58 protein-coding genes, 1 pseudogene and 2 riboswitches (2 of these 61 running past the window's edge) are annotated in these 55,934 nt (G+C 63.5%); of the genes and pseudogenes, 42 read left to right on the top strand and 17 right to left on the bottom strand.

What is annotated here, in order from left to right; genetic code table 11:
* Positions 1–927: the 5' portion of a DNA repair protein RadA gene (gene radA / locus WG907_RS05870; RefSeq protein ID WP_340231714.1), read on the bottom strand. 441 nt of this gene lie to the left of the window's left edge; the window shows 927 of its 1,368 coding nt (coding positions 1–927); the start codon lies at positions 925–927; its stop codon lies beyond the left edge, outside the window.
* Positions 928–1,016: 89 nt separating this feature from the next.
* Here radA and WG907_RS05865 point away from each other — a divergent pair, with 89 nt between their 5' ends.
* Together WG907_RS05865 and WG907_RS05860 are read left to right on the top strand one after the other, a co-directional pair.
* Positions 1,017–1,715, top strand: a complete 699-nt coding sequence (locus WG907_RS05865) for an endonuclease/exonuclease/phosphatase family protein (RefSeq protein ID WP_340231713.1) — start codon at positions 1,017–1,019, stop codon at positions 1,713–1,715.
* 54 nt (positions 1,716–1,769) lie between these two features.
* Positions 1,770–4,100 (top strand): patatin-like protein, encoded by a 2,331-nt coding sequence (locus WG907_RS05860; protein ID WP_340231712.1) that lies wholly within the window; start codon positions 1,770–1,772, stop codon positions 4,098–4,100.
* 4 nt (positions 4,101–4,104) lie between these two features.
* Here the strand turns inward: WG907_RS05860 and WG907_RS05855 are convergent, their stop codons facing one another.
* On the bottom strand, positions 4,105–4,395 hold the full coding sequence (locus WG907_RS05855; RefSeq protein WP_340231711.1) for a 4a-hydroxytetrahydrobiopterin dehydratase: 291 nt from the start codon (positions 4,393–4,395) through the stop codon (positions 4,105–4,107).
* 40 nt (positions 4,396–4,435) lie between these two features.
* Between WG907_RS05855 and WG907_RS05850 the strand changes: the two genes are divergently transcribed.
* Genes WG907_RS05850 through WG907_RS05835 form a run of 4 tightly spaced genes read left to right on the top strand, consistent with a single transcriptional unit; the run spans position 4,436 to position 7,021 of the window.
* Positions 4,436–4,843 carry a metallopeptidase family protein gene (locus tag WG907_RS05850; protein WP_340231710.1) on the top strand — a complete coding sequence of 136 codons (408 nt, stop codon included), beginning with the start codon at positions 4,436–4,438 and terminating at the stop codon, positions 4,841–4,843.
* Complete coding sequence (ccmA, locus tag WG907_RS05845) at positions 4,840–5,439, top strand: heme ABC exporter ATP-binding protein CcmA (protein WP_340231709.1); 600 nt, start codon at positions 4,840–4,842, stop codon at positions 5,437–5,439. Before WG907_RS05850 ends, ccmA begins: the two co-directional genes overlap by 4 nt.
* The gene (locus tag WG907_RS05840; protein WP_340231708.1) at positions 5,436–6,083 is read left to right on the top strand and encodes a heme exporter protein CcmB; all 648 of its coding nucleotides are present in this window, start codon (positions 5,436–5,438) and stop codon (positions 6,081–6,083) included. Before ccmA ends, WG907_RS05840 begins: the two co-directional genes overlap by 4 nt.
* Positions 6,084–6,127: 44 nt before the next feature.
* Positions 6,128–7,021, top strand: a complete 894-nt coding sequence (locus WG907_RS05835) for a DMT family transporter (protein WP_340231707.1) — start codon at positions 6,128–6,130, stop codon at positions 7,019–7,021.
* Positions 7,022–7,024: 3 nt separating this feature from the next.
* Here WG907_RS05835 and WG907_RS05830 read toward each other — a convergent pair whose 3' ends face one another.
* The gene (locus WG907_RS05830; protein WP_340231706.1) at positions 7,025–7,309 is read right to left on the bottom strand and encodes a chorismate mutase; all 285 of its coding nucleotides are present in this window, start codon (positions 7,307–7,309) and stop codon (positions 7,025–7,027) included.
* 155 nt (positions 7,310–7,464) lie between these two features.
* Here WG907_RS05830 and WG907_RS05825 point away from each other — a divergent pair, with 155 nt between their 5' ends.
* The 8 genes from WG907_RS05825 (at position 7,465) to WG907_RS05790 (ending at position 16,446) form a co-directional block, all read left to right on the top strand.
* The gene (locus WG907_RS05825; protein WP_340231704.1) at positions 7,465–8,490 is read left to right on the top strand and encodes a polyprenyl synthetase family protein; all 1,026 of its coding nucleotides are present in this window, start codon (positions 7,465–7,467) and stop codon (positions 8,488–8,490) included.
* 67 nt (positions 8,491–8,557) lie between these two features.
* Positions 8,558–9,352 (top strand): TSUP family transporter, encoded by a 795-nt coding sequence (locus tag WG907_RS05820; protein ID WP_340231703.1) that lies wholly within the window; start codon positions 8,558–8,560, stop codon positions 9,350–9,352.
* Between the two features lie 9 nt (positions 9,353–9,361).
* On the top strand, positions 9,362–11,803 hold the full coding sequence (gene hrpB / locus WG907_RS05815) for an ATP-dependent helicase HrpB (RefSeq protein ID WP_340231702.1): 2,442 nt from the start codon (positions 9,362–9,364) through the stop codon (positions 11,801–11,803).
* Between the two features lie 53 nt (positions 11,804–11,856).
* A complete protein-coding gene (locus tag WG907_RS05810; RefSeq protein ID WP_340231701.1) occupies positions 11,857–12,135 on the top strand; it encodes an ETC complex I subunit in 279 nt (92 codons plus the stop codon).
* 117 nt (positions 12,136–12,252) lie between these two features.
* A complete protein-coding gene (locus tag WG907_RS05805; RefSeq protein ID WP_340231700.1) occupies positions 12,253–12,495 on the top strand; it encodes an acyl carrier protein in 243 nt (80 codons plus the stop codon).
* A 111-nt stretch (positions 12,496–12,606) separates the two neighbouring features.
* Positions 12,607–13,869, top strand: a complete 1,263-nt coding sequence (spt, locus tag WG907_RS05800; protein WP_340231699.1) for a serine palmitoyltransferase — start codon at positions 12,607–12,609, stop codon at positions 13,867–13,869.
* Between the two features lie 76 nt (positions 13,870–13,945).
* Positions 13,946–14,278 (top strand): low affinity iron permease family protein, encoded by a 333-nt coding sequence (locus WG907_RS05795; RefSeq protein WP_340231698.1) that lies wholly within the window; start codon positions 13,946–13,948, stop codon positions 14,276–14,278.
* A gap of 179 nt (positions 14,279–14,457) precedes the next feature.
* The gene (locus WG907_RS05790; RefSeq protein WP_340231697.1) at positions 14,458–16,446 is read left to right on the top strand and encodes an ATP-binding protein; all 1,989 of its coding nucleotides are present in this window, start codon (positions 14,458–14,460) and stop codon (positions 16,444–16,446) included.
* Here the strand turns inward: WG907_RS05790 and WG907_RS05785 are convergent.
* Entirely contained in the window at positions 16,403–17,287 is an 885-nt protein-coding gene (locus WG907_RS05785; RefSeq protein ID WP_340231851.1) for a hypothetical protein, read from the bottom strand. The genes WG907_RS05790 and WG907_RS05785 overlap by 44 nt on opposite strands.
* 408 nt (positions 17,288–17,695) lie before the next feature.
* Here WG907_RS05785 and WG907_RS05780 point away from each other — a divergent pair, with 408 nt between their 5' ends.
* The 6 genes from WG907_RS05780 to WG907_RS05755 all read left to right on the top strand — a co-directional run bounded on the left by WG907_RS05780 (position 17,696) and on the right by WG907_RS05755 (position 25,318).
* Complete coding sequence (locus WG907_RS05780; RefSeq protein WP_340231696.1) at positions 17,696–19,864, top strand: TonB-dependent siderophore receptor; 2,169 nt, start codon at positions 17,696–17,698, stop codon at positions 19,862–19,864.
* 9 nt (positions 19,865–19,873) lie between these two features.
* Entirely contained in the window at positions 19,874–20,179 is a 306-nt protein-coding gene (locus WG907_RS05775; RefSeq protein ID WP_340231694.1) for a hypothetical protein, read from the top strand.
* Positions 20,176–21,750 (top strand): PepSY-associated TM helix domain-containing protein, encoded by a 1,575-nt coding sequence (locus WG907_RS05770; protein ID WP_340231693.1) that lies wholly within the window; start codon positions 20,176–20,178, stop codon positions 21,748–21,750. Before WG907_RS05775 ends, WG907_RS05770 begins: the two co-directional genes overlap by 4 nt.
* Positions 21,750–22,034, top strand: a complete 285-nt coding sequence (locus WG907_RS05765; RefSeq protein ID WP_340231692.1) for a hypothetical protein — start codon at positions 21,750–21,752, stop codon at positions 22,032–22,034. The genes WG907_RS05770 and WG907_RS05765 overlap by 1 nt, the downstream gene beginning before the upstream one ends.
* 213 nt (positions 22,035–22,247) lie before the next feature.
* On the top strand, positions 22,248–22,856 hold the full coding sequence (locus WG907_RS05760; RefSeq protein WP_340231690.1) for a peroxidase-related enzyme: 609 nt from the start codon (positions 22,248–22,250) through the stop codon (positions 22,854–22,856).
* 81 nt (positions 22,857–22,937) lie between these two features.
* Positions 22,938–23,193, top strand: a riboswitch (cobalamin riboswitch).
* Positions 23,194–23,404: 211 nt separating this feature from the next.
* Entirely contained in the window at positions 23,405–25,318 is a 1,914-nt protein-coding gene (locus WG907_RS05755; RefSeq protein ID WP_340231689.1) for a TonB-dependent receptor plug domain-containing protein, read from the top strand.
* A gap of 50 nt (positions 25,319–25,368) precedes the next feature.
* Here WG907_RS05755 and WG907_RS05750 read toward each other — a convergent pair whose 3' ends face one another.
* Positions 25,369–26,214 carry an ABC transporter substrate-binding protein gene (locus WG907_RS05750; RefSeq protein WP_340231688.1) on the bottom strand — a complete coding sequence of 282 codons (846 nt, stop codon included), beginning with the start codon at positions 26,212–26,214 and terminating at the stop codon, positions 25,369–25,371.
* Between the two features lie 143 nt (positions 26,215–26,357).
* Here WG907_RS05750 and WG907_RS05745 point away from each other — a divergent pair, with 143 nt between their 5' ends.
* From WG907_RS05745 to cobU, 10 genes are all read left to right on the top strand, one after another.
* Positions 26,358–27,302, top strand: coding sequence for a FecCD family ABC transporter permease (locus WG907_RS05745; protein WP_340231850.1), 945 nt, complete (start codon positions 26,358–26,360; stop codon positions 27,300–27,302).
* Positions 27,296–28,087 (top strand): ABC transporter ATP-binding protein, encoded by a 792-nt coding sequence (locus WG907_RS05740; protein WP_340231687.1) that lies wholly within the window; start codon positions 27,296–27,298, stop codon positions 28,085–28,087. Before WG907_RS05745 ends, WG907_RS05740 begins: the two co-directional genes overlap by 7 nt.
* Before the next feature lie 20 nt (positions 28,088–28,107).
* Positions 28,108–28,295, top strand: a riboswitch (cobalamin riboswitch).
* Positions 28,296–28,480: 185 nt separating this feature from the next.
* Positions 28,481–28,888 carry a DUF1636 domain-containing protein gene (locus tag WG907_RS05735; protein ID WP_340231686.1) on the top strand — a complete coding sequence of 136 codons (408 nt, stop codon included), beginning with the start codon at positions 28,481–28,483 and terminating at the stop codon, positions 28,886–28,888.
* Positions 28,885–29,895, top strand: coding sequence for a nicotinate-nucleotide--dimethylbenzimidazole phosphoribosyltransferase (gene cobT, locus WG907_RS05730; protein WP_340231685.1), 1,011 nt, complete (start codon positions 28,885–28,887; stop codon positions 29,893–29,895). Before WG907_RS05735 ends, cobT begins: the two co-directional genes overlap by 4 nt.
* A complete protein-coding gene (locus WG907_RS05725) occupies positions 29,896–30,465 on the top strand; it encodes a histidine phosphatase family protein (protein ID WP_340231684.1) in 570 nt (189 codons plus the stop codon).
* Between the two features lie 8 nt (positions 30,466–30,473).
* Positions 30,474–31,193, top strand: coding sequence for an adenosylcobinamide-GDP ribazoletransferase (locus WG907_RS05720; RefSeq protein WP_340231849.1), 720 nt, complete (start codon positions 30,474–30,476; stop codon positions 31,191–31,193).
* Positions 31,190–32,173 (top strand): aminotransferase class I/II-fold pyridoxal phosphate-dependent enzyme, encoded by a 984-nt coding sequence (locus WG907_RS05715; RefSeq protein WP_340231683.1) that lies wholly within the window; start codon positions 31,190–31,192, stop codon positions 32,171–32,173. Before WG907_RS05720 ends, WG907_RS05715 begins: the two co-directional genes overlap by 4 nt.
* Positions 32,166–33,104 (top strand): adenosylcobinamide-phosphate synthase CbiB, encoded by a 939-nt coding sequence (cbiB, locus tag WG907_RS05710; RefSeq protein ID WP_340231682.1) that lies wholly within the window; start codon positions 32,166–32,168, stop codon positions 33,102–33,104. Before WG907_RS05715 ends, cbiB begins: the two co-directional genes overlap by 8 nt.
* On the top strand, positions 33,092–34,555 hold the full coding sequence (locus tag WG907_RS05705) for a cobyric acid synthase (protein WP_340231681.1): 1,464 nt from the start codon (positions 33,092–33,094) through the stop codon (positions 34,553–34,555). The genes cbiB and WG907_RS05705 overlap by 13 nt, the downstream gene beginning before the upstream one ends.
* On the top strand, positions 34,552–35,067 hold the full coding sequence (cobU, locus tag WG907_RS05700; RefSeq protein WP_340231680.1) for a bifunctional adenosylcobinamide kinase/adenosylcobinamide-phosphate guanylyltransferase: 516 nt from the start codon (positions 34,552–34,554) through the stop codon (positions 35,065–35,067). Before WG907_RS05705 ends, cobU begins: the two co-directional genes overlap by 4 nt.
* Before the next feature lie 3 nt (positions 35,068–35,070).
* Here cobU and WG907_RS05695 read toward each other — a convergent pair.
* Positions 35,071–35,328: pseudogene (locus WG907_RS05695) on the bottom strand (hypothetical protein); the annotation flags it as partial.
* Between the two features lie 71 nt (positions 35,329–35,399).
* On the opposite strand from WG907_RS05695, the gene msrB reads away from it, so the two are divergent.
* Positions 35,400–35,849 (top strand): peptide-methionine (R)-S-oxide reductase MsrB, encoded by a 450-nt coding sequence (msrB, locus tag WG907_RS05690; RefSeq protein ID WP_340231679.1) that lies wholly within the window; start codon positions 35,400–35,402, stop codon positions 35,847–35,849.
* Positions 35,850–35,882: 33 nt separating this feature from the next.
* On the opposite strand, the gene WG907_RS05685 is transcribed toward msrB, so the two are convergent.
* Genes WG907_RS05685 through WG907_RS05675 form a run of 3 tightly spaced genes read right to left on the bottom strand, consistent with a single transcriptional unit; the run spans position 35,883 to position 38,396 of the window.
* Complete coding sequence (locus WG907_RS05685; protein ID WP_340231678.1) at positions 35,883–37,265, bottom strand: SPOR domain-containing protein; 1,383 nt, start codon at positions 37,263–37,265, stop codon at positions 35,883–35,885.
* Positions 37,266–37,284: 19 nt separating this feature from the next.
* Complete coding sequence (locus WG907_RS05680) at positions 37,285–37,656, bottom strand: hypothetical protein (protein WP_340231848.1); 372 nt, start codon at positions 37,654–37,656, stop codon at positions 37,285–37,287.
* A gap of 17 nt (positions 37,657–37,673) precedes the next feature.
* Positions 37,674–38,396 (bottom strand): AAA family ATPase, encoded by a 723-nt coding sequence (locus tag WG907_RS05675; protein ID WP_340231847.1) that lies wholly within the window; start codon positions 38,394–38,396, stop codon positions 37,674–37,676.
* A 193-nt stretch (positions 38,397–38,589) separates the two neighbouring features.
* Between WG907_RS05675 and WG907_RS05670 the strand changes: the two genes are divergently transcribed.
* From WG907_RS05670 to purU, 3 genes are all read left to right on the top strand, one after another.
* A complete protein-coding gene (locus WG907_RS05670; RefSeq protein ID WP_340231677.1) occupies positions 38,590–39,612 on the top strand; it encodes an SPOR domain-containing protein in 1,023 nt (340 codons plus the stop codon).
* A 72-nt stretch (positions 39,613–39,684) separates the two neighbouring features.
* On the top strand, positions 39,685–40,707 hold the full coding sequence (locus WG907_RS05665) for a 2-oxoadipate dioxygenase/decarboxylase family protein (RefSeq protein WP_340231676.1): 1,023 nt from the start codon (positions 39,685–39,687) through the stop codon (positions 40,705–40,707).
* A 53-nt stretch (positions 40,708–40,760) separates the two neighbouring features.
* Positions 40,761–41,630, top strand: coding sequence for a formyltetrahydrofolate deformylase (gene purU / locus WG907_RS05660; protein WP_340231675.1), 870 nt, complete (start codon positions 40,761–40,763; stop codon positions 41,628–41,630).
* Here the strand turns inward: purU and WG907_RS05655 are convergent, their stop codons facing one another.
* The 7 genes from WG907_RS05655 to WG907_RS05625 form a co-directional block, all read right to left on the bottom strand.
* Entirely contained in the window at positions 41,631–41,783 is a 153-nt protein-coding gene (locus WG907_RS05655; RefSeq protein ID WP_340231674.1) for a hypothetical protein, read from the bottom strand. It lies immediately after the preceding gene.
* Between the two features lie 191 nt (positions 41,784–41,974).
* A complete protein-coding gene (gene fghA / locus WG907_RS05650; RefSeq protein ID WP_340231673.1) occupies positions 41,975–42,811 on the bottom strand; it encodes an S-formylglutathione hydrolase in 837 nt (278 codons plus the stop codon).
* Positions 42,811–43,920, bottom strand: coding sequence for an S-(hydroxymethyl)glutathione dehydrogenase/class III alcohol dehydrogenase (locus WG907_RS05645; RefSeq protein WP_340231672.1), 1,110 nt, complete (start codon positions 43,918–43,920; stop codon positions 42,811–42,813). Before WG907_RS05645 ends, fghA begins: the two co-directional genes overlap by 1 nt.
* Positions 43,921–44,320: 400 nt before the next feature.
* Complete coding sequence (locus WG907_RS05640) at positions 44,321–44,533, bottom strand: DUF2093 domain-containing protein (RefSeq protein ID WP_340231671.1); 213 nt, start codon at positions 44,531–44,533, stop codon at positions 44,321–44,323.
* Entirely contained in the window at positions 44,533–45,936 is a 1,404-nt protein-coding gene (locus tag WG907_RS05635; RefSeq protein ID WP_340231670.1) for an NAD(P)H-dependent flavin oxidoreductase, read from the bottom strand. The genes WG907_RS05640 and WG907_RS05635 overlap by 1 nt, the downstream gene beginning before the upstream one ends.
* Positions 45,937–46,029: 93 nt before the next feature.
* Positions 46,030–47,172, bottom strand: a complete 1,143-nt coding sequence (locus WG907_RS05630; RefSeq protein WP_340231669.1) for a glycosyltransferase — start codon at positions 47,170–47,172, stop codon at positions 46,030–46,032.
* Positions 47,165–48,034, bottom strand: coding sequence for an alpha/beta fold hydrolase (locus WG907_RS05625; RefSeq protein ID WP_340231668.1), 870 nt, complete (start codon positions 48,032–48,034; stop codon positions 47,165–47,167). Before WG907_RS05625 ends, WG907_RS05630 begins: the two co-directional genes overlap by 8 nt.
* A gap of 139 nt (positions 48,035–48,173) precedes the next feature.
* Here WG907_RS05625 and astD point away from each other — a divergent pair, with 139 nt between their 5' ends.
* The 6 genes from astD (at position 48,174) to WG907_RS05595 (ending at position 53,616) form a co-directional block, all read left to right on the top strand.
* Positions 48,174–49,607, top strand: a complete 1,434-nt coding sequence (gene astD, locus WG907_RS05620; RefSeq protein WP_340231667.1) for a succinylglutamate-semialdehyde dehydrogenase — start codon at positions 48,174–48,176, stop codon at positions 49,605–49,607.
* Positions 49,608–49,690: 83 nt separating this feature from the next.
* Positions 49,691–50,479 carry a uroporphyrinogen-III C-methyltransferase gene (gene cobA / locus WG907_RS05615; protein WP_340231666.1) on the top strand — a complete coding sequence of 263 codons (789 nt, stop codon included), beginning with the start codon at positions 49,691–49,693 and terminating at the stop codon, positions 50,477–50,479.
* Entirely contained in the window at positions 50,476–50,772 is a 297-nt protein-coding gene (locus tag WG907_RS05610) for a DUF2849 domain-containing protein (protein WP_340231665.1), read from the top strand. The genes cobA and WG907_RS05610 overlap by 4 nt, the downstream gene beginning before the upstream one ends.
* Position 50,773: 1 nt before the next feature.
* Positions 50,774–52,405 (top strand): nitrite/sulfite reductase, encoded by a 1,632-nt coding sequence (locus WG907_RS05605; protein ID WP_340231664.1) that lies wholly within the window; start codon positions 50,774–50,776, stop codon positions 52,403–52,405.
* Complete coding sequence (locus WG907_RS05600; protein WP_340231663.1) at positions 52,398–52,838, top strand: DUF934 domain-containing protein; 441 nt, start codon at positions 52,398–52,400, stop codon at positions 52,836–52,838. Before WG907_RS05605 ends, WG907_RS05600 begins: the two co-directional genes overlap by 8 nt.
* On the top strand, positions 52,831–53,616 hold the full coding sequence (locus tag WG907_RS05595) for a phosphoadenylyl-sulfate reductase (RefSeq protein WP_340231662.1): 786 nt from the start codon (positions 52,831–52,833) through the stop codon (positions 53,614–53,616). The genes WG907_RS05600 and WG907_RS05595 overlap by 8 nt, the downstream gene beginning before the upstream one ends.
* A gap of 18 nt (positions 53,617–53,634) precedes the next feature.
* Here the strand turns inward: WG907_RS05595 and WG907_RS05590 are convergent, their stop codons facing one another.
* On the bottom strand, positions 53,635–55,125 hold the full coding sequence (locus WG907_RS05590; RefSeq protein WP_340231661.1) for a replicative DNA helicase: 1,491 nt from the start codon (positions 55,123–55,125) through the stop codon (positions 53,635–53,637).
* Between the two features lie 123 nt (positions 55,126–55,248).
* On the opposite strand from WG907_RS05590, the gene WG907_RS05585 reads away from it, so the two are divergent.
* Both WG907_RS05585 and WG907_RS05580 read left to right on the top strand, forming a co-directional pair.
* Positions 55,249–55,731, top strand: a complete 483-nt coding sequence (locus WG907_RS05585) for a UPF0262 family protein (RefSeq protein WP_340231846.1) — start codon at positions 55,249–55,251, stop codon at positions 55,729–55,731.
* A gap of 49 nt (positions 55,732–55,780) precedes the next feature.
* Positions 55,781–55,934, top strand: partial view of a GH25 family lysozyme gene (locus WG907_RS05580; RefSeq protein ID WP_340231660.1) — the start only. 494 nt of this gene lie beyond the right edge of the window; the window shows 154 of its 648 coding nt (coding positions 1–154); the start codon lies at positions 55,781–55,783; its stop codon lies off the right edge, out of view.

The raw sequence follows: 55,934 nt of genomic DNA, 5'->3' as shown, positions 1-55,934 counted from the left end.
AATTTCGACCAGTACCGGCCGCGTCCCTTCCAGCGCGGGAAAGACCGTGGCCCCGGTCACGCTCTCGTCTCGGTGGGTCAGGAACAGCGCGGATGGATTGGCAACCTCCTCCAGCCCCTCGGCCACCATCGCGAACACGCCGATCTCGTCGGTGCCGCCGAACCGGTTCTTGATCGCGCGCAGGATGCGATATTGATGGCTGCGCTCGCCCTCGAAGCTCAGCACCGTATCGACCATATGCTCCAGCACGCGCGGTCCGGCGATGCTACCATCCTTGGTGACATGCCCCACCAGCACCAGCGCCGTCCCTCGCTGTTTGGCGAAGCGAATCAGCTCCTGCGCCGAGGCGCGCACCTGACTGACCGTGCCGGGTGCGCCCTCGATCAGATCGCTGTGCATGGTCTGAATCGAATCGATCACCATCAATGCGGGCGGTGGCCCTTCGCTCAACGTGGTGAGAATATCGCGCACCGACGTCGCACTGGCAAGTTGCACCGGCGCCTGACCAAGCCCCAGCCGCTGCGCCCGCAACCGCACCTGATCGGCCGCTTCCTCGCCGCTGATATAGGCTACCGAAAGCCCGCGCATCGCAATTCGCGCCGCCGCCTGCAACAGCAGCGTCGATTTACCGATACCCGGATCGCCGCCGATCAGCGTCGCCGACCCCGTGACCAGCCCGCCACCCAAAGCCCGGTCGAACTCGGCGATCCCGGTGGACGTCCGATCGGGCAGCGCGATCTCGCTGTCGAGCGCCACCAGCGTGAGCGCGCGCCCGCCGCTCTGTAAATCGTGCCGCGCTGAAAAGACGGTCTCGGCAGCCTCCTCGACGATGCTGTTCCACTCGCCGCAATCCTCGCACTGGCCCTGCCAGCGGCTCGCGACGGTGCCGCATTGCTGACAGACGAATTTGCGCTTTGCCTTTGCCATAATCGTCGCATAACAGAACATATGCGGAACACAAAATGATCTTGCAAGGGATGCTGGAAACCTGCGGCGCGCTTGGGCATTGAATGCTTATGAAGTCCATCCGCGTCGCCAGCTATAATATCCGCAAAGCCATTGGCACCGATCGCCGTCGCAATCCCGAACGCATATTGGAGGTGCTGAACGAGATCGACGCCGACATCATAGCGCTTCAGGAGGCCGACCGCCGATTCGGGGTCCGCTCTGCCGCCATCCCGGCCTGGCTGCTGGAAAGCCAGAGCAGCTACAAGCCGGTTCCCCTCAACGTCCAGAGTGATTCGATGGGTTGGCACGGCAACGTGATACTTGTCCGCAAGCATGCCGATGTTGCCGCCCATGATGTGCTACATCTCCCATGTCTGGAGCCGCGCGGGGCGACGATGGCCGAGATCGGCCTTTATGGACGAAAGGTTCGGGTCTTCGGCATGCATCTCGATCTGTCGGGGCTGTGGCGGCGGCGGCAGGCAGCGGCGGTCATTCACGCCGCCGCGCATGGCGAGGCCCTGCCCACCGTATTAATGGGCGACCTTAACGAATGGAGCGCCAACCGGGGCTGTCTTGCCGACTTTGCCCGGCATTACAGCTTTGCGCCCTGCGGTCGCAGCTTCCACGCACGACGCCCGGTCGCCCGGCTCGACCGCATCATGCATTGCACGCGATCTACGTTGCTCGACTGCGGGGTGCATGAAAGCGCCGCGGCACGGCGGGCGTCCGATCATCTGCCGATCTGGGCAGAATTGAAACTTGGCTGACTCCGGACCGATGCGGCGCTCGACAAACCGCGCTGGCCTTGCGATCCCCCTTCTATGAGGGAGAAGGAACTGAGGCTGGCGCTGGTCTGCTATGGCGGCATCAGTCTTGCGGTCTACATGCACGGCATCACCAAGGAAATCTGGCGTCTGGCGCGCGCGAGCCGGGGCTTCCACGACGGCGTCCCGCCCGACCCGGGCAGCGAGACCGTCTATCGCCGGCTGCTAGAGGATATGGAGGCCGCGAGCGGCGTCCGGCTGCGCGTCATGCCCGATATCATCGCGGGCGCTAGCGCGGGCGGCATCAACGGTATCTTCCTTGCCCAAGCGATTGAAAGCGGCCAGTCGCTGGAGCCGCTGACCGACATGTGGCTGCAAAATGCCGATGTCGACAGCCTGCTCGATCCCGATGCGCGGCCCGCACGTGCGATCAGCAAATTCTGGGCCGCGCCGCTCGTGTGGATGGCCGCGCGTCATCCGGGCGATACCGTCGAACGAACCGTCGCGCCCGAAACGCGGGAAGAGGTGCGCCACAAATTGTCCCGCTTCATCCGCTCGCGCTGGTTCGAGCCCCCCTTTGGCGGGGAAATTTTTTCGACCATGCTGCTCGACGCGTTCGACGCCATGGCCGCAACGCCACATGGCGAGCCGTTGCTGCCCAAGGGGCATCCGCTCGATCTCTTCGTCACTGTCACCGATTTCGAAGGCCATCCGCAGAGCCTGACGCTCAACAGCCCGCCGCTGGTGGTCGAGACCGAGCATCGCCTGTCGATCGGCTTCCGCTCGCGCGACCGCGGTCAAAGCGATTTCACCGACGCTGCCGAACTGGTCTTTGCGGCGCGCGCAACCGCCAGTTTCCCCGGAGCGTTCCCGCCATTCACTGTGCGCGAGCTGGACCGGGTGCTCCAGCGCCGTCATCGCACATGGGCGGGCCGTGACGCCTTCCTCGCCCGCGTGCTGCCCCGCCAGACCGCTCGGGGACAGGCCGAGGACGCCGTGCTGATCGACGGATCGGTTCTCGCCAACGCGCCTTTTGCCCCCGCCATAGGCGCACTGCGCAACCGCCCGTCCCGGCGCGAGATCGACCGGCGCTTCGTCTATATCGATCCCAAGCCCGGCCGCCGGTCGATCCGTCTCAACCGGCGCGGGGAAGAGGAGGACGAGGATCAGCATGATCTAGCGCTGCCCGGTTTCTTCCGCACCATCTTCGGGGCCTTGAGCGACATCCCGCGCGAACAGCCCATTCGAGACAATCTGGAGCTGATCGACCGGCACAGCGCGCGTATCCGCCGCATGGTGCGTATTTTGGGCGCGCTGCGGCCGGGCATCGAGGCTGAAGTCGAAAGCGCCATCGGCGGTATGCTGTTCCTCGATCGGCCGACCGCCCCTCGCCTGATGAACTGGCGAGCCAAGGCGCAGCAGCGCGCCGCCACCTCCGCTGGCTTCGCGTTTCCTGCCTATGGGCACCTCAAACTATCGGGGATCGTCGAGGATCTGGCGGGATTGCTGTTCGAGCTGAGCGGTGAAAGCAGCCCTATGATGCGTGAAACCTGTCGCCAGTCGCTATGGTCGCATATCCGTGCGATCGGGGCCGATCAGCTCACGGAAAGTGTCGCACCAGCCTCGGCGCCAGTCACCTTCTTCCGCGCCCATGACCTGTCGTTCCGCATTCGCCGGCTGCGCTTCCTTGCGCGACGACTGACGGAGACGCTGGAGCCCGACAGTGCGGCGGACGATCCGGCCGTCCAGAAGATGCGTGACGCGATCTACCGCGCGCTCGCCCATTATGCACAGTGCGAGGGCACGGACATCTACGGCGCGGTCGTACGCGCCAGCGCGGCAGAATCACCCACCGATCCCGCCGCCGCGCTCGATGCGATCGCACAGGCGCGAAACCTGCGGGAAAAGGACCAGCTCACCGACCTCCTGCTCGCCGACGCATTCGCGGCCCTGCCCAAAAGCGCGCGGCGGATCATGCTCCTCGCCTATCTGGGATTCCCCTTTTACGATATCGCGACCCTGCCACTGTTGCAGGGCGAGGCGGTCGATGAATATGACCCGATCAAGGTCGATCGCATTTCGCCCGAGGATTGCAGCGCGATCCGCGCGGGCGGGGCGGACGCGACCCTCAGAGGCATAGAATTCAACAATTTCGGCGCCTTCTTCAGCCGCGCCTATCGCGAGAACGACTATCTCTGGGGGCGGCTTCACGGCGTCGAACGACTGCTCGACATCGTCATCTCTACCATGCCGGGGACGAGCAGCTTGCCCGACGGTGCGTTGCAGGCCTACCGACGCAGTGCCTTCCTCGCGATCCTCGACGAGGAAGAGGCGCGATTGCCCCATGTCGCCGACCTCATCGCCAGCCTGCGGCGCGAGATCGGATAAGTCGTCAAGGCAACAGGGCGTCGATCGCGACAGCGAGATCGATGTCGCGGCGGGACAAGCCGCCGGCGTCATGGGTGGTAAGAATGATATCCACCCTGTTATAGATGTTGGACCATTCGGGATGATGATCCGCCTTTTCCGCCAGCAAAGCGACGCGCGTCATGAAACCGAAGGCGGCGTTAAAATTTGCGAAAGTGAATCGCCGACTGATACCGTCGCGGTCCGCGACGACCGACCAGCCAGGCAGATCGGCGAGCGCCCGCGCGCGTTCATCAACATCCAGTTTACCAACCATCGCCCTAGCCTCGCCATTTGGTTTCGCTTATGTGGCAGCGATGCCCGACACCGGTCAACATCCGCACTGCGCGCCCACTCCCGGCCAGATCGAGACGCTGGCGCTCGAAGCGCTGGGCCGCCTGCCCGCGCCCTTTCACGACCATCTTTCCGATATCGTCCTGTTCGTCGAGGAATTTGCCGATGCGCAGACGCTCAAGGACATGGAGGTCGATGACCCCTTCGGCCTCACCGGCCTGTATCGGGGGCGTCCCGTCGGCGATGCCGTGCAGACCGGCGATCCGCCGCCCAGCGTCCACCTGTTCCGCCGGCCGCTGCTCGATGAATGGGTCGAAACCGGCATTCCGCTCGACCAGCTCATCACCCACGTCGTCGTGCATGAAATCGGCCATCATTTCGGCCTGTCCGACCTCGATATGCATGTGTTGGAGGATATGGTCGCGCCATGAGCGCGCCGCATGTCCGCCTGATGGGCGTCGCTTGCGCGCGCGGCGGGCGGCTGTTGTTTCACGGCGTCGATCTTACGGCGGGACCAGGCGATGGGATTTTACTCCATGGCCCCAACGGTATCGGCAAATCGAGCCTGCTGCGCATCTGCGCGGGCCTTCTGCCCGCCGTCGCCGGCAGTGTCGAGCGCCAGGGTAGGATCGCGCTGACCGATGAAAGGCTGGCGCTGGACACCGACCTAACGTTGCAAAGCGCACTGAAATTCTGGGCGCAACTGGACGATGCCAGTCCCACAGCGTTGGCCGAGGCGATGGAGGCGATGGCGCTCGCGCCCATCGCCAAGTTGCCGGTACGTATGTTCTCGACCGGCCAGCGCAAGCGCGCCGCGCTCGCCCGCGTCATCGCGTCGGGCGCGCGGATATGGCTTCTGGACGAGCCAGCCAATGGGCTTGACGACGCATCTCTTGGCCTCCTTGGCGCAGCCGTAGAGCTCCATCTTGCCCGTGGTGGGATCGTCATAACAGCGTCGCATCAGCCCTTGCCGATGACGATGGCGCTCAGGATCGACCTGGCTGCTCATGCGGACGCGAGAATATGAACGTCCTCGCCCTGCTTATCGCCCGCGACATCGGGCAGGCATGGCGCTCGGCTGGCCTGTGGTTACCGGTCGCTTTTCTTTTACTCGTCGCCAGCCTCTATCCCTTTGCAATAGGCCCCGACGCCGCTTTGCTCGGTCGGACGGGGGGCGGCATGATATGGATCGCGGCGCTGCTCGCCAGCCTGCTGCCGATCGACCGGCTGATCGCGCCCGATCGCGATGCGGGCGTGTTCGACCAGCTGACTCTGCGCGGAATTGGCGAGGAAATAATGCTGGCTGCTCGCCTGATTGCGCACTGGCTGGGCTTTGGTCCGCCGCTCATGGTCGCGGTGTTACCGGCCGCCGCGCTTCTCAAGCTCGACAGCGAAACGATCTTTCTTCTCGAAGCCGGGCTGCTGATCGGCACCCCCGGCCTCGCCGCGCTCGCCCTGCTGGTCGCCGCACTGACAGCCGGCCTGCGATCGAGCGGCGCGCTGGCCGGCCTGCTGGCTCTGCCGCTGGCGGTGCCCGTGCTGATTTTCGGCGCAGGGACTTTGGGCGACGGCAGCGGCGCGGCGCTCAAATTCCTCGGCGCGGCCTCGCTGCTGCTGGTGGCGATCACGCCCTTTGCCGGCGGGGCGGCGATCCGCGCAGGACGAGAATAGCCTCCCCCCTCGACAGCCCTGTGCGTGTGCGGCAAGGGGCCGGGATGCGCGCGATCCTCGCCTCGATCATTTTTGTCCTGATATGGTCCACAGGCTTCATCGTGGCGAGGGCCGTGACCCCGCATGCGCCGCCCGAACTGGTGTTGGCGGTGCGCCTGATTCTGACCACGGCTTTATTGGGGGCGCTCGCCATTTATGCCCGTCAGCCGCTGCCGAGGGGCCGCCGCCTCGGCCTGCACCTTGCCGCCGGGATCATGATGCACGGCCTCTATCTGGGGCTTGGCTGGTGGGCCATCACCCGAGGCATGCCGGCGGGGATCATGGCACTGCTGGGATCGCTCCAGCCCCTGATAGTGGCGGTCGTGAGCGTGCCGCTGCTCCGCGAGCATCTCCCCCGGCGGTCATGGGTGGGACTGTTCGTCGCGATCGGCGGCGTCGCCTGCGTCCTTACGCCAGCCATCGAGCGCGCGGACGCGGGCGCCATAGCGTTCGCGCCGATCGTTGCGGGCCTCATCGCCGTTCTGTGCATGGCGGGCGGCACGCTGATCCAGCGGGGATCGATCGCGACGGACGGCATTTTGATGTCGGGCGCGGTCCAGAATGCGGGTGCCGCGATGGTCATGGTCTGTGCCGTTATGATCGGCGGCGAATGGCGATGGGACGGCTCCCCTGTGCTTTGGGCCGGTCTCGCCTGGTCGGTACTGGGCCTGTCGGCGGCAGGCCTGTCGCTGCTGGTCTGGCTGGTCCGCCATCAGGGCGCGACGCGCATGTCGATGCTGTTGCTGCTCGTGCCGCCGCTCGCCGCGATCGAAGGCTGGCTGCTATTCGGTGAACGCCTGGCGATCATTCAGATCGCCGGGTTCGCGCTCGCGCTGGGCGGCGTACTGCTCGGCCGCAGCTCGGCAAAAGCGCCCGACGTTCTGGCCGAACCCGCCTGATCCTTATCCCTCGCGCAGTCTTTCATGGTGGCGGATCACCTCGTCGATGATGAAGCGAAGGAATTTTTCGGTGAAGTCGGGGTCCAGCTTCGCGTCGAGGGCAAGCTGACGCAAGCGCTCCACCTGCCTGGCCTCACGACCGGGATCGGCTGGCGGCAACTTGTGCGTCGCCTTATATTCTCCCACGGCCTGCGTCGTCTTGAAGCGTTCCGCGAGCATGAACACCAGCGCCGCGTCGATATTGTCGATGCTTTCCCGATAACGCTGCAAAGTCTCGTCCACGCTCATCCTCCGCCAGGGCATCGCACGACAAGCGGATCATGGTTTTCCCGCTTCCCTGCGACGCATCGATCAACAGTCGGGCGCTTTTTGCGCCATCCGGCCTGACAGGCAAGCTATTCCCGCTTGCTTTACGCTTTTTGCGTCGCCACATGGGCCGCGTCATGACAGCATCCGTATCCGGCAACGTCCTTCCGATCGGCCGCACCAGTGCGCCATCGCTCGCCCCCATCATGGCGCTGGTCGGGGAAGGCATGAACAACGTCAACGCCGTCATTATCGACCGCATGGCGTCGCGCATTCCGCTGATCCCCGAACTGGCCGGCCACCTGATCGCAGGCGGCGGCAAACGGCTGCGGCCGATGCTCACGCTCGCCTGCGCCGATCTGGTCGGCTATGCGGGCACGCGCCACTACAAGCTCGCGGCCGCTGTCGAATTCATCCACAACGCCACCCTTCTCCACGACGATGTCGTTGACGGATCGGGCCTGCGCCGGGGCCGAAAGACCGCCAATTTCATCTGGGGCAACAGCGCTAGCGTCCTCGTCGGCGACTTCCTCTTTTCGCGCTCGTTCGAACTGATGGTCGAAGCCGAATCGCTTAAGGTTCTAAAAATCCTGTCCAACGCATCGGCGGTCATCGCCGAGGGCGAGGTCAATCAATTGACCGCTCAGCGCCAGGTAGAGACGAGCGAAGAACAATATCTCGACATTATCGGCGCCAAAACCGCTGCTTTGTTTGCCGCCGCCTGCCGAATATCGGCCGTCATCGCCGACCGGGACGAGACGGAGGAAAAGGCGCTGGACGTCTATGGCCGTAATCTCGGCATCGCGTTCCAGCTGATCGACGACGCGATCGATTATGAATCGGACGGCGCGACCATGGGCAAGGATGCCGGCGACGATTTCCGGGATGGCAAAGTGACGCTGCCCGTCATCCTCGCTTATGCGCGCGGATCGGAAGCGGACCGCGCGTTCTGGAAAGCCGCCATGGCCGGTAGCCGGGTCGGCGACGAGGATCTCGCTTATGCAACGCAGCAGCTGCGCAGCACCGGCGCAATCGCCGACACGCTGGCGCGCGCCCGCCATTATGGCCAACGCGCCATCGACGCGCTGGGCATGTTTGCTGGCGGGCGCGCCAAGTCGGCGCTGACCGAAGCGGTCGAATTTGCCATCGCCCGCGCCTATTGAGGCAATGGCGGCGTCGATCGTCTGAACATCTGTCCCTTCGGGTGATCAGCAACCCGGAAGGCCCCCGATGATCCTCACCCCCGAAACGCTCGCCATGTTGATGGCAGCCGCGCTGATGGCCGGTTGCATCGACGCCATGGCGGGCGGCGGCGGCCTCATCTCGCTGCCCGCCCTGATGGCAGTGGGCATTCCCCCGGTTGCGGCGGTCGCGACCAACAAGCTGCAATCCTGCTTCGGCACGTTTGGGGCCTGCGTCGCCTATGCGCGCAAGGGACATATGAACCTGCGCGCCTATCGCTGGCCGATCGCGGCGGCCTTTGCCGGCTCGGTGGGCGGCGCATGGCTGGTGCAGCGGGTCAGTCCGTCGATCCTTGCCGGGCTGATGCCGGCCCTGCTGATCGGCATCGCGGCCTATTTCACCTTTTCGCCGCGAGCGAGCGAATTTGACCGGCGGCAGCGGGTGGGCATCGTCATACTCAGCCTGCTGATCGGGACGATCGGCTTTTACGACGGCTTCTTTGGACCGGGCGCCGGGGCATTCTATACGACCATCCTCCTTGCGCTCGGCGGCCTCAGCCTGCTGCGCGCCACGGCCCACGCAAAGGCGGCCAATTTCGCGAGCAACATCGCCGGGCTGCTGACGATGATCCATGGCGGGCATGTCTTGTGGGTCGCCGGACTGGTCATGGCGGTGGGCAGCATCACCGGCGGGCAAATCGGTTCTCATCTGGCGATGCGGTTCGGGTCGAAGCTGATCAAGCCGATCCTGATCATCATGTCGCTGGCGCTGACGGCGAAAATGCTGATCGACCCGCACAACCCGATCCACGCCTATCTGTTCGGCGTGACGGGGCCGCGCTAGAGCGGGGCGATGACCGCCCTGCCCATTTACGCCGTCCTGCCCGAGTTGCTCGCCTTCCTGAGGCTGGGCAGCAATGCCGTGCTGGTCGCGCCACCCGGCGCGGGCAAGACCACGGCCGTCGCGCCTGCGCTGCTCGATGAGCCATGGTGCACCGGTCAGGTGCTTCTCCTCTCTCCCCGCCGTCTTGCCGCGCGGGCGGCGGCGGAGCGGATCGCGGAAATGATGGGCGAGCAGCCGGGCGGCATCGTGGGCTACGCTACGCGAATGGACAGCCGCCAATCGGCGAGAACGCGCCTGCTGGTGCTGACCGAGGGTATTTTTGTCCGCCGCATTCAGGACGATCCCGAACTGGCCGGCGTCTCGGCCGTCCTGTTCGACGAGGTGCATGAACGCAGCCTCGACAGCGATTTCGGACTGGCGCTGGCGCTGGACGCGCAAGGCGCGCTGCGCCCGGACCTGCGCATATTGCCCATGTCGGCGACACTCGACGGCGCGCGATTCGCCGCGCTTCTCGACGGCGCGCCGGTCATAGAGAGCGAGGGCCACATTCAGCCGCTGGAAATGCGCCATATCGGCCGCAATATCGACAAGCGGGTCGAGGATGACATGGCTGCCGCCATCCGCCTGGCTTTGGTCGAGGAGCGCGAGGGCGACCTGCTGGCTTTTCTGCCTGGCGTCGGCGAAATGGAGCGAACTGCAGAGCGTATCGAGGGCATCGACGCGCAGGTGCACAAGCTGCACGGATCGCTCGACCCTGCCGCCCAGCGCGCGGCGATCCGCCCTTCGCGCGACGGGCGGCGCAAGGTGATCCTCGCGACATCGATCGCCGAAACGAGCCTGACTATCGATGGCGTTCGCATCGTCGTCGATTGTGGCCTTGCGCGCCGCCCCCGTTACGATCGGGCGGCGGGCGTCACCCGGCTCGTCACCGAGCGGGCGAGCCAGGCATCCGCGACGCAACGCGCCGGCCGGGCAGCGCGGCAAACGCCCGGTGTCGCCTACCGGCTGTGGGAGGCGGCGGCGACGGCCGGGATGACGCCATTTGATCCGCCGGAGATCATGGAGAGCGATCTCTCGGGCCTGTTGCTCGACTGCGCGCTATGGGGCGTTGGCGATCCGGCGAGCCTGCGCTGGCTCGATCCGCCGCCGCCTGCTGCGATCGCCGAAGCGCGCGGGCGGCTGACCGCGCTGGAGGCGCTGGATACGGACGGGCGCATCACTGCGCACGGGAAAGCGCTCGCCCGACTGCCGCTCGCGCCCCGCATCGCGCATATGCTCGTGCGCGCCGGCGAGATGGGCATGGCGTCGCTCGCAGCCGAAATTGCGGTCCTGCTTGGCGAGCGGGGGATCGGCGGTCAGGATGTCGACCTGACGCTGCGGCTCCAGCGCTGGCGACGCGAGAGCGGCAAGCGCGCCGATGCGGGGCGCGCGCTGGCCCGGCGCTGGACCGGGCTCATCGGAGGACAGAAGGCGCAAACGAGCGCGCATGATGTCGGACGCTGCCTCGCCCTAGCCTTCCCTGACCGAGTGTCAAAGCGCCGATCGGCGGACGGGGCCGAATGGGCAAGCGCGGGCGGGCGGGGGTTCCGGCTCGATCCCCTCAGTCCGCTCGCGCGCGAGACATGGCTGGCGGTCGGCGAAGTGCAGGGCAATGCGGCGGGCGCGCGCATCCTGTCCGCCGCGCCCCTTGACGAGGAAGAGGTCCTGGCGCTGTTCGGCGATCATATTGCCGAACACCGGACGGTGCGCTTTCGCCCCGATACGGGCGGGATCGAGGCGCTGCGCGAGCGACGCCTAGGAGCCGTTCGCCTGTCGTCGGGGTCGGACGATCGGCCCGATTCGGGGGCGGTCGTCTCTGCCCTGACCGAGGGCGTGCGTCGCGGGGGCCTTTCGCTGCTGCCATGGTCGGACGCCGCCCGCTCGCTGCGGATCCGGGCCGGATTCGCGGGCATCGCGCCGCTTTCGGAAGAAGCGCTGATGATGACGCTAAGCGAATGGCTGCCGCCGTTGCTCACAGGCAAACGCCGCCTCGCCGACATAGACCGGTCGGCGCTCTCCGGCGTGCTGGACGCCCTGCTGGGCTGGGACGGCAAGCAGCAACTCGATCGACTTGCCCCGCCCGATTTTCGGTCACCTGCCGGAAGCACGCACGAGATAGATTACGCCGCCGAGGGAGGGCCGCGGGTCGAATTGCGCGTGCAGGCGCTGTACGGACTGGCCGATCATCCGACCGTGGGCAGCCAGCACATCGCGCTGGTGCTGTCGCTGACATCGCCGGCCGGCCGGCCGATCCAGACGACGCGCGACCTGCCGGGCTTTTGGGCGGGCAACTGGCGCGATGTCGCCAAGGAAATGCGTGGTCGCTATCCCCGCCATCCCTGGCCCGACGATCCGGCGGGCGCAGCGCCGACGCTGCGCACGAAACGGGCGGACGCGCGAGGCAAATCTTGATTATCGCGTCGCACTGGTGCAACGCGGCCTGACCTTTTACGGAGACCTTCGCGATGACCGCGCGCATCTATCAAATCCAGAAGAACGGCATGCAGTCCGGCAAGGCGCGGACCGATAAATGGGTGCTGGAATATGTGGCGGCCGAAGGAAAACGCGCCGACCCACTGACCGGCTGGGCCGGATCGGGCGACACCCGCCAGCAGGTCAAGCTGACCTTTCCTTCGCAGGAGGCCGCTCGCGCCTATGCCGACCGGGAGGGCATCACCTTCACCATCATCCCGACCGGTCCCAAGACGTTGAAAATTCAAGCTTATGCGGACAATTTCCGTTGAGGTGGCCGGAATGCCGCGCAATCGGGCACGATACTGCCCGATTGCGGCCTCATTCCTTTGCCAATGAGCGACGCACAGGTGGAAAAGCCGCCATTTGATGGAAAACCGAAAGACCATATGACCGATCGCCAGCAGATTTTCGATCAGATCGCGCAGCAGATCGCGCCTTTCAACAAAAAGGGCGTTCCGCTCGACGAGGCGACGACCTTTGCCGGCGACCTTGAATGGGACAGCCTGACCGTGATGGATTTCGTCGCCGCGGTCGAGGATGAATTCGATATCCTCATCACGATGAATATGCAGGCCGAGATCGAAACCATCGGCCAGCTCGCCGACGCGGTGATCAAGCTCAAAGCCTGACAGATTATAATATCCGTTCGCCCTGCGCGAAGGCCAAACATGGAAACCTTGCCGTCGCCAGGTCGATGGCCTCGGCTTCGCGGCCCGAACGGCATTAAGGATGATGTGCCCATGACCGACGCCGCGCAGACTGCAAACGACGCCCATACGCCTGCCGAGACCCCCGGCGCGCGCGACCTGTTTTCCAAATTCGATCCCCTGATCGCGGAGCGCGAGGCGCTGCTGGCGACCGGGGTTCGCGATCCCTTTGCGATCGTGATGGACGAGGTCAGGTCACCGACGCTCGCCGTCATCAAGGGCAAGGAAACCATCCTGCTTGGCACCTATAATTATATGGGCATGACGTTCGACCCGGACGTTATTGCCGCCGGCAAGAAGGCGCTCGACGAATTTGGCGCAGGCACGACCGGCAGCCGCGTGCTCAACGGCACCTATCAGGGCCATGCCGAAGTCGAAACCGCCCTCAAGGAATTTTACGGCACCTCGTCGGCAATGGTCTTTTCCACCGGTTATCAGGCCAATCTCGGCGTCATCTCCACGCTGGCCGGGCGCGGCGACTATGTCGTACTCGATGCCGACAGTCATGCGTCCATCTATGACGGCTGCTTTTTGGGCGACGCGGAGATCGTTCGCTTCCGCCACAACAGCGTCGAGGATCTCGACAAGCGACTGGGTCGCCTGCCCGCCGACGCCTTGAAGCTCGTGGTGCTGGAAGGCGTCTATTCGATGCTGGGCGACATTGCCCCCCTGCCCGATATGGTCGCTGCGGTGCGCAAACATCCCAACTGCATGATCCTGGTCGACGAGGCGCACGGCATGGGCTTTTTCGGGCCCAATGGCCGTGGCGTCTATGAGGAACAGGGCGTCGAGAAGGATGTCGATTTCGTCGTCGGCACCTTTTCCAAATCGGTCGGCACCGTCGGCGGTTTCTGCGTTTCGAACCATCCCAAATTCGAGGTGATGCGCCTCGTCTGCCGGCCCTATGTCTTCACCGCGTCGCTGCCGCCCAGCGTCGTCGCCACGGCGGCCACCAGCATCCGCAAGCTGATGCATGCCGGGGAAAAACGCGCACATCTCTGGAAAAACAGCAAGCGGTTGCACAAGGGTCTGAGCGACCTTGGCTTCACGCTCGGCACCAAAACGCCACAGTCGGCGATCATCGCGGTAATCCTGAACGATCAGGCGCAGGCAGTCGCGATCTGGCAGGCGCTGCTGGAACTCGGTCTGTACGTCAATATGGCCCGCCCGCCCGCGACTCCGGCCGGCACATTCCTGCTGCGCTGCTCGCTGTGCGCCGAGCATTCGGATGAGCAGGTTGGCCAGATCATCGGCATGTTCGAAGCGGCAGGCAAGGCGACCGGCGCCATCGGCTGAGCCGGGCGGCGGCGGCGGCCGCCGCTGATTTATGCGAGGTTCGGCACAAACGGCCTGGCCAGCCGTTCGCTTCCAAATGAAGTTCATTCGCTCGACCCTCACCCGCATAGGCGTTCTTACGGCGCGTCCGCTCGCCTTTCTGATAGTTGTGATCTACCTCGCCGGTTGGGCGATATTCGAGCCCGACACGCTGGATTGGCATGCATATGCAACACTGGCGACCTGGATGATGACGCTCTTCATCCAGCGCGCCGAGCATCGCGATACTCAAGCGATACATGCCAAACTTGATGAACTGCTCCGCAACGATCCCAAGGCGCGAACGGCGCTGGAGCACGAAGACGAGCAGGAACCGGAAGATATCGAAGAACACCGGCGCGCCGACCAGGAGAATATCCGCACAGCCTGATCAGAAGGTCTGACCACGGAAATCCGATGGATGTTGGCGCGACGGCGCGATTTTTCAATATTCCCCTTCGTGACAGGGTTTCCCGTTCCTTGCGCCGCGATATCTGTCAGCCTGCTGGCGCTAAACATCGGCTGAAGCTTTCACCTTTCACACTGTTGGGCTAGTGTAACGGCCGCATGGTGAGTTATCGCAACAGGGACGAGCCGACCGAAGGCTGGCGCGAGGCGGCACGCCGGGTGCTGCCCGTCATTCTCGTCGGTTTGCTGATCGGCGCGCTCGCCGCCCTTCTTTATACCGCCAGCAGTGCCTCGCGCGATCAGGATCAGGCGCTGGCGGAACAACGCCGCAGCTTTGAGGTCATCGCCCTTGCCAGGCGGTTCGATGCATCGATGGCGCGGTCGGAGGTCAGCCTCGCCCGCTACGTCATCAGCATGGACCCGGACACCGGGCGGTTATTCCAGGATCAGCTCCGCGGTGCCGCAAGCCAGATCCGGTCGCTGTCCTACGCGACAAGGCAGTCAGGCTGGCAACGGAACAATGTGCGTCAGCTCCAGTCGCTGTTCGACCGACGCAGCAAGACGCTGAGCGAGATCGGCCTGCGCACCACCTACGACCAGAAGATGGGCGCACTCGCGCAGTTTCATCGCGCCGGCAAATCGGCGGATGTGCGCCAGATTACATTATTGCTCAATCAGGTGATCGACGCTGAAAATGGACGTTTGGCGGAGCGCAGCGAGGCGGTAACGCTGGCCGGTGATCGAACGGCATGGATCGGCCGGACATCACGGCTGCTGGGACTGGCGCTGCTCCTGTGCGTCCTGTTTGCGCTGGGGATCGCCAACAACGCCTATACCGATCGACGCACAGCGCGCCGCCTGGCGGACGCGGAGACCGAACGAGCCGACCGGCTGGAAGCGGCGGTCCGCGCGCGTACCGTGGAGCTATCGGACGCCTACGACCGGCTGAAAGAGGAAATCAGCGAACGCGCCGCAGCCGAGGACAATCTGCGCCAGATGCACAAGATGGAGGCGGTTGGGCAGTTGACCGGCGGGATTGCGCACGATTTCAACAATATGCTGGCGGTGGTCGTCGGCGGACTTGAACTGACCAAACGGAAGCTGCGCCAGAATCCTGAGGATGCCGACCGCCATCTCGACAATGCGATGGAAGGCGCAACCCGCGCTGCGGCGCTGACCCGGCGCCTGCTCGCATTCGCCCGGTCGGAACCGTTGCTGCCCGTCACCGTCAGCCCGGACTCACTTGTCGCCGGCATGGCCGACCTGATCGACCGGACCATCGGCGACCAGATCACCGTTTCTATCAATCGGCAAGCCGGTGACTGGCGCATTTTCGTGGATCAGCATCAGATGGAAAATGCGATCCTCAACCTGTGCGTCAACGCGCGCGACGCGATGGACGGACGTGGCCTGCTGACGATCGAAACCAGACAGGCGCGCCTCGCGGCGAACGAAATAGGAGAATGCACGGCCGGCGAATATGCGGTAGTCGCCGTTACCGATGACGGCTGCGGCATGACGGCCGATGTCCTCGGCCGCGTGTTCGAGCCCTTTTTCACGACCAAGCCGGTCGGCAAGGGCACCGGCCTTGGCCTCAGCCAGATTTTCGGTTTCGTCCGGCAAAGCCAGGGCGAAATACGGATCGAATCCGAAGCCGGCAAAGGCACGAGCGTCCACATATATCTACCCCGCCGAACGGTGACCGACGAAGCAAGCGAAATTCAGGCAGCCATCGGCGACCGAAGCGATACGCTTCATCCGCCTACCCGCATTCTGGTCGTGGAAGATGATCCGCGCGTACTCAACCAGACTATGTCGGCCCTCGCCGAACTCGGCCACCTGCCGATTGCTTGCGATCACCCGGCAAAAGCGGAAAAGCTGCTGCGCAGTCATCGCGACATCGGCCTGATCCTGAGCGATGTCTTGATGCCCGAAATGACTGGGCCCGAAATGGTCCGCCAGCTGCCGGCGCTTTACCGCCATATCCCCATTTTATTCGTGACGGGCTATGCTGGAGATGTCGCCGACAGCGCCGATTTTGGCGGACATGAAGTTCTGCGGAAACCCTATACGCTGGTCGCGCTGTCGATCGCGCTATCCACGGCGCTCACCGGATCGCCCCTCTCCGGAACAGCTGCGGCAGCAGAGTGACGGCCCCCAGCAGCGGCCAGCGCCGCTGCCACGGACGGATCGTAATCGCGGTGCCGGCATGGCGGTTGATCTTCCATGCGAGGTAATCGATCCCGCCGGCATAAGTGAAACTCGCCTTCGCCAACCGAACGACGGACAAAAATTTCCCGCGCCGCTGAAGCCTTCGCCAGCGCCGCGCAGCCTGATCGGGTGAAAGAAGCGGCGGCAATCCGTCGGCCAGCGCCGCCTCGCCGAAGTGGCGATAACGATCCGGGTCGGCATCGACGATCGACAGCGACCGTCCCGCTTTCTCAGCCCGCAATTCGGCATTATAGGTTAAATCAAAGCCGGTTCGCCAAAGCGACAGACTATCCGCGTCCTCCCCTGCCATCGGCCGCGCGAGCGAGAGCAGGGTCGGCGCGGCCATCGCCACTGCCGAAACCACGCGCTGCCGGGCCGCATCGTCAGCGGCCCAGAGCAGACGCGAGGGCTGTGCGAATCGGGCCCAAATAGAAACATTGTCAGCCTCACATCCGCAAAGCCGTGCGAAATCTGCTTCGGACAAAATGGCGTATTTTGCGATCAGCCCCCGATGTTCGAAGGGAAAAACATTGGGTGGGATCAGGCGATTGGCCTCTGCCAGCCAGCTTCTGCCATAGGCAGCCGTATAATCCGAGACGATGAGATAAAAATCCAGCATCAACCCGTCGAGGTTCGCTTCGCGCAGGCAGGAACCGTAAAACAGCACTGCGCGCGCAGCATCGGGATAACGCGCCGCAAGCGCCCCTGCCATCGCGGCAGCGCGCGGATCGGCCGCCGCACCAAGCTCGGCGCTAACGAGAGCAAAAACGCTGTTCGGCATGTCCTGAGGGCGATTCACCTGCTCTCAGTGGCACAATGTAGCGTTCTACCAAATGCTATAATGATGGAATGGTCGGCCGATCCGTATCGATATTCATCTCAGGCTTCGAAACGGAAACCCTAAACGCCCCTATTCAAGTCTCTGGCTGGCGTCGATTACGATCCCGGGCCTGACTTGGGCAGCTCAAAAAGATGGATGTCTATCCCCAGAATGTGTCGCTGACCGATTCGCCGCTCGCTTACGTTGCGAACGCTGGGATCGGCGAATGTCCGATGGCGAACTCCTTCAGCCCACATTTTTTTAGCACCGCAACTCCCAATCGCCACACTACAGATAGTTGCTAATGCGAGTGACTTGCATCTTTGATGGCAGCTCATTATGGCGCGTTGATCACCCCGGAGACCTTTCATGCCTGTCCTACTATCGCTTCTCGCCACCGCCGCTGCATCCGCCCAACCCGCCGTCGTGCCCGGGGAGGTGCCTGGCGACGACCAGATCATAGTGACCGGCCAACGCACAGAGGGGCAGGATGATTATGCGGTCAAGAAGCAGACCACTACCATGCGCTTTTCCCTGTCTCAGCGGGAAACCCCCCAGTCGGTAAGCGTGGTTACGCGCGCGCAGATCGAAGATTTCAAACTCAACGACATCAACGATCTGTTGAAGACCGTGCCGGGCGTCCAGGTGCAGGCGCAGGAGACCGACCGGGTCTATTATTCGGCGCGCGGCTTCGACATCCAGACATTTCAGGTCGACGGCATCGGCTTGCCCTTCGCTTTCGAGGTGCAGACGGGATCGATCGATACGGCGATTTATGACCATATCGATGTGGTGCGAGGTGCACCGGGCCTTCTGTCTTCCACAGGCAACCCTTCTGCGGTGGTGAACTTCATCCGCAAGCGGCCGACCAAGATATTCCAGGCCAGCGGCAGCGCACAATATGGATCGTTCGATCATCTTCGCCTCGACGGAGACGTCAGCGTTCCGCTGACCAGTGACGGCAGCATTCGCGCGCGCGCTGTGGGTGCCTATCTCGACGAGGACAGCTATCTCGACCGTTACAAGCTGCGTCGGTGGACGGGCTATGGCATCGTCGAGGCCGACCTGGGTCTGCAGACGACGCTGACGGTGGGCTATGGCCATCAGGATCATCGGAGCCGCGGCGCGATGTGGGGCGCATTGCCGATCTACTATACCGACGGCACCCGGATCGATTTGCCCCGATCGGCCAATACCGGGCCTGACTGGGCCGGTTGGCGCGTGACCGACCGGCAGATATTCGGCGACATCGTCCATCATTTCAACGACGACTGGCATGCCAAGCTGACGGTCATTCGCCGCGCGATCAGCGAGGACGACACGCTTTTCTACGTCTATAACAACCCCAGCGCCGCCTTCCCGGACGGTATCGACCCGTCGCTCAGCGATCCGGCGGTTGGCGGCAATGTGCGCAGCTATCCGGGCGCGTTCCGGGCGCAGACCCGAAACCTCGCTATCGACGCGTATGTGGCGGGCAAAGTTTCACTGTTCGGCCGCCAGCATGACGTGATGCTGGGCGTCAACCGCAGCGCGCAACGCTATGTCCAGACATCCAGCTACGACTTCAGCACGGTCGGTGTCGAATTGCCGCTCGAAGACATTTTCAACGGCAGCTTCCCGAAGCCGAATTTCCCCGCCACCTATAACAGGGATTTCGCCCTGAGCGGCGACCGGAGGATCAGGCGCGAGACGGCCTATGGCCTGATCCGGTTCAGCGTCGCCGATCCGCTCAAGATCATGGTCGGCGGCAACCTCACCCATGCGACCAGCGACGGATTTTCTTATGGCACGATGATGCAATATGATCTGACCCGCTTCCTGCCCTTTGTCGGCGCGACGTTGGATCTCAACGACAATATCAGCGCCTATGCGAGCTTCGCGACGATCTTCAACCCGCAGACGCAGACCACCGTCACGCGGCAGTTGATCGACCCGATCAAGGGCGACAATATCGAGGGCGGGCTCAAGGGCGAATGGCTCGGCGGCCGCCTGAACGCCAGCCTCGTCATTTTCCAGGCGCGTCAGAAGAATACGGCGGAATCGGCGGGCTTCGACGCGACGATCGGGCAAACTGTCTATCGTGGCGTCGATGCCACGTCGCAAGGCATCGAGTTCGAATTTGCGGGCCAAATCCTGCCTGGCTTACAAGCTACCGGCGGCTATACGCTGATGCGCGTGCGGGGCGAGAATGATGAGCGGGTCCGTAGCTTTGTGCCGCGAAATCTGGGCCGACTGAATTTCACTTACTCACCACCCGCTTTGCCTGCGCTGAAAGTCGGTGCATCCTTCCAATATCAGAGCAAAATCTATCTGGAGCCCGGCACCGTGTCGGTAACGACGGGAGCCCCGATCAGGATTACCCAACCCCGATATGCGTTGCTGGATCTGCTCGCCAGCTATCGCATCACCGATAATCTTTCGCTCAGCGCCAATGTAAAAAACGTGACCAACGTCAAATATTTGACGGCGCTGAACTATGATCAGGGCTATTATGGCGCGCCACGCACGGTGCTGGGCACGATCAGCCTGAAATATTGAGTGGGAAACATGTCGCCAAGGTCGCGTCGTTGGATTCGCATAGCGCTGGCCGGTCCGGGCGCGATCCTTGTCGCGCTCGTCGTCATGGCGGGCATGGCGCTGTGGCTGCCGGGCGGCTCGGCAGGGATCGATAATATCGTTTTGCCGCTCATACTGGTTCCGCTGATCTGGACCGGGCTTTTCTTTCACGCCTGTCTGGATCGCCGGTTGGCACGCGTCGCGTTCATTTCCGTTGGCCTGTTCCTCGTCCATGCCGGATTGATCGCGCATAAATTTTTCGACGCACCGCCAGCGTCTGCGGAGACCCGTCCATGATTCACCTGCCCAAGGATGAAACCAAGGCGATGGTCGCGGTCCATGGCTGGTCGGGCATCCTGCTCGGCCTGTTGTTATATGCGGTGGTACTGACGGGCACGGCTGCCGTCTTTGCCGAGGAGATCGGCACCTGGTCGGCGGGCCATATGTCAAACCAGTCCGCTTTCGAGCGGCCCGTAGGCGCTGTGCTGCAAAAACTGGGCGCCGAAACACCGGCTAAATATCATGAAGGCGTCGACCTGTTCGAAGTCGACGATCATGACCTCGGGATATTTTTCCATCGGCATGAGATGGAGGGCGGCAAACTTATCAGTCGGGGCATTTTCTATACCATTGCCAAGGACGGGCGCGTGGCCAATCGCCAGGCCGCCACCGATGAAGATGTATTCGGCGCCCGCAACGACAATGCGCTCAGCGCCTTCCTCGTCGACACACATGTCCGACTGCATCTACCCAACCCCTGGGGCCTGCTGCTGACGGGCATGGTCGGCCTGTCGATGCTGATCGCGGCGGTTTCCGGACTTCTCATCCATCGCCATCTGTTCAAGGACATCTTTACGCTCCGGCACCATGCAAATCCTGTGCTCGTCAATCGGGACAAGCACAGCGTGGCTGGTACGTGGAGCCTGCCGTTCGCGTTCATCCTGGCCTTTACGGGCAGCTTCTTTTCATTCTTCGGAACCGTCGGCGTGCCGATCGTCGCGATGGCAGCGTTCGGCGGAAACCAGCAGGTCCTTCAGGAAACGGTTTTCGGTAATCCCGGAAAGCCAGACCCCCGCCCGGCCGCGATCGGCAATTTCGACCGCATCAGCAGCGATGCGCTGGCGCGCGCGGGCTCGGCGCCGACCTTTGTCGCGATCGAGAATTTCGGCCGCGCCGATGCGAAGGTGACGACCTACCATGCCCCTAAAAACGATGCCATCGCGCCTGTGACCCTGCTCTACAATGGCGCCCTTGCTCGCTTCGAGCGGATCAAGCCGCTGATCGGACCCAGGCCGTCGACCGGTGGCGCACTGGCTGCGCTGATGTACCCCCTCCACTTCGGCAATTTCGCGGGCCTGGTGTCGAAAGCAATCTGGTTCGGGCTGGGTTTTGCGATGTGCTACGTCACCTATACGGGCCTTTGCCTGTGGCTGTCCCGACGGCAAAATGCCCCGCGTTCGCTCGTCTGGCTGGAGCGCATGAATATGGTCGTGGGGCTGGGCCTCCCGTTCGCGCTCGCCTCGTCCGCCGCCGCTTTCCTCATAACCATGCCACTGAGGACGGCGATCTGGTGGACGCCTGCCGGATTCCTGATCGGCGCGGCCGTGACGATCGTTGCAGGCTGTGTCGCCCCCACCATTGCGCGGCTGAGCTGGATGCTTCGGTTCGGCACGGGCATGATGATGATCCTTCTCCCGCTGCTCAGGATTCTAAGTGGAGGGCCGTGCTGGTCCGCCGCCATGGCCACGCAGCAGCCGGTCATCATCAGCCTGGACATTGCCTTCATTCTCGCGGGCGGCTGGATACTGGCAAGGCTACGGGCTCGTCAGCCGTTCGACCGGCTCATGACCTTGCAGGCGGCTGAGTAGTGATCGATATCGCGGCCCCCGCATTGGCGCTTTCCACTGCCTGCATCCTTGCCGTCGCGCTCGGTGATCCCAAGCGACGTCGGTCAGCCCGGCTATCGGGCAACGGGCACCGCCCCGCCCAGCGCCGTCTGCTCACCGTCTGCGCACTACTACCGGGACTGTTTTGCATCGGGCATGGCGATCCCTCCGCGTTCCTCATCTGGCTGGGGGGCTGCGCGGTTGCGGGCTGGCTTATCGCAATCGCCTTTTCGCGCGCGGCCGCCTCGTGCAGACGCAACGGCTGAAGCATGAACGGATTAACGTGAAACCGGATCATACTTTGATTTCAGTCCCCCGGACGCCTTCCCCCCTTTTTGCCTAGCTGGCGCATCGTAATGCGGAACCGATGCCATTTCGGCCGTATCAGGCCGTTCGCGACCCCGATAAGGAGAGTCGGGTGACATGCTCTTCACATCCGATTATGACCTCGCGAAACGATAATGGCAGGAGAGACGCTGATGGCCGAACGGAAATCGACCTTGACCCCGGATTTCAGATCGAACGATCCCTACGCCTATCTCGCTGCGGTCGAAGGTTATGAATTGCCGCAGGAATGGGTCGACAATATGCCCGTACCCGAGCTCCATGCGACGCGCATTCTGGCGGGCTATGACGAAGAGGGGTATGCGCGCGCGGGGGCATTCATGTCGCCGATATTCCTCGATCCGGCCTATGGCCTGCTGACGATGGCAGAGCGCGAGTTCATCGGCGTCATCGTATCGTCGATCAACGCCTGCCCAACCTGCCTGCTCATCCACGGGCACAAGCTGGGCGAGGAAATAGGCGACCATGGCAGGGCGCGACGCATCGCGATCAACTATCGGACGGTGGAGTTGAGCGTTCAGGAGCGAGCCATCGCCGATTATTGCGTGAAGCTGACTCAACAGCCAGGCCGGATGGAGGCAGCCGACGTCCAGGCGCTTCGCGACGCGGGCCTGAGCGACGCCAGGATTTACTACGTGATCGAACTGATCGGCGTATTCAACCTGACCAACCGGATGACGTCGGGCTATGGCATGCGTCCAGATGATGATTTCCTCGCGGCCATCGCACCGGCAGCGGGATAGCGACCCCCGGTTGCGCATCGCGATAAAGTCGTTGGCCTTGTGCCCGAATCGCATTATGGGCCGGCGAAGTCGGGCATGTTGCCAGGCTAAGATCGCGCTGGTGCCCGTGAGGGCTTAAAACGGGAATGCGGTAAGAATGACTTCGCTCTGACGAATATGGTCATTCCAATCCGTGGCTGTCCCTGCAACTGTGAGCGGTGAGCAAGGTGCGCATATTCCGCCATTCAAAATGGCGGAAAGTCACTGGAACCCACGCATAAAAATGCGGGTTCCGGGAAGGCCGCATACCGAGCGACGACCCGCAAGCCAGGAGACCTGCCAGCGCACCGGTCGCTCTTTGTCATGGTCCAGGGAAAGGCCAGGGCACGGTTTCTCTCCGTCTGAGCGACGAACCCATGCGGCGGGGGCCGCATCGGTGCGTGGCTGTGGGCGAAAGGCGCCTGCCCCTGCCGGCACCGACCGTTCGTTCGCCCGCCGGCATCAGCCCGAGTCAGGCGTCAGCGGCACGCCCCCGCCAGACGTTGCTCAGGCGCAAGGGGGTATTGACCATGAAGACATCCATGTATCGCGCGCTGATGAGCAGCATTTTCCTGCTGCCGGCCAGCGGTTTCGCACAGGCGGCGCTCGCCGATGAGCCAAGCAAGGTGACCGACACAATCATTGTCACGGCCAGCCGTGGCGCAGGCGGCATTTCCACCGCGACGCTCGGATCCTCCGCCACTGTCATCCAGTCCGTCGATCTTGAAAATCGTCAGACCGTCATTCTGTCCGACGTGCTGCGCGATGTGCCGGGCATTTCGGTTAACCGGACCGGACCGGTCGGCGGCAAGACCCAGATCCGCATTCGCGGCGCAGAAGCAAACCACACGCTGGTGCTGATCGACGGCATCGAGGCGGCCGATCCTTATGCTGGCGAGTTCGACTTCGCGACCCTGACGTCCGATCCGGGCGCGCGGGTAGAAATCCTGCGCGGCGAACAGAGCGCGCTTTACGGATCGGACGCGATCGGCGGCGTCGTCAACTATATCACCGCCAGCGGCCGCGAGATGCCGGGCTTTGCGGCGCGGCTGGAAGGTGGGTCGTTCGACACCGTCAGTGGCGCGGTGCGCGGTGCGGGCGTCGTCGGCGACCTCGACTATGCCATTGGCGGTTCCTATTCGGGCATCGGCGGCTATGTCGTTGCGCCCGGCGGTTCGCGGGAGATCGGTTCGAAGATTGGCACCGTCCACGGCAAGCTTGGCTATCAGATCGGCCAGCTTACCCTGCGAGCGATCGCGCGCTACAATTATACCGACGCCGACCTGAACGATCAGGATTATTTCGCCACCGGCAATGCGATCGATTCCGGGGGCCGCTACACCAACAGCGCCTTCTACGCGCTCATCGGCGCCAATTACAGCACGCAGGATGGCCGCTGGACAACGGACCTGAGCGCCCAGCTCAACAATTCGCGCCGCCGCGCCTATGACGACAATGGTGTGGAAAATTTCGGCGACACCGGTCGCCGTCGCAAGGTCTCGCTCGCTTCGACACTCAAGCTCGGCGACGATACAGTCGTTCACGCGATCACCGGTGCGGTCGATTATGAGCGTGAGGAATTTCAGGGCACGTCGCTGTTCCTCTCCGGCCCCAACCCATTCCAGGACACGGACAATTGGGGCATCGTTGGTCAGTATCAGCTGACGGTCGGCGACCGGATCGGCGTGGGTGGATCGGTACGCAAGGATTTCAATAATCGCTTCCGCGATTCGGCCACCTGGCATGCGCAGGCAAGCTATCGCTTCGATTTCGGCACGCGCCTGCACGCGGCTGGCGGTACGGGCGTCAAGGCGCCCGACTTTTTCGACCTGTTTGGTTACTCGCCGACCAGCGGCTTTGTCGGCAACCCCGATTTGAAGCCTGAAAAGTCGACCGGCTGGGAAGTGGGAGCGGAACAATCCTTCCTGGACGGCAACGGCCGGATCGACGTCACCTACTTCAACGCCAAGTTACGCAACAAGCTCGCGAGCAGATTCATCCCCTTTTATACGGCGATCAACCTGCCCGGATCCTCCCCGCATGAGGGCATCGAAGTCTCGGCGAATTTCGCGCTTCCGGCTGGCTTCCGCTTCGACGGGTCCTACACCTATCTCGACGCGAAGGATGAAGGCGACAGCCGCCTTACGCGCCGGCCAAAAAATATCGGCAGCGCTAATCTCGCGTGGCACTCGCAGGACGATCGCTTCGGCGCGAATGTCACGGTGCGCTACAATGGCAAGGCGCTCGACACCAATTTCGCGACCTTCAATGTCGAGACGCTGAAAGCATACACGCTGGTCAACCTCGGCGCCGACCTCCAGATCGTGCCGGGCATCTCCCTGTTCGGCCGGGTCGAAAATCTGTTCGACAAGGATTATCGCGAGAATATCGGCTTTCTGACGGCTGGTCGGGCCGCCTATGGCGGCTTCAAGGCTCGGTTCTGACGCGGGCGCGATCACTCACCCGTGCAGATAGGGAGGGCCGTCGGCCCTCCCTATTGTCGAGCGCGCAACTGGCGCGCCAGCGATTCCGCCGCTAATATATAGGCGGGCCCGCCGCACACCGTCCAAGCCTGCGGGATGCGCAGGCGCGGGATGTGACGGAGCAGAGGATGGTGCAGCATTTCCGTACCCTGGTCAGTCACGCGGTCGGTCGCGCTCTCGACGATCAGATAATCGGGGCGGGCGACCAGCAATTCTTCAAGGCTCATCTGCGACAGCACAGGCTTGCCGAGTTTAGCCGCGAGATTAATGAGGCCAACACGCATCATCAGTTCGTCGATAAGCGTGCCCGTGCCGGTCAGGAACCCGCGTCGCTGATAATAGGCCGCAACCCGTCCCCTGCCCACCTTGGGCAAGGCCGCGAGCGCCCGGTCCATGCGCGCGATCAGCGCTTCGCCTCGCCCGACATGGCCAACCGCCGCTGCGACCGTGCGGATCTGCGCGACGATATCGGCATAGCTTTCGGCGCTTTTGAGTTCGATCGTGCGGTAATTCTGTCCTGCAAGCGCGCCCATCATCGCGCCTCGCCGCGCGGGCGCGCCGACCACGAGATCGGGATTGATCGCCATCACTTCTTCCGCCGCGTTGGACAATATGTGGATGTGCCCGACCTTATCGGCTGCCGCCGACAGTTCGCGGTTGGTCGCATTGCGCGTCAGCCCGGCGATCTGGTCGGGGTCCGCAAGAGCCAGCAGATACTGGTCCGAACACATGTTGAACGAGACGATGCGCGTTGGCCGGGCCGTCGGCTGCGAAGCCGAGGCGGCGACACCCCCGAGCGGCAACAGGGCGGCGACTATCGCGAGATAGGCCGTGCGCGAGGATGGGAACCATGGCATAGGGCCGCCATCCATAACGACACACCCCGGCGACACAAGCGTAGCCGCGACGATCGATCGAGGTGCGAGGCGCCGTGCTGACTGCCCCACTTTCCTCTTCCACCCGTCATCGCGCGCTGGTTCCCGGCTTGATCCTTCTCGCCATGCTCGCCGCAATCGTGTCGCTGGCGATCGGCGCGGCCGCCATCGCGCCCGCACGCCTGCTGGCCGTACTGGCGGGCCATGGTGACCCCGTCGCAACCGCAATCCTGATCGACCTGCGCTTGCCGCGAGTCATCGTCGGCCTGATGGTCGGAGCGATGCTGGGACTCGCCGGTGCAGCGCTGCAAGGCTATCTCCGCAATCCGCTTGCGGAGCCGTCGGTCATCGGCGCATCCAACGCCGCAGCGCTCGGCGCGGTGGGCGCGATCTATTTCGGCCTGTCCGAATGGAACCCGCTGATGCTGCCGGCGCTGTCGATCGGCACCGGCCTGCTGGCGCTCGTCCTGCTCTTCGCGCTGGCGGGGCGTTCGGAAAGCCCGTTGACGCTGATCCTCGCGGGCATCGCCGTCTCCACCATGGCAGGCGCGGGTATCAGTCTCGCGCTGAACCTGTCATCCAATCCCTTTGCGGCGATGGAAATCACCACCTGGCTGCTGGGATCGATCGAAAACCGCTCGATCGATCATGTCTGGATCGCCCTGCCCTGTATCGTAGTGGGCGCTGGATTGCTGCTGTTCGACGGTCGCGCACTCGACGCCTTGTCGCTGGGCGAGGATGGCGCGCAGGCGCTCGGCGTCGATCTGCGGCGGACGCGGCTGCGGCTGCTGCTCGGCGTCGGCATTGGCGTTGGCGGCGCGGTCGCGGTGTCCGGGTCCATTGGTTTCATCGGCCTCATCGTCCCTCATCTGGTCCGGCCGCTGACCGATCGAAGCCCATCTGCCGTCCTGCTGCCTTCGATGCTGGCCGGCGCTCTGCTTCTGACGCTGGCCGACATCGCCGTTCGTCTCATCTCCACACAGAACGAGTTGAAGCTGGGCGTGTTGACGGCCTTCCTTGGCGTGCCGGTGTTCCTGATCCACTTGCTGCGGGAGCGGCGGCTATGGTGAGCGTCACGATCGATCGCCTGTCCGTGCGGCTCGGGCACCGCGCCGTCGTGCAGGATGTGAGCGCGACGCTCTCGCCCGGATCGCTGATCGGCATCATCGGTCCGAATGGTGCCGGCAAATCGACACTGGTTCGCGCGCTGCTCGGCCTGATCCCCGCGCAGGGTGGATCGGTGCTGCTGGACGGCCAGCCCATCGCTGATATCGCGCGGCGAATAATCGCTCGAACGCTCGCCTATCTTCCGCAGGGACAAACGCTTCACTGGCCGCTGTCGGTCGAGCGGCTGGTCGCGCTCGGCCGCCTGCCCCATCTGGGTCCCATGTCGCACATGTCCGCCGACGATATGGCACTGGTCCTGCATGCACTCGACCGGGCGGATGTCGGCCATCTGCGCGACCGGATCGCCACCGAATTGTCGGGCGGCGAGCGCGCGCGCGCGATGCTGGCACGGGCACTTGCCGTGGGCGCGCCGGGCCTGATCGCCGACGAGCCGCTCGCCGCGCTCGATCCGGGACATCAACTCGACGTGATGGACCTGCTGGTGCGCGAAGCCCGGGCTGGTGGGCTGGTGATCACCGTGCTCCACGACCTCACTATGGCGGGCCGCTATTGCGACCGGCTATTGCTGATGGAGGGCGGCCGTCTGGTCGCGGACGGTGCGCCGGATGCCGTGCTCACACCGGACAGGCTGGCAGCGGTCTATGGCATCAGCGCCCGCATCGACCTGACCGGCCCGTCTCCGGTGATCGTGCCGCTCGAAAGAACCGCCCCGCGCCGTACCGATTGACGCCGCCCATCCCCTGACTTATGGCCGCGCCTGCGACAGGTTCCCTTTACGGGGATGAAAATGGGAACGGGGTGAACGCCCCGGCTGCCCCTGCAACTGTAAGCGGTGAGCCACGCGCATCATGCCATTGGGACCCAGGTCCTGAGAAGGCGGCGCGAACCGGCATCGACCCGCGAGCCAGGAGACCTGCCCGTCGCGGTCGTCCTTCGTGCGGACAGGGTGTGCCGGGCGGACGGGGGTAAACCCGAGAGGCGACAAGGTTGGCCGCGTTTTCGCAGGCCATGCTGGGCGCGCCTTTGCGAACAGCATGGCCCCGCAGACATGGCCTCATTGTCTGGGTGCCCGTTCGATGATCCTGTTCTCAAGCCTTTTCGCCGCTTCAGGTGAGCGATAATGCTCAAACCGGTCGATGACGGTCCCGCGATCGTCGCCTGCAACACCTGTCGGCATTCGTCGGAGGCAAAGGAACGCGCCGATGGGCAACGTGGGGGCGCTCAACTCGTCTCGGCGCTCCATGCGGTCAAGGCCTCGGACCCTCGCTATGCCGATATTGCCGTTCAGGAGATGCCCTGCCTGTTCGCATGCAGCGATTTCTGTACGGTGCATCTGCGCGCGCCGGGCAAGGTCGGCTATGTGCTTGGGCGCTTCACGCCCGATGACGAGGCCGCCCGAGCGATCCTGGACTATGCCGTCCATTATGCCGCGAGCGACCATGGCCGCGTGCCGTTCGCAAACTGGCCCTCGGGCGTGAAGGGGCATTTCATCACCCGGACGCCGCCGCCGGGGTTCGTCGCGGAATGAGCTTTTCGACAGTCACCGATTTCGAAACCGCGCTCGCTGAAGACATCGGTCCAGACGAAGGCGCGATCGCGCAGGCGCGCGATCGGCAGGCGAAACTCACCAAGCCGGCCGGGTCGCTGGGTCGGCTCGAGGATATCGCGATCTTCTTCGCCGGCTGGCAGGCGCGTCCCATCCCGAGAGTCGAGCATGGTCGCGCCGTCATCTTCGCGGGCAATCATGGCGTCACGGGACGCGGTGTCAGCGCCTTTCCGGCAGACGTCACGGCGCAGATGGTCGGGAACTTCAAAGCAGGCGGCGCGGCGATCAATGCGCTTGCCGGGGCCGCCGGACTGGAATTGAAGATTGTCGCGCTCGATCTCGATCGGCCGACCGCCGATTTCACCGGCGCACCCGCGATGTCGGAAAGCGAATGCCTGACGGCGCTATCGGCGGGCGCGGCCAGCGTCGACGCCGATCTTGATATGCTCGTGGTCGGCGAGATGGGCATCGGCAACTCGACGGCGGCGGCGGCGCTTTGCGCCCGCAGTCTTGGTGGTGACGGCGCGTCATGGGTGGGACCGGGCACGGGCGTCGACGATGCCGGAATCCGCCGGAAGATCGACGTTGTCGACGCGGCCCTCGCCTTCCATGGAACGGCGCCCTTAACCCCCTTCGAGACGCTCCGCCGGGTCGGCGGACGCGAAATCGCCGCGATCGCCGGCGCGGTGCTACGCGCGCGCCAATTGCATGTGCCGGTCCTGCTTGACGGCTTCATCAGTTGTGCGGCGCTCGCGCCGCTCGCTCCTATCGCACCCCGTGTCATAGTGCACTGTCTGGCGGGCCATTGCTCGGCGGAGCCGGGTCATGCGCGCCTGCTCGATGCGCTGGGGCTTGTGCCGTTACTGCATCTGGACATGCGGCTTGGTGAAGGTAGCGGCGCGGCGGTAGCTGCGAACCTGGTCCGCTCGGCGCTGGCGGCGCACGCGCAAATGGCGACCTTCGCACAGGCCGCCGTTTCGGCTGGTTAGATGACCCCTGTCATCCTTCATCTCCTGCGGCATGGCGCCCCCGAAACAGCGGGGCGGATGATCGGACATAGCGATATCCCTTCAACCGCAGCGGGGATCGAGTCCTGCCGCGCGCAGGCATTAAATCTCGATATCGATCATATCGTCAGTTCCGACCTCCGTCGCGCCCAACATGCAGCGACAGCGATTGCCGGGGACCGCGCCCTGCCGGTCGCTGTCGATCCACGCTGGCGCGAACTGAATTTCGGCGATTGGGACGGGCTTTCGTCACAGGATATCGATGCCGCCACGCTCGGCGCGTTTTGGGATGATCCCGACGAAAATCCGCCCCCGCGCGGTGAGCGCTGGTCCGCGCTCGTGGATCGGGTGGCGGCCGCTCTTGCCGATCTCGCCCCAAAAAATACGCTAGTCGTGACCCATGGCGGGGCGATGCGAGCGGCACTCGGCGTTCTCTGCGGATTCGATCAGCGGCGATCATGGGCATTCGCATTGCCCTACAGCGCGCGCCTCAGCTTCCAGATTTGGCCCGGATCGCCACAAACGGCTCAAATCGTGGCGCTTCATTCATGATGGCGTCGATCCGGGGCTTTCTGCTGGCCCTGCAATTTCTTACCCGGCTGCCCACGCCTTCCTTCGTAGCGACCGACCCGGAATTCGCCGCGTCGATGCGCTGGTTCCCCGCTGTCGGGCTGATCATCGGCTTGTCGGTGGCTGGCAGCGGCTGGATCGTCGCTCATCTCGATCAGTGGACCGGTGCCATGATCGCGCTTGCAATGTGGGTCGGCGTGACGGGCGGGCTTCACCTCGACGGCCTGTCCGATCTTGCCGATGCGAGCGGCGCGGCGCACAAGGATCGCGACCGGCTGCTCGCGGTGCTGGCGGACCCGCATGTCGGCAGTTTCGGCGTGGTCGCCATAGCGATGCAACTCATCGCCAAGCTGGTCCTGCTACACGCCTTCATCACCGCGCAGGCGTGGTTGGCGCTCATCCTGATCCCGCTTTGCGCGCGCATCGGGCCGCTTGTCTGGACCCGCTGGCTGCCGCCGCTCCATGCCGGTCTGGCCTCGCGATTTCGCGATGCCGTGCGGCCGGTCGACATCGCGCTGTGGATGGCGGTGCTGGCTGGCGCGGTTTGGGCCTGTCCGGCCCTGCTGATGACGCCGTTTCTGCTCTTTCTTTGGGGCCGTCATGTTCGGTGGACGATCGGCGGCATTTCGGGCGACGGCCATGGTGCCGGGATCGAGCTGGTCGAGACCGGGCTGCTGCTGGCCGCGACCGCCGGAGTGCGGTGGACATGAACCCGTTGACATTCCATGGCGGGCAGCTGTCCGAGGCGAAGGCCCGGTATGCCGCCGCGCCGGAGCCCTGGATCGACCTGTCGACCGGCATCAACCCGCACGCCTGGCCGGGCGCGGACAGCATGGACATCGATTGGCGACGCCTGCCAGAAGAGCGCGACTTGCGGGATCTGGAACGCGCGGCTGCTCGTCATTTCGGCGTCGATCCCGTTCATGTCGCGGCGTTGCCCGGCACCGAAATCGGGCTGCGCTTATTGGGCCGATTGCTACCAGGCCCGGCGCGCTATGGCTGGCCCGCCTATCGTACCCATGCCGAAATATTTCCTGACGCCAGACCGCTGGCGTCCGCTGATGAAACGCCGGCATCTGGCGGCATCCTGCTGCTGGCCAACCCGAACAATCCTGACGGCATAGAGCATGATGCCGCGACCCTGCTCGCGCATCTCGATCGGCAGGAAGCGCTACATGGCTGGCTCGTGATTGACGAGGCATTTGCCGATGCCGACCCCGGCATCAGTCTGGCCGCCCATGTCGCGGATGACCGCAAACTGCTGATTTTTCGCTCGTTCGGCAAATATTTCGGCCTTGCAGGATTGCGCCTTGGGTTCATCATCGGTCCCGTCTCACTAGTCGCGCAGATACGGACCCTGCTCGGCTCATGGCCGGTGTCAGCTGCCGCCATCGCCATCGGGACGGCCGCCTATCGGGACGAGGCCTGGATCGCCACAATGCGCGAGCAATTGCCGGCGGAGGCGGCCGCACTCGATGCCCTGTTCGATTCGTACGGCCTGCGCTCGGCGGGCAAATGCCCGCTGTTCCGTCTGATCGAAACCGGTGAAGCCGGTGCCATCTTCGAACGGCTTGCTGCTCAGGCAATCCTGACGCGGCCCTTCGACTACAACCCGCGATGGCTGCGTATCGGATTGCCCGGCACAGTGGAGGCGCGCCTTCGCCTCGACCGGGCGCTGGCCCATGGCTGAGCCGGTCGCCCTTGCAGCACTGATGATCGAAGCCCTCGTCGGATGGCCCGATCGGCTATATCGCCGTGTCGGCCACCCCGTCGGACTGTTCGCGGCCATCATAATGCGGTGCGAGACATGGTGGAACCGGCCCACCGCGCATTTCGCCGTCCGGCGCGCCATGGGAATCCTCACCATGGTCTCGCTGGTCGTGTTGGTCGGCGGAACCGCGCTCGCGCTCCAACATATCGCGTCCGCGATCCTGGGCGATCGAGCCTGGATCGCCTGCGCGCTTTTGGCAGCCGTTGGCCTTGCCCAACGCAGCCTTTTCGATCATGTCCGCGCCGTGCAACGCGCGCTAGCGACCGGAGATCTCAACCGGTCCCGCAAAGCGGTCGCCATGATCGTCGGCCGCGACGTGGCGGAACTGGACGAAGCCGGCATTGCTCGCGCCGCTATCGAGAGCCTCGCCGAGAGTTTTTGCGACGGCGTCGCCGCGCCGCTATTCTGGCTGCTCGTCGGGGGCTTGCCGGGCCTGTGGATTTACAAGGCTATCAACACCGCCGACAGCATGATCGGGCATAAGGAAGAACGCTGGCGCGCCTTTGGCTGGGCCGCCGCACGCACCGACGATCTGCTGAACCTCGTGCCGGCGCGCCTGGGGGGGACTTTACTCTGCCTCGTTGCGCCCGGCGGTTGGCGGATGATGTGGCGCGATGCGCGCAAACATGCGTCGCCCAATGCCGGGTGGACCGAAGCCGCCATGGCCGGCGCGCTCGACCTGCGGCTGGCTGGCCCGATCAGCTATGATGGTGTGATTGCGGACAAGCCGTGGATCGGCGACGGGCACCAGCGAGCAACCGCGCAGGACATCGCCCGCGGGCTCGCCGTATATTTGCGCGCCTGCCTTGCCCTGTGGCTCATCGCGGGAGGAATCGCATGGGCGCTTTGATGCTTCAGGGGACGGGATCGGACGTCGGCAAGTCGGTGCTGGTCGCCGGCCTTTGCCGCGCCCTTGTCCGGCGTGGCCATGTCGTGCGTCCGTTCAAGCCGCAGAATATGTCCAACAATGCCGCGGTCGCCATTGATGGGGGCGAGATCGGACGCGCGCAGGCGTTGCAGGCGATCGCATGCGGCGTCGCGCCGCATACGGACATGAACCCCGTATTGCTCAAGCCGCAGGCTGACCGGACCTCTCAGTTGATCGTCCACGGCAAGCTCCGCGGCACGCTGGGCTCGGGCAATTACCGAGCCGCGCGCGGCGCACTGATCGATGAGGTGATGACGAGCTATCGCCGCCTGGCTCAATCCTGCAACATCGTGGTGGTGGAAGGCGCAGGCTCCCCCGCCGAAATCAACCTGCGCGCGGGCGACATCGCCAATATGGGGTTCGCGCGCGCGGCGGGCATGCCTGTGGTGCTGGTAGGCGATATCGACCGGGGCGGCGTCATCGCCGCGATCGTCGGCACCAAAACCGTCATCGACCCGGCCGACGCCGCAATGATCAGGGGCTTCATCATCAACAAGTTTCGGGGTGACCCCGCCTTGTTCGACGATGGCTATCGCCAGATCGAGGCGCTTTCGGGATGGCGCGGCTTCGGCGTCCTGCCCTGGCTGGCGGCGACCGCCCGCCTGCCGAGCGAGGATGCCGTGGTGCTCGAACGGCGGCCGGATCGCGCGACCGGCCGCCTGTTGATCGCCTGCCCGATCCTGCCGCGCATCTCCAATTTCGACGATCTCGATCCGCTCAAGCTCGAACCTGCCGTCGATCTCGTCATGGTCCCGCCCGGCAGGCCCATCCCCGCCGAAACCTCACTGGTCATCCTGCCCGGCTCGAAAGCGACCATCGCCGATCTTGCGGCGATCCGGGCGGAGGGCTGGGACATCGACATTCTGGGCCATCATCGTCGTGGCGGCATGATATTGGGCCTGTGCGGCGGCTATCAGATGCTCGGCCGCACGATCGCCGACCCACAGGGGATCGAGGGGCAGCCTACTGAGGTCGCCGGCCTCGGGCTGCTCGATGTCGAGACGATGCTGACGCCGAAAAAAACGCTCAAGCCCGTGCACGGTGAAGCACTTGGCGCGTCATTCGAGGGATATGAGATGCATGTGGGAGTGACTGTCGGTCCGGACACGCGCCGCCCGTTCTCTCGCTTCGACGATGGCCGTGTCGATGGCGCAGTCAGTGCCGACGGGGCGGTCATGGGCACCTATGCCCACGGCATATTGGCAAATCCCACCCAACGCCAGGCGCTGCTCGGCCGGCTGGGCGCGCAGGGCGGCGGCGCCGATTATCACGCCTCGGTCGACGGGGCGCTCGACGAGATCGCGCTCGCCATCGAGCGACATGTCGACGTCGGTGCGCTCGTCGCTCTTTCCCGAGAGGCATCCAGCCCATGACTGTCGCATCCTCACTGCTAGTGCTTGGCGGCGCGCGATCGGGCAAGAGCGGCTATGCGCAGGGACGCGCCGAGGCGCTGGAAGGCAACCTCGTTTTCGTCGCGACGGCACAGGCATTCGACGAGGAAATGGCGGATCGAATCGCGCTGCACCGGGCCGATCGCGGGCCGCGCTGGACAACGGCAGAAGCGCCCGTCGACCTTGCGAGCATTATCGACCGGCACAGCCAGCCCCATAACGTGCTGCTGATCGACTGCCTGACTTTATGGACTTCCAACCTGCTGCTGGCCGACCAGGACATCATCGTCGCCACGGAACTGCTCGTCTCGGCCACCACCCGCGCGCCGGGGCCGCTGATCTTCGTCGCCAATGAAGTCGGGCTCGGCATCGTTCCCGATAACCCGCTGGCCCGCCGGTTTCGCGACGAAGCGGGCCGGGTCAATCAGGCGATTGCGGCGGCGGTGGACGAAGTGACGTTCGTCGCGGCCGGCCTGCCGCTTCGCCTCAAATAGTCTGGCGGGCTGCTCGACCAGTTCGACGACCTCGAAGACGAAGCCGGTCCAGCCTCTTTTCCGGGCAGCCTCTTCAAGCGCGGCGCGCTTGCCTTTGGCCTCTCTCAGCGAGCGGCTATGACCCCAGAAGACTTCGGTCTTGCCATTTTCGAGGGATGCAACGATCCGCCAATAATGCGTGAACGGGTCACGGGTCGGTCCGATCGTCTTGACATAGCCATCGGCGAGCGTCGCCGTCAGATATCGCCGCTTCTTCGCCATCTTTACCGTCTCGTCGTCCCGCTGGTATCGTCGATGCGTCTAACCCATATAGGCGGCGCAAGGAGTATCCCATGACAGACTATCGCAAGACTCCCGAGGCGCTCGAAAAGCTGACGCCCGAACAATTTTACGTTACCCAGAAAAGCGGCACCGAACGTCCCGGCACCGGCGCGTTGCTCGCGAACAAGGAACCGGGCCTTTACGTCGACATCGTCTCGGGCGAGCCGCTGTTTGCAAGTAGCGACAAATATGAGTCCGGCTGTGGCTGGCCCAGCTTCACGAAGCCGGTCGAACCCGCCAATGTCGCCGAATTACGCGATTCCTCGCTTGGAATGGTCCGTACCGAAGTGCGGTCAGCCCATGGCGACAGCCATCTTGGCCATGTCTTCGAAGACGGGCCTCGCGATCGCGGCGGGCTGCGTTATTGCATCAACTCGGCGTCGCTGCGCTTCGTCCATCGCGACGATATGGAGGCGCAGGGCTATGGCGCATACCTGCCGCAGGTCGACAATATCGGGTAAGGCGGGGCCGCCGGATGCGGCCCCACCCGCCTTTTAACGTGACGCGAACTGGCGTCCTTTAGTTGCGACGGCCCAGCGCTGCGGGGTCGCTCCCGGCGCGCTTTCGCGCACGAAACATTTGCCTCGCTGCGCCTGCACCGAATGGCACAGGGTCGCGGCGTCCGCCCGGCTGGAAAAGCCGCTAATGGCGAGGCGATGGAATGGCTTGCCCTTGACCGTCACCTGGCTGGTGAGGACCGGAAAGCCGGCGAGCGTTCCATTGACACGGGCCATGCTCATCCATTTTTCTTTGGCGATGGCCGCCGATTCATAGGCCCCAAGCTGGACGACCCAGTTGCTCGCATTGCCGGTAACGGGCCTGATCAGGGCCACCTGCTGGATCCTGGCGGCTGGTTTCGTTGCGACCGGCGCGATCACGAGCGCCCTTGCGGGCTTTGCCCCGCGGCCTTCAGTGATGAAATCCGGCCGGGTCTTCGATGCGGCGGCCGATCGGACCGGCCGTTCGGAAGCGCGAATGACGGGAACCGGTGCGGCCGTCTCTGTGATAGCGGGCGCGATCGGCGGGGCGGGATCGGCGACCACAGTCTGCGGCCCGGACGCCGTATATGTTGCGTCGATCGGAGGCGCCGGCGGAATGGCCGGCCCGGCTTCCGCCAGCGCGACGGCCGAACCCGAGGGCGCAAGCGCCAGCGCGGCGGGCATGCCGGCGTCGGCTGCGTCGATTGTGACACCCATGAGCACAGCGACCCGCTGCGGCGCGAGTGCGGGATCGGCCATCATCGCCCATTGCGCGATCCGCTGGTTCGCCGCGAGCGGATCGAGATCCTCGCCGGCCAGCACCCGCGCATCTTTCCAGCGACCGGCCAGCGCGTAGGCATAGGCCAGATTCTGGCGCGTGCGGGCGCTGGCGGACGGGTCGTGGATCGCCTCGGACAGAATGCGGACGCCCTCTTCGGCGTCGCCCGCCATCGCGAGAGCAAGCCCATAATCGGCGGCCGGAACCTTGTCCATATTGGCGGCGAGCAACGCCCGGGCTGCATCATTCTTGCCCAGTCCCACCTGCACCAGCGCCAGGCTGATAATAGTGCGGGAATCGCCATTGCCCAATGTCATGGCGTCGGTCAGCGATGTCTCGGCCGAAGCAAAACGCCCGCCGGCGACATAGGCGCGACCCAATATCTGCCGGTAGGCGGCATTATCCGGCGCTGCGCGAACAGCGGCCTCGGCGGCGTCTACGGCCCCCGCCGCGTCCCGCGCGGCCAATGCTTTCTCCGCCCTTGCGGCAAGCTTGTGAGCTTCCTTTTCGGGAACCACTGCCGCTGTGTTGGGGCGGAAGGCTGCACCGTTGCAACCCACCATGGTCGTCGCGACGAGCAGCGATGCTACCGCGGCTTTTCCAAATGTCGTGCGCTTCATGCTGATATCCACCCTTCGTTCACTTGCTTGCGCTCTTGCGCGCCCGTTGCTGAGCCATCCGGTCGATTTCCGGCCGGGCCTTGAGGAAAATGTCGAGCGCCTGCGTAACGATATGCTGAGCGGAACGCCCTTCGATCGCACTGGCCAGACGGAGCTTGGAATGCCGATCGGCATCCAGCCGGAGCGTGAAGGCCGCCTTGCGGCCCGCTGGCGCACGGGCAATCGCGGCCAGATCATTGAAATCCATATCGTTTCGGCCAAGATCATCTTGCAGCGTTGATGCAGACGCGCAGGGGGAACCCAGCACCGGACGACGCATGGCCGGCAGCGCAGCGCCTTTGCGGGCAAGCAGGCCGGAGGTCAGCGAGGCGAGGGGCTTGGGTTCGACCATAGTGCGTGTTTCGCCCATCACTCGCTCATCACACGACGGCCAAAGCCGCCGCCGGTGGGACGAGCGGCGACAGCGACACCGACGCTGCCCTGGGGCACTGAAAAAACCGTCCGGCGAAAATTCTTTTCGAGCCGGTCGGACACATAGGTCCACAGATGATCGATCTCGGTAGCGGAACGGCTCTTGGGATCGACTTCCATCACTGTCCGCCCGTCGATCATCGATGCGGCGAAATCGGTTCTCTGATGAACGGTGATCGGCGCAACCGTGCCGTGCTGAGACAAGGCGATAGTGGCCTCGGACGTGATCCGCGCCCTGGGGGCTGCGCCGTTGACGACGAAGATCAGCGGCTTACCGGCGCGTTCGCATAGATCGACCGTCGCTCCGACGGCGCGTAGGTCATGCGGGCTGGGCCGGGTCGGCACCACGATCAGTTCGGCAACGGAGATGACGCACTGGATCGCGACGGTGATCGCCGGCGGCGTGTCGATGACGGCCAGCCTGAAACCCTGCTGCCGCAGGATTTCAAGGTCCGCTGCAAGCCGGGCGACACTTGTCTGGGCAAAAGCCGGTAATTCCGCTTCGCGCTCGTTCCACCAGTCGGTCAGCGACCCCTGCGGATCGATGTCGATCAGCACCACGGGGCCAGCGCCAGCGCGTTGCGCCTGCACGGCCAGGTGCCCGGACAAGGTCGTCTTGCCCGAACCACCTTTCTGCGATGCCAATGCCAATACGCGCACGCAAATCCCCCGGGAAAATCCAGTTCCGGGCAGGAATGCCACATCCGCGCCTAAAAATTGGTTAATCCGGGCGCAGGCTTTATAACGACCGGCATCAGGGTTAACTTCGTGTCAATGACCCGGTTCTTATGCTAATTCGCTGTTCAATCGCCTCTTTCGGGATGCGATCGCGAGTTGGTGGGAGCATGTGCGAATGAAGCTTTTCTGGGGGACTTTGGCGGCGACCGTGGCGCTTGGACTTTCGGCGCCTGCTCGGGCAGACGTGAAGACCGGCGTCGACGCATGGCAGCAGGGCGACTATGGAAAGGCCGTGGCGGAATGGGGGCCCCTCGCCCGGGCCGGCGATGCCGACGCGCAGTTTAATCTCGGGCAGGCCTATAAGCTGGGACGGGGCGTTCAGACCGATTTGTCGGCCGCGCTCGACTGGTACAGAAAAGCCGCGGCGCAGGGGCATTTGCGCGCCGAGGATAATCTTGGCCTGTTGATGTTCCAGCAAGGCGATCGCACCAACGCGATGCCCTATCTTCAGCGTTCCTCCACCAGGGGAGACGCTCGCGCCCAATATATTGTGGGCACGGCTCTCTTCAACGGCGATCTGCTCGCCAAGGATTGGGTGCGCGCCTATGCGCTGATGACGCGCGCCGCTTCCTCCGGGCTGACCCAGGCGACGACCAGCCTGCAACAGATGGACAAATTCGTTCCGGAGGATCAGCGCAAACAGGGTTTAGCGCTCGCCTCCTCGATGGAGCAGCAGGCCGCCCGTACGGCCGCCGCGCCGTCAACGCCGGCGGCTGCCGAGCGTTCTTCGGTGCGAGCCACCCAATTGCCGCCCTCGAATATCAACCGACCGTCCACCCCTCCCGAACCGGTTCGCGCCGCCCCGGTCAAATCCGCGCCGGCGCAGGTAGCCGTCGCCAGGCCGAAGCCGGCTCCCGCTGCCCCCCGCCCCGTGCCTTTGGTCACTGCATCGGCATCCGGCGGATCTGGCGGCTGGCGTATCCAGCTTGGTGCTTTTGGTGAAGATGGCCGCGCCCGCGCACTCTGGAGCAGCCTGACCGGCAAGGTGCGCGGTCTTTCCGCCTATCAGCCTTATCTCGTAAAGAGCGGCAACGTCACCCGGCTCCAGGCAGGCCCTTTGGCCAGCAGCACCGAGGCGGCGAAACTGTGCGGATCGGTCAAAGCGGCCGGATCGGATTGCATGCCCAAGAAGATGTGATGATCGCACGGCTCCCATCGGTCGGAATCATGCTTATATTGGACGGGGACCAAATCCGTAGGAAGCCGTTGGATGTCGAAGAATGAAGCGAGCATCGTTGCGCTGACCGTCGCCCTGCTGGGTGAACGCGAAGGACGAGATGCGCTGGACGCCCTGGCCATCGACCTGCGCCTCCTCGCCGAATCCGGGCCTTCCGTCTCTCGCGCCGCATTCGCGATGGCGATGACCGTCGCGCTGTTTCATGATCTCCTGCGCAGGGTGCCAAGTGGCGCCGCCTATGTCGCCCATGCAAGGCAAGGCGGCGGCAAGGTCTTGTTCGACCATGGCGCATTACGTACGATCCGGCTGCCTGTTGGGCCAACAGGCGCACTGCCGCCCGGCGAGGATGCCTTTACCCGCATCCTGCTGCCGCTCGGCTATGAAATGGCGGCCGTCTATCCGCTCGATCGCCTGCGCATGACCGGTCGCGCTTATCGGCACATCGATGCGCCGGAGACGATCCCGCAATTTTTCCTCAGCGAGCTTCATATCGACCGCTTCGATCACGACTTCGCGGCAGCCGCGACCCGCATATTCGAAACCAGCCGCGACCCGCTAACCGCTGAGGCAAAGGCGGTTCTGGAAAAGTTTTCAGCCGGCGCACAGGTCACGTTTGAAGAAGCGGCGTGCGCCCTGCCCGCCATCGTCGCATCATTCGGCCGGCATCATGCGCCCCCGGCGATCGCGGATTATGAATTGCTTCTGTCCCGCTCCCATGAGGGGGCCTGGATCGCGACCGAGGGCAATGCGTTCAACCATGCTACCGACAGGGTGCCGGACGTGGCGGCGCTCGCTGACCGGCTGAAGGCGCAAGCCCGCCCGATCAAGGAAAAGCTGGAGATTTCGAAAAGCGGCCGCGTGCGTCAGACAGCGTTCAGGGCCGATAGCGTGGACAGGGAATTTGCAGATGGCCTATGGCGGCGCGTCCCAGGATCGTTCTACGAATTCATCAGCCGCGATATCGACCCGGCGACCGGCACTCTCGATCTGGCATTCGATACCGGCAACGCCACCGGCATCTTCGCCATGACCAGCGCGACTGACTTAAAGGCTTGATCAGCAAAAGAGCGTAAGGCAACGCACTCGCTTTGAATGCTGGAGGCCACGCTTTGAATAGTCCCCTCGTGTCGTCCTGGGTTCTGACTTTGGTCTGCGCCGATCGCGTCGGAATCGTCGCTGCGGTGAGCCGTTTTCTTGCCGATCGGGGGGGCTTCATCACCGACAGCCAGCAATATGCCGATCGCGCGGCGGGGCTATTCTTCATGCGAGTCGCGTTCGAAGCGACGGAACCGCTGATGACGAGCAGCACCGATCAGTTGCGCATAGACTTCTCCGCAGTGGGCGACGCGTTCGCCATGGCGTGGCGGCTGACCGCCACCGATGAAAAGCCACGGATGCTGATCGCCGTCTCGAAAGGGTCGCACTGCCTCGCCGATCTGCTTCACCGCTGGCAGACGGGAACGCTCGCAGTCGACATCATGGGCGTTGCATCGAACCATCCCGACATGCGGCGGATCACCGAATGGCATGGCATTCCCTATCATGAGTTGCCGCCCAATGGCGACAAGCCGACGCAGGAAGCCGCGCTGCTCGATCTGTTCGCGCGCACGCGATCGGAATATCTGATCCTCGCGCGCTATATGCAGGTGCTATCGGAAGATCTGGTTAGCAAACTGGCCGGACGCTGCGTCAACATCCATCATAGCTTTCTGCCCGGCTTCAAAGGCGCGCGTCCCTATCATCGCGCCCATGAGCGCGGCGTCAAGCTGATCGGCGCGACCGCCCATTTCGTGACGGCCGACCTGGACGAGGGCCCTATCATCGAACAGGCGGTCGAGCGGGTAGACCACCGCGCCACAGCCGACGACATGATCCGCATCGGCCGTGATATCGAAGCGCGGGTGCTGGCGCGCGCGGTCGGCTGGCTGGCCGACCGTCGCGTGCTGCTGAACGGCGGCAAGACCGTGGTCTTCAGCTGATCAAAGGCCGAGGCGCGACCAGAAATCATCGGGCGCGAGCGTCACCCCGCCGGTCGCCCGTTCTCCACGGGACCATGAAGGATGGGGCGCGAGCGTTCGGGACAAATCCCGGTTACGCTGCCGCTTGCGAGATAAAAGGGTCTTGCGGGTCATCGTCTTCTCCTCATCAAGGGAACACGAAACCTTGCGTGGTCGCTTCGGCACCGTGCGCTTTAGCCGTTGGTGACGCGGAGCAAGCTGACATCCTTCAAAAGCCGCGGAGCGTGAAGCTCGCGACCATATCTACCGATATGATTGAGTTTTAAAGATAGCTTTGCTTGGCCGGCATTTATGCGGGCTATAGTCTAGAGCAGCCTCGCCGCGTGCCAGTGCAGATGGTCGGCCATGAATGTCGCGATGAAATAATAGCTGTGATCATAGCCTTCGCGCAGATTGAGAGTCAGCGCGATGCCGGCTCCATCGCAGGCTGCGCGGAGCAATTCGGGCCGCAACTCCCGCCGTAGAAACGGGTCGGCATCCCCCTGATCCACCAGCAAGGCGGGAATATAAGCACCGTCCTCGATCAGGGCCACGGCGTCATGCGCCCGCCACGTCGCGCGATCATCGCCAAGATAGCCGGAGAATGCCTTTTCACCCCATGGAACCTGCCCAGGTGCGACGATCGGAGCGAAGGCAGAAACGGCGCGGAAGCGCTCCGGGAACCGCAACCCCATCGTCAGCGCACCATGACCGCCCATGCTGTGCCCCATGATCGACTGGCGGTCCATATCCGCCGGGAACGCGCTCGCGATCATCGCGGGCAGTTCTTCGCCGATATAGGACCACATGCGGTAATTACGCGCATAGGGTGGCTGCGTGGCGTCGACATAAAAGCCTGCGCCCAGCCCGAAATCCCAGCTTCCCTCTGGATCGTCGGGTACGCCTTGTCCACGCGGCGACGTATCGGGCGCGACGAAGATCAGACCAAGTTCGGCGCAGGCAGCGCGAAACTCGCCCTTTTCGGTGACGTTCGCGTGGGTGCAGGTGAGGCCAGACAGATACCAGACCACCGGCAGTTTCGCTCCGTCCGCGTGGGGCGGAACGAATGCGGAAAAAGTCATTTCGGTGCCGGTCTGCACCGACGCATGGCGGTACACGCCCTGCACGCCGCCAAAGGCACGATTCTCGGAAATCGTTTCCATCAAAACACCACGACGCTGCGAATACTCTCCCCGGCATGCATCAGGTCGAAGCCCTTGTTGATCTCGTCCAGGCTCAGAACATGAGTGATCATCGGGTCGATCTCGATCTTCCCGTTCATGTACCAGTCGACGATCTTGGGTACATCCGTGCGGCCTTTTGCGCCACCAAAGGCGCTGCCCTGCCAGACCCGGCCGGTCACGAGCTGGAACGGGCGGGTGCTGATCTCCTTGCCCGCCTCCGCCACACCGATCACCGTCGAAACGCCCCAGCCACGATGGCAGGCTTCCAGCGCCTGGCGCATGACGGTCGTATTGCCGGTGCAATCGAAACTATAGTCCGCGCCGCCGTCGGTCAGTGCGACCAGATGCTGCACGATATCGCCTTCGATCGCGTGCGGGTTAACGAAATGGGTCATACCGAAACGGCGCCCCCATTCTTCGCGCGTCGGGTTGATGTCGACGCCGATGATCTTGTCGGCGCCGACCATTCGCGCACCCTGAAGCACGTTCAGGCCGATGCCGCCAAGGCCGAATACGACCACGTTGCTGCCGGGCGTCACCTTCGCCGTCTTGACCACCGCGCCAACGCCGGTGGTCACACCGCAGCCGATATAACAGCTCTTGTCGAACGGGGCGTCGTCGCGGATCTTCGCCACCGCGATTTCAGGCAGCACCGTTAAGTTGGAAAAGGTCGAACAGCCCATGTAGTGAAAGACGGTCTGGCCCTTATAGCTGAACCGCGACGTGCCATCGGGCATCAGCCCCTGCCCCTGCGTAGTGCGAATTGCCGTGCACAGGTTCGTCTTGCCCGACAGGCAGCTTTTGCACTGTCGGCACTCGGGCGTGTACAGCGGGATGACATGATCGCCCGGTTTTACGGATGTGACGCCGAGCCCGATCTCGCGGACGATGCCCGCGCCTTCATGGCCCAGAATCGACGGGAAAATGCCCTCACTATCAAATCCGTCGAGGGTGTACGCATCGGTATGGCAGATGCCGGTGGCCATGATCTCGACCAGCACTTCGCCGGCGCGGGGACCTTCCAGATCCAGTTCAACGATTTCGAGGGGCTTTTTTGCTTCGAAGGCTACAGCGGCGCGGGTCTTCACGGGCGGGCATTCCTTCACAATGAAGAGCCGCGGTAAGTTTTCGAAATCCGCTCGTCAAGCAGAGCTTCGGTAAAGCGCCAAACCGTTATGAAGGGTGCGCCAAATCGCGTGAGGCAGTGATCGGTTCGACCGCCGCATGGGACGTATCAAAATCAGAGAATAGCGTTGTACAGGAACCAGCCCATGATCAGCAGGCTGGATACGATACAAATGCGATCACCAAACAAGTCGACGCGAGACATCAGTAACATCCTTCCGATGGGAGCGATCTGTGCCGCTTTCAAGGGATGCTACACCAGTTTTTTTTAAGAATAAACTATAAATCGTGGCAGGTCCCGCTCGGCACGGGGCGAAGGCATCGGGACGCCCGCGCGGGTGCTAGCGCCTTGTCATGGCGATCTCAGCCACTGACGAGCCCCCGATGCGTCAGGAACGACCTGGTGGCCTCCTGCGGCCCGCGATAGGCTTCCTGGAACTCGGCACTCCAATATTTAAGATCGTCCAGATCGACCCGCGCGCCCGAAACCGCGCACAGGACGAACTGACCCGGATGCACGATATCGAAATGCGGCGTGTCATAATGCAGCACCGCCAGCCCCGGAATGTCCGCCATCAGTCGCCGGTCAGGATGCGGTCGACCAACTGCTTCACAGTCGGCACGAACCCATTGGAATAAAAAGGATCCTGTTTGAACTTATAGGCACCGTGGCCCGCGAACAGCAGATTGTCATCCAGCGAACCACCATGCACAGCCTCCTGCAACGCCTTCTGGATGCAGAAGCTGCGCGGATCGGCAAGACGACCGGTCGAATTGGTCTCGCTATCCATCCAACTCGAAAAAGCGCATTGGCTAAGACAGCCCATACAGTCGGTCTGATCCTTGCGGATCACGCTTTTTTCCTCTTCACCAACGAAGACCAGCGTATTGTCAGGCGTCTTGAGCGCGGCGGTGAAGCCTTGCCCCACCCACTCACGGGCGCGCAGCAGGTCGCCGCGCGTGACCCAGAAATTCTTGCCCTTCACCCCGACATCAAGCTGATGGGTATGGTCGCCCGCCTGTTCGGTGCTGAACGGAATCTGCCGTTCCGACCGCGCTTCGAGACTGCGCAGGAAGGGATTGCGAACCGCCGAGCTGTAAAAGCCGGTCGGCGAGAATCGGTGCAGCAGCACGTCGCCCGGCTCCAACCGGGTCAGCCGGTCCTTCCAGCCCTGGGGAATAGGGCTCTCCTGCGTCAATAGCGGCCGGGTGCCGAACTGAAAGGCGATTGCCCCCAGTTCGGGATTGTCGATCCAGTCGTTCCAGTCCTTGAGCGCCCACACGCCACCCGCCATGACGATCGGAACCTCGTCGGAAATGCCGCCTTCGCGCATCGTGTCGCGCAGCGCCTTGACCCTGGGATAGGGGTCTTGCGGCACGCGAGGATCTTCCGCATTCGACAGTCCGTTATGCCCGCCGGCAAGCCAGGGGTCTTCATAGACGACCGCCGCCAGCCATTCCGATGCCTTGGAATAGGCGCGCTTCCACAAGGCCCGAAAGGCGCGGCCCGAACTGACGATGGGCAGATAGCTGACGCCATAGGAAGCGGCGATCTCGCTCAGCTTATAAGGCATGCCCGCGCCACAAGTGACGCCCGAAACCATGCCCTTGGTCTTTTCCAGGACGCCGTGCAGGACGCGCTGCGCGCCGCCCATTTCCCACAGCACATTGATGTTGATCGCCCCTCTGCCGCCCGCAATCTCGAAGGCGCGCTTCACCTGCTCGACCGCGCCGTCGATGGCGTAGGCGACCAGTTCTTCATGCCGGTCGCGCCGCGTGCGGCCTTGATAGATTTGCGGAATCACATTGCCGAAACTGTCATAGCTGTCCGCATTCACCGCCGAAATGGTGCCGATGCCGCCGGCGGCCGCCCACGCGCCGGAGCTTGCATGGTTGGAAACGGCCACGCCCTTGCCGCCTTCTACGAGCGGCCAGACTTCGCGGCCGCCATAGATGATGGGCTTCAACCCCTTGAACACAGAAATCTCCTGCGAAAAGCCGTGGCTTCCCAAACTGTTTGAAGGACCGCCTGTAGCAGATATGCCCTCGAATGACGAATTTTCGCGGCGCCTTTAAAACAAAATCCGGGGCATGGCCAGTGCCTCACCATAAAGGCGCGCATAGGCTTCGACCATTGCAGTTTCCGCAAAGTCCCGCGTAGCGCGTGCGCGATTGGCCGCTCCCAGCGCCGCGCGCAGGCTGGCGTCACTCGCCAACGTCGCGATGGCGCTCGATAAACCGGCCTCGTCCGGCATGATGAAGCGCCCGTTTTCAGGCGCGACCATCGTGGCGACGTCGCCCACATCCATCGAAGCGACCGGGACGCCGGCAGCCATGGCCTCGACCAGCGAGATCGGGAACTGCTCACTGTCGGAAGAAAGCGCAAAAATATCGAACAGGCCGACGAAGCGCCACGGCTCGGCCATGAATCCGGCCATGCAGAGATCGTCAAGCCCGCAGGCCGCGGCCTCCGCCACGATGGCTTCCCGCTCCGGCCCCTCCCCCACGATCACCAGTTGCACCCGATCGCGATGCGGGGCCACCGCGCGGACCAGCCGAACCAGATTCTTGACCGGTCGAAGTCCAGCGAGCGTCCCGACCAGCAGCTTGCCAGGGGTGCGGCGCAACATGGGGATGGCGTTCGGCGCGGGCGGATCGGCATAGCGCGCGACGTCAATACCGTTGCGGATGAGATACACCTTGTCAGCAGGCTGCCGCCACTCCCGACGCGCAATGGTTTCCAGCCGCACCGACGGCACAACGAGCGCTTGCGCGCGCTGGAGCGCGATTCGGCGATACAGATTGCGTTGCGGCTTGAGCGACCGCGCTTCATCCGCATTGAACCCGTCCTCATGATGGATCAGCGGCGGAAGCCTCATAAAGGGGGCGAACAGGCGATGCGCCATGACCGCATCCATTGCCCCCCAATTATAGCTCAGGACCAGATTATAATCGGCCATGAAGCGGGCGAGCGCGCGAAAGCGCCCCATCCCCGGCCGCCCGGCGAGCAGGGGCGCCTGAGGGAAATGGACAGGCGTCCCCGGATCGATCGCGGCGCGCGCGCCCATCGCATCGGGCACGGCGCTGATGATCGCATGTTCGGCCCGGTCGCCCCAGATATTCATCAGCCTGACGGCGCGCGCTTCCTTGCCCCCCAGCGAAAAACTGCTGTGAACGTGAAGCAGACGCGGTCGCCGGGCGCTGGCGTCAGCCATTCAGGACGCGCGCCAGCAAACGGTCGACGCCGGCGACGGCGTCCGGCTCGTCCAGCAGCGGGGCGTGACCGACATTGGCGACCGTGACAAGCTCGGCCCCCGGCCCGATGTCCACCAGCATCCGCTCAGCAGTGGCGGCGCTTAATATGTCAGACCGCTCTCCGCGCAGGATCATCGTCGGAATGGCGCGAAATGCGGCCATGACCGGCCACATATCGACCGCCGCCTCGCCGCCCGCCATGCGCAACGGTTCGGCGATCCGCATGTCGTAATCCGGCACGATCCGTCCGGCCTTGTTCAGCCGACAGAGGCGCTTGGCCATGGCGAGCCATTGCTCCAGCCCATAGTCGGGATAGACATCGCGGTTCATTTCCTCGAGCGCGCGGGCAGCGTGAACCCAGCTTGGATGCGAGCCGCCATTGCCGACATAGCCGCGAATCCGCGCCAGCCCCTTGTCCTCCAGCGTGGGCCCGACATCGTTGAGCACCACGCCCGCGAGCCATTCGCGCTGCGTCGCCGCGATCAGCATGGCGATAAGGCCGCCGAGCGACGTGCCGACAACAACGAAACGCGTTATCGCCAGATCGGCAAGCAGCCGGCTGATATCCTGAAGATAGGTGAGCGGGACATAGCTCATCGGGTCCTTGGCCTGTGCGCTTTCGCCCCGCCCCCGAAGGTCGGGGCAGATCAGCCGCCACTCGCCCGCAAGCCGCTTCGCCAGCGGCTCGAAATCGCGCGCATTGCGGGTGAGGCCCGGCAGGCAGAGCAAGGCCGGGCGGCCGTCCACGCCGCCCGAATAATCGCGATAATGGAGCCGCAGGCCGTCCGGGGACCACCAAAATCCGTCGCTATAGGCGCTCACGCTTGATCCTTCACCCGTTGCACCACCATATCGCCGGATGCGCGCGCCCTCGCAAGCTGCCAAATAACCCTTGTTACACAAAGCTGCGCTGCGCAGCTCGCCCCTTTCGCCTCCCCTTTTTTTGAGCCATAGCCAGACCATGTCCGCAACGCTGAATTCAACCGAGCCTGCCACTGGAGCATTGCTATGGGAGGGAAGTTCGGGCGACGTGGCCGAGGAGGTGGCTCGCGCCCGCGCCGGATGGCCGCGCTGGGCCGCCCAGCCGATCGCCGTCCGGATCGAGACCCTGCGTCGCTTCGTCAATGTCATACGCGCGCATGAGGACTCCCTGGTCGACCTGATCGCGCGCGAAACCGGCAAGCCGCTATGGGACGCGCGCGGCGAAGTCGCATCGGTCATGGCCAAGGTCGACATTTCCGTCACTGCTTATTCCGAGCGTACCGGCCAGAAGCGGCTGGACGCGGCGATGGGCGCGCGCCAGTCGCTGCGGCACAAACCCCATGGCGTCATGGCGGTGCTCGGCCCCTATAATTTCCCGGCCCATCTGCCCAATGGCCATATCGTGCCGGCGCTGCTTGCCGGAAACGCGATCGTGTTCAAGCCGTCGGAAAAAACGCCCGCCGTTGGCGAAATGCTGGTGCGCTTCTATCATGAAGCGGGGGTGCCGACCGACGCGATCCGCCTGCTGCTCGGCGGGGCAGAGGAAGGCAAGGCGCTTGCCGCTCACCCCGACGTCAACGGCATATTGTTCACTGGGTCGGCCCAGACCGGCATTGCGATCAATCGTCAATTTGCGGCTCAACCCGGCAAAATCCTGGCGCTTGAAATGGGCGGCAATAATCCCGTCATCGTGTGGGATACGCCGGAAATCGCCAATGCTGCGGCGCTCGTCGTTCAGTCCGCCTTTATGAGCAGCGGCCAGCGCTGCACCGCCGCCAGCCGCCTGATCGTGCGCGACAGTCTTGCCGACGTGGTGATCGCCGAAGTCAAGAAGATCGCCGACCGCCTGATCATCGATCATCCCCATGCCGATCCAACGCCCTATATGGGACCGGTCATCGACAATGAGGCGGCGGACGGCCTTACGGAAAGCTTCCTATATCTGATGAGCCACGGCGGGCGGCCGATCAAACATATGGTTCGCCCGGTCAAGGACCGCCCGTTCCTGACGCCGGCGATCATCGACGTGACCGCGATGGAGGAACGGCCGGATGTCGAGCTGTTCGGGCCACTGCTTCAGGTTATTCGCGTGCCCGATTTCCCCGCCGCGATCGCGGAGGCCAATAACAGTCGCTATGGTCTGTCCGCCGCACTGATCGGCGGATCGCCCGATCATTATAACCAGTTCTGGTCCAATATCCGCGCGGGCATCATCAACTGGAACCGGCCGACCAACGGCGCCTCATCTTCGGCCCCTTTCGGCGGCGTCGGCATATCGGGCAATCATCGGCCAAGCGCCTATTATGCCGCCGACTATTGCGCCTACCCCGTGGTTTCCGCCGAAATAGAACAGCCGCGCGCCTCGATCGGCGTCGGGCTGAAAGACATCGATACGAGCGCTATGGGCGACTGAGCGGCTGAACGACCAATTTTTCCTATGCGCCTGCCAAAGCATTTTGAATTGATCTGGTCCGCCGCCATGGCCATGTGCGTAATATGGCACAGACTGAATATGCAACCGTCCACCTGGTGGGCGCAGGGCCGGGCGACCCCGATCTGCTCACGGTGCGGGCCGCACGCCTGATCGGCGAGGCGGCGGTAATCGTCCATGACGGGCTGGTGTCGGATGAGATATTGGCGCTTGCCGATCCAGGCGCCGAACGAATTTCGGTCGCCAAGCAACGCGATCGCCACTCGCTTCCCCAAGATCAGATCAACGCCCTACTCGTCCGGCTGGCGCAGTCGGGCCGCTCGGTCGTTCGCCTCAAAGGCGGCGATCCGTTCATCTTCGGCCGTGGTGGCGAGGAACTGGAAGCCTGCCGGGCTGCGGGCGTCCCGGTCGAGGTCGTGCCCGGCATCAGCGCGGCGATCGGCAGCGCGGCGCAGGCGCAACTGCCGCTCACCCATCGCGACGCCTCCAGCGCCGTCAGCTTCGTGGCAGGACAGTGCAAAGGGCTGGCCGATCAGGACTGGTCGGGGCTCGCGGGCAAGGGTCGAACGCTCGTCATCTATATGGGGGTCGCGACCGCCGCTGACATTGCGGACAAACTGATCGCCGACGGGGTGTCCCCAGCCACACCGATCGCAGTGCTGGAAAACGGTACGCGCACCGACATGCGGACGTTGCGGTCGCTGCTCGCCGACCTGGGCCACTTGATGGTGCGTGAGCAGGTAAAAAGCCCCGCCCTGATTGTAGTCGGGGAAGTGGCGGCTTATGCGCTGGCGCTCGATGTGCTGGCGGGATGGTCCGCCGGCGCGGAAAATGGGGCGGAGATAATTTTGTGAAGATCCTCACGGGCAATGATCTTGGCACCGGCGATGTCATCTGGTGGGCTGGCGATGGCTGGTCGCGCCAGGTCAATGATTCCGCCGATGTCGGCGACAAGGGCGACGAACTCGCCCGCACCGAAGAAGCCGCGCTGCGCGTGGTGGGGGCTCATGTGATCGACGCAAGCCTGACCGACGATGGCGTGCGCCCCGCTCATATCAAGGATCGCATCCGTGCCTTGGGACCGACCGTCCGGTCCGATCTTATCGCTCAACCGGCCGAGGCCGACATCGGCAAGTGGGTAATCTGACATGTACCGCTATGACAGCTATGACCAGTCTCTCGTCGACGCCCGCGTCGAGGAATTTCGCGACCAAACCCAGCGCCGCCTTTCCGGCGCGCTAACCGAGGACCAGTTCAAGCCGCTGCGCCTGATGAACGGCCTGTATCTACAGCTCCACGCCTATATGCTGCGCATCGCCATTCCCTATGGCACATTGTCGGGCAAGCAGATGCGGATGCTGGGCCATGTCGCGCGCAAATATGACCGGGGCTACGGTCATTTTACGACGCGTCAGAATCTTCAGTTGAACTGGATCAAGCTGGCCGACGCGCCCGATATCCTCGCCGAGTTGGCGACAGTCGAGATGCACGCCATCCAGACCAGCGGCAACTGCATCCGCAACATCTCGTCGGATCAATATGCCGGCGTCTCGGCTGACGAACTGACGGACCCGCGCCCCTGGGCCGAGTTGCTGCGCCAATGGTCGTCCTTCCATCCCGAATTCACCTATCTGCCGCGCAAGTTCAAAATCTGCGTGATCGCCAGCGAAGAAGACCGCGCGGCCATGCGCCTGCATGATATCGGGCTGGAGCTGGTGGAACGCGACGGCCAGATCGGGGCGAAGGTCTTTGCCGGTGGCGGCATGGGTCGGACCCCCATGATTGCGCCTAAAATCAGTGACTTTGTGAGCGAAGATGAGATTATCTCTTATCTCGAAGCCTGCCTGCGCGTCTATAATCGCTATGGCCGTCGTGACAATAAATATAAGGCCAGAATCAAGATCCTGGTCCACGAACTGGGTGCTGACGAATATCGCCGGCAGGTCGAGGAAGAGTTCGCGCATATGAAGGCGCTTGGCCTCAACCCGCCGCGCGAGGAACTGGCCCGAATCCGCGCCTGTTTCGCTAATCCGGCCTATGAAGCGGACGCTAGCGACGCCATTGACCGATCGGACCCCGGCTTTGCGCTGTGGGTCGACCGCCAGGTCGCGGCGCACAAGCAGCCAGGCTACGCGATCGTCAATATCAGCCTCAAGCCCGTGGACGGCATTCCGGGCGATGCATCGGCCGACCAGATCGAACTGATCGCCGACCTTGCCGAGCGCTATTCGTTCGACGAGTTGCGCGTGACCCATGCGCAAAATCTGGTGTTGCCCCATGTTCGCAAGGCCGATCTATACACGATCTGGCAGAAGCTGGACGAGGTCGGTCTGGCCGAGGCCAATCTCGACCTCATCACCGACATCATCGCCTGCCCTGGCTTGGATTATTGTGCGCTTGCCAATGCGCGCTCGATCCCACTGGCGCAAAAGATCGCCAAGCGCTTCGCCAATGCGCAGCGGCAGGCCGAACTGGGCGAATTGAAGCTAAAAATTTCGGGCTGCATCAATGCCTGCGGCCATCATCATGCCGGCCATATCGGCATTTTAGGCGTCGACCGGCGCGGCGTTGAGAATTTCCAGCTACTTCTCGGTGGGTCGGGTGCGGAGGATGCGGCGCTGGCTCAGATCACCGGGCCCGGCTTCTCGGAAGACGGCGTGGTCGACGCCATCGAAAAGGTCACCGACATCTATCTGGCGCAGCGGACGGAAGGCGAACGCTTTGTCGATACCTATCGCCGCATCGGCATGAAGCCATTCAAGGAAGCCATTTATGGTTGAGTTTCTCTCTTTCCGCGACGGCGAGGCCGCTCAGGAACCGGCAGTGACGGTCGAATCCTTCACTGGCCAATCCAATGCGACCGCCGTCCGCATCGAGCCTAGCGACGACGCGCGCGAATTGCTGCCCCATCTCGACCGCATCGCGATGGTCGAGGTGAATTTCCCGGTCTATGGCGATGGTCGCGGCTATTCCGCCGCCCGCATCCTGCGTGAAGCGGGCTATCAGGGCGAATTGCGCGCGGTGGGCGATGTGCTGGTCGACCAGCTTGTCGCCATGCGACGGTGCGGCTTCGACAGCTTCCATCCCGACAAGGCGCTGGACGATGCCGCGGTTGATCGGGCGCTCAATCGCTACCCGCAAGTCTACCAAAAGACGATCGATGGCCGCAGCCCTGTGTGGGCGAAGCGGCACCCGGAGACAGAAGATGGCTGAGCCCGTTCGCAAGATCGACGTCATCGACGCGCGACCCGCTTTTACGCAACATGATGCCGACGCGCTCAACGCCCGCTTTGAGGGCGTCGATTCGCTTACCATGCTCAAGACCGTTTTCGCCGAGGGGCTTGCCGGCCATGTCGCGGTCGTTTCCTCCTTCGGGACCGAGAGCGCGGTATTGCTCGATCTGGTCGCAAAGGCCGACAGGAACGTGCCGGTGATCTTCGTCGATACGATGAAGATGTTCGCTGAGACGCTGACCTATCGCGACCTGCTCATCGAGCGGCTGGGCTTTACCGATAGCAGGATCGTGCACCCCGACCTCGCCGTTCTGGCGCAACGGGATGAGACCGGCCTGCGCTGGTCCTACGATCCCGATGGCTGTTGCGAGATCCGCAAGGTTCTGCCGATGAAGCGGGCCAAGCATGGCCTCGACGCCTGGATTTCCGGCCGCAAGGCGTTCCAGTCGGCGACCCGGCAGAACCTGCCCCGCTTCGAAATCGAGGACGGCAGGCTCAAGATCAACCCGCTGGGCGACTGGACCAAGGACGAACTGGAAAGCTGGTTCGAAGCCAATGATCTGCCGCGTCATCCGCTGGAGGAGCAGGGCTATCTGTCGATCGGCTGCGAGCCCTGCACGTCAAGGGTGCAGCCGGGTGAGGACCCGCGCGCGGGCCGCTGGCGGGGCTGGGACAAGGTGGAATGTGGCATTCACTCGCCTCTCTCACCGATCCCTGCCGTCGATCCGGAGGATCCGGCCAACCAGCCGGTATTCTAAAGCTCTCTGGTCAGCCGATCATTCATAATCTTCCATCGCGCCATAACTGTCGCCGGCAAGATCCGAAAAGCGCGTGATACGCGCATCGAATTTCATCCGGATACGGCCGGTTGAGCCATGACGCTGCTTGGCGATGATCAATTCGGCCAGGCCGTAGATTCGTTCCATCTCAGCCGCCCATTCGAGATGTTCGGGGCTTTCCTTGTTTCCCGGCTCCTTGGCCGCTACATAATAATCCTCGCGGAACACGAACCACACCATGTCCGCGTCCTGTTCGATCGATCCGGACTCGCGCAAATCGGATAGCTGAGGCCGCTTGTCCTCACGCTGCTCGACCGCACGGCTCAGCTGCGACAATGCCAGAACCGGGCAGTTCAGTTCCTTCGCCAGCGTTTTGAGGCCGCGGGAAATTTCTGAGATTTCTTGCACCCGGTTTCCGTCGCCCCTGCCCGTTCCCTGCAATAGCTGAAGATAGTCGACGATGACGAGACCGATCTCGTGCCGCCGTTTCAGCCTTCGGGCGCGCGTTCTCAGCGCCGCAATAGTCAGGCCCGGCGTGTCATCGATAAAAAGCGGCAGTTCCTGAAGCTCGCGCGCTGCCCTCGAAAGGTTCTGGAAATCGGCGCGGCTGATCTTGCCCATGCGCAGCGCCTCGCCGCTGATGCCGGATTGTTCGGCCAGCACGCGCGTCGCGAGTTGGTCCGCGGACATTTCCAGGCTGAAGAAAGCGGTCTTGGCGCCCATATTCTTGTCACGGGGAATGCCGTCGGCTTCGTCTCGCAGCCAGCGTGATGCCGCATTATAAGCGATATTGGTCGCAAGCGACGTCTTGCCCATGCCGGGGCGGCCGGCAAGGATCATAAGGTCCGAATTGTGAAGACCACCGATCTTTTCGTTAAGGCTGCCGATACCCGTCGTGATACCCGACAGATGGCCGCCGCTGTTGAGCGCGCGTTCGGCGACCTGCACCGCCATCATCGTCGCGGTCGAAAAGCTTTTGACCGATCCGACCTCGCCTTCGCCTTCCGATACCTTGTATAGCGCGACCTCCGCTGCTTCGATCTGTTCGCGCGGATTGACATCCTCACTGGTGTCCAATGCGTTTTCAACCAGTTCCCGGCCCACATTGACGAGTTGTCGCAGCAGAGCGAGATCATAAATCTGGGAAGCGAAGTCGCGAGCGCCGATCAGCGCCGCCCCATTGCCCGTCAATTGCGCAAGATAGCCCGCTCCGCCCAGTTCCTTGAGTGCCGGGTCCTGGTCCAGTAGCGGCTTGAGCGTGACAGGGTTGGCGACCATGTCGCGTTCCAGCAGCTTCATTACCGCATCGAATATTCGTCCATGGAGCGGCTCGAAAAAATGTTCGGCGCGCAGTTTGAGCTGCACGTCCTCCGCGATTCGGTTGTCGATCATCAGCGCGCCCAATAGCGCCGCTTCCGCTTCGACGTTGCGAGGGAGTTCAGGACCGCCGGCGTCGGCGGTAACATTCAATTTTACAGGTTCGGCCATGCCATCTCATCGACCCGGCGCGTCCGCGAAGCAAGGCGCAAGCGCACAACGGCTAGCTCTAATCTGTGGACAAGTTCCCCTTGCCTTTCACGGATTCCCGCCGCAGTGACAAATGCCTTCATCATGGCCGATCCGCGCATCATAGATATCAAGCTCGACGAGCGAACGATCCTGTGGCGCAGTGCGGACGTCGAGCAAGAGCGGCGGATCGCCATTTTCGATCTGCTGGAAGACAATCATTTCGCGCCCCAGCGCGCGCACGCCGACGGTTATGCAGGCCCGTACAAGGTTACTTTGCGGGTCGAAGAGGGCCGCCTGGTGATTGAAATCCAGCGGGAGGATGACACCCCTTTGGAAGCGATCATTCTGGGACTGGGTCGATTCCGGCGGCCGGTTCGCGAATATTTCGCGATCTGCGACAGCTATTATCAGGCGATAAGCAACGCTTCGCCGCAGCAGATCGAGACGGTAGATATGGCCCGGCGCGGTGTTCACAATCAAGCGGCCGAAATGCTTCGAGAACGGCTGGAGGGCAAGATCGAAGTCGATTTCGACACGGCGCGGCGGTTGTTCACGCTGATCTGCGTATTGCATATCAAGGGGTAGGATTATCGGCCGGCTTACTATTGGGCAGGTAATCCTGCGAGCAGTCTTGGTGGCGATCGTCCTTGCGGCACTCGCACTGGCGCTATGGTCGTTCGCCCGGACATGGGCGCCGGGGCGAGACGATTATCCGGTCCAGGGGCTGTCAGTCGATTCGAACAGCGGCCGGGTGGACTGGGGCACGCTGGCAGCGCAGGGCGCCGACT

This window comes from Sphingobium fluminis (assembly GCF_037723805.1).
Lineage (GTDB): Bacteria > Pseudomonadota > Alphaproteobacteria > Sphingomonadales > Sphingomonadaceae > Sphingobium.
The sequence above is the reverse complement of the archived record's forward strand: the minus strand, read 5'-3'. Positions and strand labels throughout refer to the sequence as shown.

Excerpts from the sequence above, each read along its gene's own strand:
- WG907_RS05715 (WP_340231683.1), top strand. The coding sequence starts at position 31,190 with ATGAACCCGTTGACATTCCATGGCGGGCAGCTGTCCGAGGCGAAGGCC.
- WG907_RS05600 (WP_340231663.1), top strand. The coding sequence starts at position 52,398 with ATGGTTGAGTTTCTCTCTTTCCGCGACGGCGAGGCCGCTCAGGAACCG.
- WG907_RS05755 (WP_340231689.1), top strand. The coding sequence starts at position 23,405 with ATGAAGACATCCATGTATCGCGCGCTGATGAGCAGCATTTTCCTGCTG.
- spt (WP_340231699.1), top strand. The coding sequence starts at position 12,607 with ATGACCGACGCCGCGCAGACTGCAAACGACGCCCATACGCCTGCCGAG.
- WG907_RS05855 (WP_340231711.1), bottom strand. The coding sequence starts at position 4,395 with ATGGTTGGTAAACTGGATGTTGATGAACGCGCGCGGGCGCTCGCCGAT.
- WG907_RS05840 (WP_340231708.1), top strand. The coding sequence starts at position 5,436 with ATGAACGTCCTCGCCCTGCTTATCGCCCGCGACATCGGGCAGGCATGG.
- cobT (WP_340231685.1), top strand. The coding sequence starts at position 28,885 with ATGAGCTTTTCGACAGTCACCGATTTCGAAACCGCGCTCGCTGAAGAC.
- WG907_RS05670 (WP_340231677.1), top strand. The coding sequence starts at position 38,590 with ATGAAGCTTTTCTGGGGGACTTTGGCGGCGACCGTGGCGCTTGGACTT.
- msrB (WP_340231679.1), top strand. The coding sequence starts at position 35,400 with ATGACAGACTATCGCAAGACTCCCGAGGCGCTCGAAAAGCTGACGCCC.
- WG907_RS05830 (WP_340231706.1), bottom strand. The coding sequence starts at position 7,309 with ATGAGCGTGGACGAGACTTTGCAGCGTTATCGGGAAAGCATCGACAAT.
- WG907_RS05805 (WP_340231700.1), top strand. The coding sequence starts at position 12,253 with ATGACCGATCGCCAGCAGATTTTCGATCAGATCGCGCAGCAGATCGCG.
- ccmA (WP_340231709.1), top strand. The coding sequence starts at position 4,840 with ATGAGCGCGCCGCATGTCCGCCTGATGGGCGTCGCTTGCGCGCGCGGC.
- hrpB (WP_340231702.1), top strand. The coding sequence starts at position 9,362 with ATGACCGCCCTGCCCATTTACGCCGTCCTGCCCGAGTTGCTCGCCTTC.
- WG907_RS05665 (WP_340231676.1), top strand. The coding sequence starts at position 39,685 with ATGTCGAAGAATGAAGCGAGCATCGTTGCGCTGACCGTCGCCCTGCTG.
- WG907_RS05725 (WP_340231684.1), top strand. The coding sequence starts at position 29,896 with ATGACCCCTGTCATCCTTCATCTCCTGCGGCATGGCGCCCCCGAAACA.
- WG907_RS05850 (WP_340231710.1), top strand. The coding sequence starts at position 4,436 with ATGCCCGACACCGGTCAACATCCGCACTGCGCGCCCACTCCCGGCCAG.
- WG907_RS05655 (WP_340231674.1), bottom strand. The coding sequence starts at position 41,783 with ATGACCCGCAAGACCCTTTTATCTCGCAAGCGGCAGCGTAACCGGGAT.
- WG907_RS05750 (WP_340231688.1), bottom strand. The coding sequence starts at position 26,214 with ATGCCATGGTTCCCATCCTCGCGCACGGCCTATCTCGCGATAGTCGCC.
- cbiB (WP_340231682.1), top strand. The coding sequence starts at position 32,166 with ATGGCTGAGCCGGTCGCCCTTGCAGCACTGATGATCGAAGCCCTCGTC.
- WG907_RS05825 (WP_340231704.1), top strand. The coding sequence starts at position 7,465 with ATGACAGCATCCGTATCCGGCAACGTCCTTCCGATCGGCCGCACCAGT.
- WG907_RS05590 (WP_340231661.1), bottom strand. The coding sequence starts at position 55,125 with ATGGCCGAACCTGTAAAATTGAATGTTACCGCCGACGCCGGCGGTCCT.
- WG907_RS05820 (WP_340231703.1), top strand. The coding sequence starts at position 8,558 with ATGATCCTCACCCCCGAAACGCTCGCCATGTTGATGGCAGCCGCGCTG.
- WG907_RS05595 (WP_340231662.1), top strand. The coding sequence starts at position 52,831 with ATGGCTGAGCCCGTTCGCAAGATCGACGTCATCGACGCGCGACCCGCT.
- WG907_RS05735 (WP_340231686.1), top strand. The coding sequence starts at position 28,481 with ATGCTCAAACCGGTCGATGACGGTCCCGCGATCGTCGCCTGCAACACC.
- WG907_RS05780 (WP_340231696.1), top strand. The coding sequence starts at position 17,696 with ATGCCTGTCCTACTATCGCTTCTCGCCACCGCCGCTGCATCCGCCCAA.
- WG907_RS05835 (WP_340231707.1), top strand. The coding sequence starts at position 6,128 with ATGCGCGCGATCCTCGCCTCGATCATTTTTGTCCTGATATGGTCCACA.
- WG907_RS05585 (WP_340231846.1), top strand. The coding sequence starts at position 55,249 with ATGGCCGATCCGCGCATCATAGATATCAAGCTCGACGAGCGAACGATC.
- fghA (WP_340231673.1), bottom strand. The coding sequence starts at position 42,811 with ATGGAAACGATTTCCGAGAATCGTGCCTTTGGCGGCGTGCAGGGCGTG.
- WG907_RS05745 (WP_340231850.1), top strand. The coding sequence starts at position 26,358 with ATGCTCGCCGCAATCGTGTCGCTGGCGATCGGCGCGGCCGCCATCGCG.
- WG907_RS05865 (WP_340231713.1), top strand. The coding sequence starts at position 1,017 with ATGAAGTCCATCCGCGTCGCCAGCTATAATATCCGCAAAGCCATTGGC.
- WG907_RS05605 (WP_340231664.1), top strand. The coding sequence starts at position 50,774 with ATGTACCGCTATGACAGCTATGACCAGTCTCTCGTCGACGCCCGCGTC.
- WG907_RS05770 (WP_340231693.1), top strand. The coding sequence starts at position 20,176 with ATGATTCACCTGCCCAAGGATGAAACCAAGGCGATGGTCGCGGTCCAT.
- WG907_RS05760 (WP_340231690.1), top strand. The coding sequence starts at position 22,248 with ATGGCCGAACGGAAATCGACCTTGACCCCGGATTTCAGATCGAACGAT.
- WG907_RS05785 (WP_340231851.1), bottom strand. The coding sequence starts at position 17,287 with ATGCCGAACAGCGTTTTTGCTCTCGTTAGCGCCGAGCTTGGTGCGGCG.
- WG907_RS05685 (WP_340231678.1), bottom strand. The coding sequence starts at position 37,265 with ATGAAGCGCACGACATTTGGAAAAGCCGCGGTAGCATCGCTGCTCGTC.
- astD (WP_340231667.1), top strand. The coding sequence starts at position 48,174 with ATGTCCGCAACGCTGAATTCAACCGAGCCTGCCACTGGAGCATTGCTA.
- WG907_RS05810 (WP_340231701.1), top strand. The coding sequence starts at position 11,857 with ATGACCGCGCGCATCTATCAAATCCAGAAGAACGGCATGCAGTCCGGC.
- WG907_RS05775 (WP_340231694.1), top strand. The coding sequence starts at position 19,874 with ATGTCGCCAAGGTCGCGTCGTTGGATTCGCATAGCGCTGGCCGGTCCG.
- WG907_RS05795 (WP_340231698.1), top strand. The coding sequence starts at position 13,946 with ATGAAGTTCATTCGCTCGACCCTCACCCGCATAGGCGTTCTTACGGCG.
- WG907_RS05640 (WP_340231671.1), bottom strand. The coding sequence starts at position 44,533 with ATGGCGGACATTCCGGGGCTGGCGGTGCTGCATTATGACACGCCGCAT.
- WG907_RS05740 (WP_340231687.1), top strand. The coding sequence starts at position 27,296 with ATGGTGAGCGTCACGATCGATCGCCTGTCCGTGCGGCTCGGGCACCGC.
- WG907_RS05680 (WP_340231848.1), bottom strand. The coding sequence starts at position 37,656 with ATGGTCGAACCCAAGCCCCTCGCCTCGCTGACCTCCGGCCTGCTTGCC.
- WG907_RS05630 (WP_340231669.1), bottom strand. The coding sequence starts at position 47,172 with ATGGCTGACGCCAGCGCCCGGCGACCGCGTCTGCTTCACGTTCACAGC.
- WG907_RS05860 (WP_340231712.1), top strand. The coding sequence starts at position 1,770 with ATGAGGGAGAAGGAACTGAGGCTGGCGCTGGTCTGCTATGGCGGCATC.
- cobU (WP_340231680.1), top strand. The coding sequence starts at position 34,552 with ATGACTGTCGCATCCTCACTGCTAGTGCTTGGCGGCGCGCGATCGGGC.
- cobA (WP_340231666.1), top strand. The coding sequence starts at position 49,691 with ATGGCACAGACTGAATATGCAACCGTCCACCTGGTGGGCGCAGGGCCG.
- WG907_RS05705 (WP_340231681.1), top strand. The coding sequence starts at position 33,092 with ATGGGCGCTTTGATGCTTCAGGGGACGGGATCGGACGTCGGCAAGTCG.